Genomic DNA, 57,671 nt, shown 5'->3' on the forward strand with positions numbered 1-57,671 from the left:
GCCAGAGAGGCGGCTCCAATACCGCTGGCGTTGGGATTGGCTACAGCGGCAAGGATGCTCTTCATCTCCAAACCACCCGCATCGGCAGGGATTGGTTGCTGCTACAACGGTGATTTGAGCAGGGAAGGCACATGTCTGCCTGGCTCGATTCAGACGAATGACTCCTTCCTCGAGTGGTTGTCGAAGTTGGTCGAGAACTTTGCGTGGAAATTCAGCTAGTTCATCGAGAAACAACACACCACCATGGGCGAGGCTTAGTTCTCCTGGCCTGGGGTTTGCACCGCCTCCAACGAGTGCAGCAATCGTGCAACTGTGATGGGGAGCCCGGAAGGGTCGCTGTTGTATTAACTGGGGAGTGCTCTTCAGCATTCCTGCTACAGAGTGAATACTGGTGATTTCCAAGGCCTCTTGGCGCGTGAGCGGCGGCAGCAGCTGGGCTAAATGTTGAGCCAAAAGGGTTTTCCCACAGCCAGGTGGCCCCACCATCAGGAGGTGATGGCCCCCGGCGGCAGCCAAGGCAAGGGCTTTATGGCCCAAGGCGCAACCAAGCAGTGGATGAAGTTGATCGTTTGGTCTGGGCGTGATTTTTGCCGTGACGGCCGCTTTGGAGATGTGTTTAGGTGCTAGTGGTTGGGGTTGGTGCAATAGATCTACAACCTCGCTGAGGGAATGAGCAGCTCGTACTGTTAAGCCAGGCACAAGGCTTGCTTCTGCGGCATTGGCTGATGGCACCACTAGCGCTCGTACGTTTTGCGCGGCGGCCAGGTTTGCGATGGCAAGGATTCCTCTGCAGGGCCGCAAGCTGCCATCGAGTCCGAGTTCTCCAGCGCAGCAGAGATTGGCAAGCAACGGACCATCCAGCTGGCCACTGGCTACCAATAGGGCCAGGGCGATAGGGAGATCAAAAGAAGGTCCCTCTTTACGAAGATCGGCAGGAGCCAGGTTCACCACGACTCGCACGAGTGGCCCGCGAAAGCCACTGTTGCGGAGTGCTGATCGCACTCGCTCACGAGATTCCTGTATGGCGGCGTCGGGTAGCCCTACCAGTTGCAGCCCTGGCAGCCCAGGCAATAGATCCACTTCCACGGTGACGGCTAGGGCCTCAATGCCATGCAGAGAACCACTCAGGCAACGTGCCAGCATTTGTAATCAGACGGTGCATGGATTTCATGCCCAAGCCGTCCCATCCTCAGACTGTGACTCAATGGCTGGTGACACTATTTTTGGCCAGATGCTTCGCGGTGAGATTCCTTGTGATGAGGTTTATAGCGATGAGAGATGTCTGGCCTTTCGCGATATTCAGCCTCAGGCCCCGGTTCATGTGCTGGTGATCCCCCGCAAACCTCTGGAAAGCCTGCGGGCCGCTGATTCCACGGACATGGAGTTGCTGGGGCATTTGCTGCTGGTGGCAGCCAGGGTGGCCAAGCAGGAGGGCCTTGATGACTTTCGCACCGTGATCAATAGTGGTAGTCAGGCAGGGCAAACCGTTTTTCATCTTCATGTTCATGTGATCGGTGGCCGTCCGCTGGCCTGGCCTCCCGGTTGAGGCTTGAACTGGCAAGAATGACGCGATGACAACCACCAACAGCAAGGGAACTTCCAAGGGGCTCTCTAGCCAGCTCGGCAAGCTGCAACGACTAGCGCAGCCTTACTTCCTTCCAGTTGAGGAAACTCGCACTTGGCAATTCCTGTTGCTGGTGATTGCTCTGCTGGTACTGGTAGTCGGCGTCACCTTGCTGTTGTTGACGGGGGCTTTAGCTCTCAGTGGTGAGCTGATCCCTGCCATGCAGGATCGATTCCTGCCAGGCGTGCCGGAGCGGCTGGCAGCGATTTGGGACGGATGGATTGGGCCGCTGCTCATCGGTCTCATGATGTTGGGCGCTGGATGTTTCATCGCCTTACGCGGCAAGCTCCGCGAAGGACGTTGGTTGCCTTGGCTGCTGCTGGGCGTGATCTCGTTAATGATTCTGGTGATTAACGGAATCAACGTTGGCATCAGTTTCGTTGCCCGCAATGTGGATAACACCTTGGTTGCTTATGACCGGGATGGTTTTTGGAAGATTGTTGCTATTTATGCTTTTTGTTTGGTATTGGCGCTTCCTATACGTGCCTTTCAGAGTTATCTGATTCCCAAGCTTGGGCTGATGTGGAGAGAATGGCTTAGTGGTCGGCTGCTGATGCGCTACCTGTCTAATCGTGCTTATTATATTCTTAACCCAAATGATGAATCTTCGCCTGAAATTGATAATCCTGACCAGCGAATTTCTGATGATACTCGTAGTTTTACTGGGACAAGCTTGAGCGTTCTGGTGGAGGTAATCTCTGCTCTTCTTACATTCGTGAGTTTTATTATTGTCTTATGGAATATAAATGGGAATCTGGCTTTGCTGCTGCTTGCTTATTCAGTGATTGGAACGTCATTAATCGTTTTTGCTAGTCGACGTTTGGTTGCTCTGAATTATCAGCAGTTGAAGTTGGAGGCGGATTTCAGATATGGCTTGGTTCATATAAGAGATAATGCTGAATCGATTGCATTTTATGGTGGTGAAGCTCAGGAGGGTGTCGAGGCTAATAGGCGTCTCGATGGGGCTATAAGGAATTACGACAGGTTGATTGTTTGGGAAGCTCTGATTAGCGTTATCCAGCGCTCTTATGATTACTTCTCGCGCTTTCTTCCTTGGCTGGTGATCGCACCGATCTATTTTGCTAGAGAGGTTGATTTTGGTGTATTTGGGCAAGCCAGCATTGCCTTTTCGCAGGTTTTATTTTCCGTCAGTTATATCGTTAATAACATTGACCGGCTTGCTGCTTTCTCGGCCAGTATTTCTCGTCTTGAGGGGTTTCAGGGTCGGGTAGAAGAGATTGGTGCAGGCAATGAAGATGGGTTGCCTGGTAAGCCCAAGGTGTCAAATGTGGTTGGCGGAAATCGCCTTCTGCTTAGTCACGTGAATCTCACGCCGCCTGGCAGCGACAGGATGCTGATCCGAGATCTCAGTCTCAGCCTCGAGGAGCAGCAGCGTCTGCTGGTGGTAGGTCCATCGGGCTGCGGAAAAACATCCTTCCTGCGCCTTGTCAGTGGGCTCTGGCCTGGTTCTGGTGGTGGTGAATTGCAGCGACCAGCTGCTGGGGAACTTTTATTCATCCCTCAGAAGCCCTACATGCTGCTAGGGACATTGCGCGAGCAGCTTTGTTATCCAGCTGAGGAAGATCGTTTCAGCGATGATCAATTGAAAGCAGTTTTGGAGGAGGTCAAGCTTGATCAGATGATTGAGCGCTATCCCAATCTTGATGTCAAACAAGATTGGCCGCGGATCCTTTCTCTTGGAGAACAGCAGCGCCTGGCTTTTGGGCGGCTGCTATTGAATGCGCCTCGTTTTGTTGTTCTTGATGAAGCGACGAGTGCTTTGGATGTCAAGCTCGAAAAGCATCTCTACAAGCTGCTAAAGGATCGTGATTTGGCTGTCATCAGTGTCGGTCACCGTCCTACTCTGATCGAATTCCACGACTCAGTGCTGCAACTTGTGGGAGATGGAAGCTGGCGTTTGATCCCTTCCGCAAGCTATGACTTTGATTGATCCTGAGCAGGTTTGATGACCTCAACAAAGCAAAACCTTCCAGGCGATCAGGACCTTCCCAGCGAACAGGCTGTCTTCGAGGAATCCGAGCAGGGTTCTGAAAGTTCAGAGGTCCAGCCACCCATCAATAGTGCGACGACGGGAGACCCCCCCGCTTTTGGTTGGAGTGCCTATGCAGAACGGGTCAATGGACGTTTCGCGATGATTGGATTGGCCGCTGTGCTGCTCATCGAAGTGGTGAGTCGCGACACCTTCGTGCATTGGGCCGGTTTGCTGTCCTGAGTGGTTGGGTGTCGAATCAGCTTGGTAAACGGATCAGGTCCACATCCCAACGACCATCTCGGCTGACTTGAACTGCTAGAAGCCGACCAGATCCATCCAAAATCACATGGCGAGGGATCCCTTTGGCGCTGAGCTCAAGCCGATGAACAGTGCCCATATTGCGGTGATAGAGCAACAGTTCCGTTTGGTCGTCACGCTGTCTTACTAGCGCCAGGCGTTCGCCATTGGCACTCACGCTCACACTGATTGGCTGAGCATCAGGTCGATTCAGGCCTGGAAGTAGTACCGATCTGCGGCTTCGTAGGTCGATCAATTCAATTCTTTCTTTTCCTTGATGGTTGGCCAGAGTGGCCAACCAACGCTTGCCAAGGGCCGGTTGGCGACGACTACTAGCAGATTGGAGCAGTGAGCGATTGATGCCTTGGAGTGGCCTCAATCCTTCTCTTCCGCAAGCAACCAGCCCAAAGCAAAGAAGCAGAGTTGCAAGCCAACTCGGCAGATCTCGTAAGAGCCCATATTTCACGGTCTAAGCTCTTTCGTTGGAGTTGAGCGCTTCAGCCCTCTGATTGGATCTGGTTCAAGGATTTGTGATAGATCGAAGAGCTCTACGCGCCAATGCCCCTGATCGGCTACTTGCAGAGCTAACTGGCGTGCATCTGGTGCCAGGCTGAGGCTCACAGGATCTCTCCCCCCCGGTAGGGGAAGCGGGTGGATTCTTCCGGTTAGACGGTCTTCAATGATCGTTAGACGACGATTGCCTTTTTGTGTGATCACTGCCAGATAACGTCCATTCCAGCTCAGGGAGGGAGAACTGTGAGGTTGGTGACGGGAGAAATGGCGTAGTGGCAGGATCTTTCCGTCTCGAAGATCGCGGAGCTGAACGGTTGGCCTGCCTCGCTGATCGACGATCACTGCCAGCATTTCGCCATTGCCGCTGAGGGCAGGGTCTTGCTGGCTGCGCTGAAGCAGGCCACCTGGTGCTCTCTCAATCGAATTGATGCAGCTCCCAAGGCCCAGGCACCCCAAAAGCAGGATCAGTTGCTGCAGGTTGTTGGCAATGGGCTTCAGTCGTCAAAACGGGAACTGTTGTCGCGAGGTCTTGAACTTCGCGGAGCTGAGCGTCTTGGCTCAGGCATTGATGATGAAGGAGGTGCGGCTTCTGTTCTGGTGGCTGAGGGATTGCCTTGTGGGCGGGAGGGTTTTGATGCTGTGGGCCTGGATCCCGTCGGCCTGGACTTTGCAGGAGAGTAGGCCGCATCTTCAGCCTCGGGACGAATCTGAGACCCCTGAGGTACACCAGGTTTTCTTGATGAGGCGTAGCCCCCTCTAGTCGTAGGCCTTGGCTCGTTGCTTAATTGGGTTCGATTGGTGGTTTGTTGATTGGCTGAGGGACGGCTGCCCCGGCGCTGATCTTGGCGAACATTGCGGCGTTCTCCAAAGTCAGGACGATTGTTTTGTTCATCATCCTGGCGGCCGAATCGGGCCATGCGACGAGAGCGTTCTGAGTCTTCGCCCCAGGACTCTTCCTCCTTGTTGCGGCGACGGCTTGCTGCTTGTTCTGGTATTGCAGCTCTTGTGGTTCTGCGAGGCCTGTATAAGTCTTCTTGAGGGCGATCAGCATCGTCGTTGTCTCGACTGGAGAAGCGTCTTCGAACCGGTTGGGGTTCCTCAAAGCGGTCGTAGGGTTCATCCCAGCCACCCCTTAGGCCACCGCCTCGACCCTGGTTGATAGGCGGAGCTGGTTCATCATCGAAATAGGAGGAGCGCCGAGCCCCCTCGACAGCTACGCCTCTCAACCTGACACTTTCGTAGGCGAAAAACATTGTGGTTCCGGCTAGCAGGAACACGCCGAACTGCAGGATCGGATCCAGGCGCCACCCCTGAAAAAAGAAAACTCCTCCACAAAGGAGGCCGATGGCTGCGAAAAAGACGTCGTAGTCGCGTGCTAAGGCAGGCTTGAACGATCGCATGAAATACAGCAGAGCACCGCCTACTGCAAGCACGATTCCAACAATGCTGCCCCAGTTAAGACTGGCATTGACCACAATTGCGCCCCCTGAAAACGCCTAAACTGGAGGTTGAAAACCAACCTCGTTGGGCTCAGTCTACGAAGTGCGCCAAGGGTGCTTTGAAGTTTCGGTCAACCCGATCACTTGCGATACATCTGGTCGTTTTGACTGATCAACACAAGGGCAACGGCAGCTGGTATTACCACGATTACTGCGGCCCAAACGAGGCTGCTTAGATAATTGGCGAGAGAAGCGGTCATAGCAGTGGTTCTGACTTGGGCGAGGCCATCATGATCTTAATGATCAGGGGTGACTTTCTACGATGGAACTGCTGATGCTTTGAGCTTTGTGACACCAGTTCTGATTCAAGCGCTGCCAACGCTGCATCTGGTTCTGGCCTTTTCGCTTGCGTTTTGGACGCTGACATTTATCTTTCGCATAGTGCTCTCTTGGTATCCCCAGGTAAAGCTCAGCGAGGGGTTTTGGCCTTTGGTGAGTTGGCCCACGGAGCCTCTTTTGGCGATGACCCGCCGTGTGGTGGCTCCCATTGGTGGAGTGGATGTCACTCCCGTGATCTGGGCTGGATTGATCAGTTTGTTGAGGGAGTTGTTGGTTGGCCAGCAAGGACTGCTCTCTCAGATGCTGCTTAAGAGCCAGGCCATTGCTTGAGATTGAGCGAAGGAATTTCAGTCGAGCATGTCTTGTTCGACAAATTTGGTGTGAACATCTCCTCTCAGAAATTCTTCCCGATTGAGCAGTTCGAGATGGAATGCAACTGTGGTGGGGATGCCTGTGACAGCACATTCATTGAGTGCTCTTTTCATTCGTTTGAGTGCCGCGTCTCGGTTATGCCCCCAGGCGATCACCTTGCCAATCAATGAATCATAGAAAGGCGGTATGTCGTAGCCGGTATAGACGTGGCTGTCGATGCGTACCCCTGGTCCTCCTGGTGGTAACCAGCCTGTGATTTGCCCTGGTGAGGGTCGAAAGTTGTGGGTGGAGTCTTCAGCATTGATTCGACACTCGATGGCATGGCCTCTTAGTTGGATGTCCTCTTGTTTGATGCTGATGGGATCGCCTCCGGCGATGTGCAGTTGTTCTGCGATCAAATCGATGCCTGTCACCATTTCTGTGACGGGATGCTCAACCTGAATACGGGTGTTCATTTCCATGAAGTAAAAGTCACCCTTGCGATCAAGGAGGAATTCCACGGTTCCAGCGCCTTCGTAGTTGATGCTCCTTGCGGCGGCCACCGCAGCCTCCCCCATGCGCAGGCGTAATTCGGGGGTGAGGGCTGGGCTGGGGGATTCTTCCAACAGTTTTTGATGACGTCGCTGAATGGAGCAGTCACGCTCGCCGAGGTGGATGACGTTGCCGTGTCGATCCGAGAGGATCTGCACTTCGACGTGTCGGGGCCGGTCAATGAATTTCTCCATGTAGAGCCCAGGATTGCCGAAGGCCGCTTCGGCCTCTCCTTGGGCGGCCTTGAAGAGGTTTTCTAGTTGGTCTGGCGTGGTGACCAGGCGCATGCCGCGGCCACCCCCACCTGCGGTGGCTTTGATCATCACTGGGTAGCCCATGCCCTTCGCCAGCTCAGCTGCTTCTTCTGGACTGGCGAGCAAGCCCTCGCTACCTGGCACAGTCGGAACACCGACTTGTTGCATGGTCGCCTTAGCGGTCGACTTGTCTCCCATGGAGCGGATGGCATGGGGTGAAGGACCGACAAAGGTGATGCCATGGTCACGACAGATTTCGGCGAATCGATCGTTTTCGGCTAGAAATCCATAGCCAGGATGAATTGCATCGACCCCGCGGGAGGTTGCAGCCGCGAGGATATTGGGGACATTGAGATAGCTCTTGCTGCTAGGGGCCTCGCCAACGCAGACGGCTTCATCAGCAAGTTGAACATGCAGCGCATTGCGATCCACGGTGCTGTAAACAGCCACTGTGGGGATATTCAGCTCTCTGCAGCTACGCAGAATTCTGAGGGCAATTTCGCCGCGGTTGGCGATCAGCACCTTGCCGATGGTCATCCCGCAGTAATCAGGCTTTGGGCGGATCGTATCAGCGCTCCTTACCAGGCCACTTTGCAAAACGTTGGACCATTGGCCGGTATGATCCTCGATCGACGAAGCCCGCGAGGTTGAGTCGGCCACGCGGATGTGGTGGAATTGGTAGACACGCACGTTTGAGGGGCGTGTGGCTTCGGCCTTGCGAGTTCAAGTCTCGCCATCCGCATTCTTTCCTTACAACTTGACCTCACTCCCTCCAGCTGTCATTCCGGACACTTCGCTGGCGGTTGTTCTGGTTTCCAATGGTCCGGGGGAACTAGCGACTTGGGTTAGGCCCATTGCTGAGAGCTTGCATCGCAGCATTTTGATGCGTCCTCGCGCTGCAAGCTCGCCTATTGACCTGAGGCTGGTGTTGGTGCCTTGCCCGAATGCCACAGGACAGGAGGCTGATGCGGCTAGGCGATGGATTCAGTTTGAGCAGATCACGCCAGCAAATCAGTTTTGGAATTTGTTGTTCTTTCCCCGACGCTATGGGCAGTGGCCTCGCCAAGGAGTGGTCGTTTTCCTTGGTGGAGATCAGTTCTGGAGCGTGCTTCTTTCAGGCCGCTTGGGCTACCGCCATCTCACCTACGCCGAGTGGGTGGCCCGCTGGCCTCGTTGGAATGACTGCATTGCTGCGATGTCTCCCAAAGTGCGGGATCAGCTGCCACGTCGTTTCCGGGACCGTTGCACTGTGGTGGGAGACCTGATGGCGGATTTGTCTTGTCTTGCAAGAGCTGAAGCTCCGCTGCCACAAGGCGAGTGGGTGGCTTTATTGCCGGGGTCTAAACGGGCCAAGCTCTGCGTGGGGGTTCCTTTCCTGTTGGAGGCGGCTGATCAATTAGCTCGGCTGCGACCTGGATGTCGGTTTTTGCTTCCTGTTGCACCCACCACAAGCGTGAAGGAGTTGGAAAGCTTTATGAGTTCGAGCAATCGCATTGCTGCTGCCTATCGCTCAGCCATTGCCATGGTCAGGCCAGCTGAGCTTGATCAGCCTTGGCGAAGATTGATCACCAGGGCCGGCACGGTCATCTATCTCCAAGAGGACCATCCTGCGCATGGTCCCTTGAGTCAATGTGATTTAGCTCTCACCACTGTGGGGGCAAATACGGCCGAATTGGGGGCGCTTGGTTTGCCAATGATTGTGATCGTGCCCACCCAGCATTTGGCTGTGATGCAGGCATGGGATGGCTGGCTTGGTGTGCTGGCTCGGCTGCCTGGATTGCGTTGGTGCATTGGTGTCTTGCTCAGTGCATGGCGGCTGCGTCGTCATGGATTCCTGGCTTGGCCCAATATCTCTGCTGGACGCATGGTGGTTCCGGAGCGAGTGGGCTCAATTTCGCCACAGGACATTGCTCATGAGGCGTCAGCTTGGCTGGAATCTCCTGAACGGCTCATGGGGATGCGCGAGGATCTGCGCAGCCTGCGTGGGCAACCTGGGGCTGTGTCTGCTCTGGTTCAGCAGGTGCGTCGTTTGCTGCCCAAAGCTCTCGGTGCTTTTTAGATTCGAAGGCTGTTTAGGGTCTTGCAGGTCCTCTTCCTTTTCCCTTCCATGTCCAGGTCTGATGCCTCCGCTTCCGATTCAGTGGATTGGATCAAGCTCAGCCCTGAAGAATGGCAGGCCAGGTTGACTCGTGAGCAGTATCAGGTTGCCCGTAAGGGAGGCACAGAGCGAGCATTTACAGGTGCTTATTGGAACCACAAGGCAGCAGGCATGTATTGCTGTGTCTGTTGTGGGGCCCCACTCTTCAGCTCAGCGACAAAATTCGATTCAGGCACTGGTTGGCCGAGCTTTTCGGATGGAGTCAAGGCAGGTGCGATTACCACCCATCGGGACACGAGTCATGGAATGGAGCGTACTGAGATCAACTGTGCTCGTTGTGGGGCTCATCTGGGCCATGTCTTTAACGACGGACCAGCTCCTACAGGTCAGAGGTACTGCGTGAACAGCGCTTCGCTTGATTTTTCCGAGGAGGCAGAGGTTTGATTTGAATCGAACGTCACCAAGGGTCGTCCAGTTCGGTGCCATTACGGCGCGGTGGGGGCTCCTCTACCTCTGCATCTCGGCCTCGGCCAGCTTGGTCACGTCCTGAAAAGTCGAGGGGCTCCACATCAAGAGGATCACCAAGGCTCTGTACAGGTCGACGTGAGGCTGGTCTTGGTCTCTGGGGTTGTTGATCTTCAAAGGTTCGTCTTGGTTCATAGGCAGCTGGTTCTTCGAAGACTGGCCTTTGTTGATAGGCAGGAGGTTCTTCGAAGGTCATTCTTTCTTCTCTGTCATTGCGATAGCGCGATGGGGAGCTTGAGGGTGTTTCATCGAGATAGCGCTGTTGGGGGATGACTTCCTGTTGACGCTCTTCAAGTTCAACGTATTCAAGTTCTTCTTCCGGCTCAAAGGTTTGTGTGGTGGAAGGTTGGAGCCGGCGCTGTTCCTGTTCAGTGGGCTGTCCTGAGTTGAGCTGGTTTTCCACTGGCACAAGATTCATCCTGTAGCGCTCTCGCTCCTGTTCTTCCCAGCTGGGGCCGCCAACTCCGAGTTTTTCGAGGAAGCCGCTATTCAGTTGCTTGAGCTTCTCTTCTGCGCCTTCATAGACAATGATCCTGTCTGCGCCGCTGCTGACCACCTCGTCTACCGGCATCTCCCAGGTACTCAAGACCCCTTCACCCAATAAGGGCACACCGATTGCTCCAATCACCAGGGTGGTGAGTTCCCCTGTTTCGATGTCGAAGGAGAACCCCAGGACTCTTCCTAGTTGCTGGCCAGATTCTGTGATCACTTGGCAGTTGATCACTCGGCTGTAGCGATCTGGGGTGAAACCCTCTTTGAGTGAGTCAGAGGAATCCACGAGGATGACGTCCCCCACCTGACGGATCCGATCAAGGGGCATCCAACGTGGGAGGCCGGGCAGGTATCGCGTTAGGGGATTGTCTCGCAGGCCTAGGGCCACCACTTCGCGGCGATCAATGTCGACCACGACTTCTCCTACTACGCCGAGACGACGTCCGGTATCACGGGTGATCACGTGGGTCCCCATGAGCTCGGAGCGCAGCCAGAGGCGGTCGCTAGGAACTTTGTCCAGTGGATCGTTCAGGGATGGGTTCGTCGTCAAACGCAGGCCCTCAAAAGGGGGCTAATCGAGTCATTTTGACTCAAGGGCTTGAGGAAACAGCTCACGCCGCATTGGGTAATCCCACGACTTGAGTATGAGCCCCACGGGCCTGGGTTACCCCGATGGTGCGGTTGGAGGCTCCGATCATTGGTCGGCGGTGGCTCACAACCATGAACTGGGCTTGTTCTGCTTGGCGGGCGATTAGAGCTGCCAGGCGTTCAACATTCACCCCATCAAGGAAACTGTCCACTTCGTCGAGGGCATAGAAGGGAGAGGGGCGGAAGCGTTGAAGAGCAAACAGAAAGCTGAGCGCCGTAAGCGATTTTTCTCCACCAGACATAGCCGCAAGGCGTCTCACTGCTTTGCCTTTGGGATGTGCGACCAGGGTGAGGCCGCCTTCGAGGGGGTCGTCAGGGTTGTCGAGTTGTAGGTGGCCATCGCCCTCAGAGAGGCTGGCGAAGATGTCACGGAAATGACCATCAACTGCTTCAAAAGCTTCCATGAAGGCTTCCTGACGAAGAGTGGCGACGGTCTCGATGCGGAGCAGGAGTTCTTCTCGCTCCTGGGAGAGAACCTCAAGCCTTTCGACCAGATCCCCGAGTCGTTGTTCGAGTTGTTCGAGTTCTTCAAGGGCCAGCATATTCACTGGTTCCAGGGCTTCCATCCGGCTTTGAAGCTTCTGCAGATCGGCTTGAAGGGCCTCAAGTCCTGCGCTGCGAAGCTCTGCGGGGATCTCCGGAGGGGGGTCTGGCAAGGCTTGTTGGAGTTCTTTGAGTCGGAGGCTGCCGCTGCGCAGCTCTTCGGCAAGGGCTTGGCGATCCTGTCGGAGGCGTTCCAGGTTCCACTGGGCCTCTTGTAGGCCTTGGCGCTGGTTTGCTACTTCTGCTTCAGCGGCATCCCTGGCGCGCCGTTGTTCGCCAAAGCGAGTCTGTAGGTCTTGTTGTTGGCTTTCTAGTGTTTGTCTTCGCGCTTGCAGTTCTTGCTGCTGGTCACGCCATTGAGCATGGGCAGTGGCCAGCGCCTGGACAGCTTCCTGCAGTCTTTTTTCCTCAGCCTCCAGGCCCTTTTGTTGATCGCTTAGGCGTTCGAGGGCGAGGTGGCGATGCTGCTGGGCAGTCAGCAATTGATCCCGATTCGTTCTGGCTGTCCCAAGTGCGTCATCGGCGGTTTCAAGATCCGCTTGTAAGCGTTGCCAGGTCTCTGCATCGCCATCCGCTTGGGCTTCCTGCTCATGTTGTTCAAGTTGCTGCAGTTCAAGGGTGAGGGGAGAGAGCTTTTCGATGAGAGCGTTCAGTCGTTGCTGCTGTTGTTCTTGATGAGCTTGTAGCTCCTCCACTTTTTGAGAGCGTTGATGACGTCTTTCCATCAAGGGGCCATGGGAGCGGCGGGCTGCGCTGCGTTCGGCTTCCAGAGCGGCTTGGCGCTGTTCAAGATTCCTGAGGCAGGGGCGAGCTTCCTCGAGAACTTGGCTGAGTTGAGATTCCTCTCTGCGGCAGGCCACCAAGGTTTCTCCAAGTTCAAGCAGCCTGCGGCGTAGGGGTTCGGCCTCATCTCCCTCGTTGCTGCTACCAAAGCTAAGGCTGTTGCTACGACCAGAAAAACTGCCGCCTGTCATGGCACCGCTCTTCTCTAGCAGTTCTCCATCAAGAGTTACGGCTCGAGTTCTTCCCAACTGCAGCCGGGCAGATTTCAGGTTGCTAAAGACCAAAGTTTCGCCGAAGACGTAGGCAAAAACCTCGGCATAAATGGGCTCAAAACGAACCAGCTCAAAGGCTTTGCCGATCAGGCCAGTGCTGCTATCAGCGTTGTCAGGCTTTCGCCCTCGCATGAGGGCGCTATTGCTGCTACCTGCAGGTGCTTTGATGCGATTGAGAGGCAAGAAGGTGAGCCGGCCGGCTCGCCTGCTTTTGAGCAGTTCGATGGCTTTGGCGGCAATGCGATCGTCGTCTACGACGACTTGAGCGAGTCGTGCACCCGCAGCGACTTCCAAAGCAAGTCGGTGGCGATCGTCTACCTCCCCAAGTTGGGCAACGGGGCCGTGGATCCCTTCTAGACCTGCTTCAAGCAGCAGCCTTAGAGCTCCTGTGCCACGACTCTCCTGCAGGGTCTCGCGACGACTCTCTAGCCGGGCGATCTCTTTTTCCAAGCGGGTTTGTTCTTGCTCGAGTCGACTGCGGGTCCGTTGCTGCACTGCCAGGGCTTCAGCGGCTTGCTGAACCTGCTCTTTCTTGTCGCTGATGTTCTGGAGGAGTGTTTGCCATTCCTGTTCGAGTTGATCAAGTTGTTTCTGTACCTGCTGATCTTCGGTGCCGTCACGATGCTGCTCTGCTTCGAGTTCCACGCGCCGCTCTTCGTCTTGACGCAGGCGTTCTTGAAGTTGTTGTTGCTCCTGCTGCAGTGGTGTAAGGGTGGATTGAAGTTCCTGACGGCGAGAGCTGCGCTGCCGTTGTTGCTCAAGCCAAGCACCAGAGCGACCGGCGACGTCTCCAAGGCGGCGACGGGAGACCTCTACAGCGGCTTCGGCATCTCTGCAGTGCTTTTCAGCATCTTCTAAGGCCGGGCGATGGGGATCTTCGGTCTGACTGTCAGCCTCCTGTTGCAGTTGTTTGCGGCGGTTGCTTAGGTCTTGGCGAACGCCTTGGAGGCGCTGACCTTCATGTTGGTGTTGCTCTGCTTGGCGCTCGAGTTCACGAGCCTGGGTCTCCAATCCCGCCAGTTCGGCTTGCACCGCTAGCAACTGGTCTTCGCCGAGGGCCTTCACGTTCTCTTGCAGAGTCTTCAGGTTGGCGGCGGCCTTGGCCAGCTTTTCTTCGGCCTCTTGGAGGTTCGCAGCGTCGCGTACCTCTTGCTCGCCAAGCTGTTGCTGCCGGGCTTGAAGATCACGCAAACCTTGCTGGGCTGTTTTAAAGGCCAGCATCAGTTCCTGTTGCCGACCCAATTGAAGTTGCTGCCGGAGTTCCTGGTAGGTGCGGGCTTTAGCGCAGTCTCGTTCCAGGCGTTGCCGTGTGGTCAGCAGTTCCTGTTCCACGATCCGGCAGCGTTCCTGCCGCTCTTGAACATCATCGAGCTTGGCGCGAGTTTGTTCGATGCGGCTGTCGAAGAGTGCTACACCAGCCAGTTCGTCGATCAGGCCGCGGCGATCGCGGTTACTCATCGAGACGATGCGGGTCACATCACCCTGCATCACAACATTGCTGCCTTCTGGGTCGATCCTCAGTCGGCGCAGCTGGGTTTGAAGTTGCTGCAGGTTGCAGGGTTCGCCATCGGCGCTGTAGCTCGTGCTGTAGGAGCCGCCAGGCATGACCCGCAGACGGCGGGTGACGGTCCACTCTTGTTGATCAGCTTTGATCCAAGGACCTTCCTCTGGTGGCTCTAGACCTGCCTCGGCTGGATCGGGCTGCCAGTCGCTGAGGTCAAAGCGCACACTCACCACGGTTTCAGCTGCCTTGCCTGCTCGAAGGATTCGGCTGTTGACAAGATCAGGCAGTCGATCTGCTCGCATCCCCCTGCTTGTGGCAAGACCAAGGCAGAAGAGAACGCCGTCGAGGATGTTGCTCTTGCCCGAACCGTTGGGGCCTGTGACAACTGTGAAGCCCTCTTCGAGGGGGATGGTCATCGACCCCCCGAAGGACTTGAACTGCGTAAGCCCAACCTGATTGATGTGAACCAACAGGTTGCACGGGCTCTTTGCAAGCCAAGTTTACCGAATTTTCTTTGAAGCTCAAGGGGTGCTACTCGGTTCAGATCTGATCCGGCAGAGCCTGTGTTCGATCTCCAAGTGCCCCTTCAGATCAGTGCTTTGCAGGCGCACACTCAAGCGATCTTCGCAGTTGATCGGCAGAGAGCCGCTGAACAGTCCGCCGACGATGCGTTTAGCCCAACCGCGTCCCCCTGAGACGGCGGCGTCATGATGGTCCAGCCAAGCGAGCCGATGGACATTGATAGGAATGGCTTCTACCGCTGGGCCATCTAATCGTGGGATCTGCGGCAATCGCCAGGTTCGACATGAGGGGCCGTCTTCCAAGAGCAAATCAAAATGACATCCGAGCGGATCGTTCGGCGCTCCACGATGTTCCAATAGGACGAATCTATTCAGAGAGAAAAACCTAATTGCAATAGCTTAGTTGAATCAGTAGTAGGAATAGAGCCAGTATTGATCAGCCTTGTATTGATGTTTGCGATCTTTAATGGCTCGCATCTCTCTGTTCTTCTTGGGAGCAGAAGTGCAATTGATCAGTGCTAATGATTGATGTTGTACTCGCGGCTACGCATATACGCTCTCTATTGTATTCACCATATTAACCAGCGATCACATTGACTGCCCTTGCTTAGGTATGGGATTTGGGCACATTTAAGGAAGTCTCTTTGAAAAGGATGCGCAAGCTGCCTTGCCCTGTAAAACGTGATCTTTTCAGCATCGCAGGATGGTTTTGAATATCATGGCTTGAAGCCTTTGTTCTCTAAATTTTGTCCCTCGAGCAACTCCGAGCCTTTCTTGTCAAAATGCAGGATGATGCTGACCTGCGCCAGCAGGTCTTAAGTGCTTCTACGGCGGATGAGGTAGCAAATCTTGCTAGCGGCTTTGGTTATGAATTTTCAGGTGACGAGCTGCTGCGTATCTCTGGACAAAAGGTGGACCGAGTGACTGTTAGAAAACAGGACGTGCCTGGAGAATATAATTAATGTTTTCTTGGAAGACTTGTTGATTTGATACGAAGCCTAAATTTGAGAAGGAGAGTAGAAGTTTAGGGATAAGTTGCATCGGCATAAGGCTCTAGAATTATCATTTTGGGATGGAACTTTGGCATTCCTTTGCTTGGCCTAGTATCTCTTTGTTTTGTCTACTACCTTTTGATTTGCATCTTCTTCGCTTCCGCTAAAACTCGGCAAAGCTCCAGAAGGATCTCTGCCGAGATTGCCAGCAAGCGGATTGATCTAAAGGAGATCATTATTATTTCGCCAGAGGTTCGCTGATGAGCTTGAGCAAATTGGTGTATTGGCTAGACGTTCTTTGAATACGATCAAGAACTAGCAAGGATGTTTCAGTCTGATTGCTGTGGGGTGCAAAAGATCTAGGGCTATCGATCCGCTTGATTCAGTGGTTATAGACAGCAAGCCAATATTGGAGTTGATTCGAGTCAAGTCTTGCTCATCGATGCAGGCAAGATTGTTGTGCTGGTGGAGTAGATGTTTTAGCTCGCGATTCCTTCAGATAGCTCATTAGAGGTTGGTGGGGTGAAGCCAAGGCGCGCAAGGCTTAGTTCAAGCTCTTGGATGCTGATTTGCTGCCGGATGCGCTCTAGGCGAGGAGGAACGATAGGTTGCAAAGTTCCTAGAGGTTCAGCTACGGAATTGCTCATAGACTCCATCAATGCAGAGTTGTGATCATGTAGGAGTTGTAACGCACTAGATCTGGAGATGGTAGTAGCGACAGCTACACCATATCTGGCAAGTTGAGCGAAAGCTTTGTTAGAGGAGCCGTTCTGGAAAGGGCGATTCGTTTCAAGGGGTCGTGCTCAGGATCTTTTGAGTTCTGAGATACCCAAGGATTGTTGATCAACGTTTGAGCAGGTCAGATCCTCTGCAAATTAAAGACGCTTATTCAATGTCACTGCTCGGAGGTGGGTGATGGTTGCAGTGGCAGTTGGTATTCAGGCAGCAGGCTTGAATGCATTCCAGCTACAGGGGGTTTCGCTCTCGCACAGGCCTAACTAGGCTGAGATCAACCGTCTGGAATTCATGGAATCAGAGAATTCCGCATCCGGCGATCAACAGACCCAAGTCAACACTGAGCCTTCGCGTCCTGCAGATCCCTCTGAACTGAGGTTCCGTGAACGATTTGAAAGCTTGTTGCCCACGATCCAAGAGTATTGGCCAGATTTGGCTTGGGACACACTGGAAGCGACACGAGGCAGCCTTGACGAAATGGTTCGTGTGATTTCACAGCATTCGGGATTGACTAGCCATGGTGTGCGTGATCAGCTGGAGGACCTGTTTCAGATTGCTGGTGACCGCACCAGGAATCTGGCCGATAGCCTGGAGCCATTGGAGAAGCAGCTCGAGCAGCTTCTCGATGAGCTGAACAGCACACTGCGGCCGCGGATTGAACGTCCTGTGCGGCAGCGCCCGTTGCTTGCTGTTGCAATGGCTGCTGGAATCGGTGTACTGATTGGAGTTATTTTCGCCGGAGGTCGGCGGTCCTGATGAGCGAAGAGCAACGTTCAAGCGGATCAGGAGCGGGTGCGCGCGTGACGGCGATTGCTGCTTCAGTCATGGATCTGCATGTGCGTATTGCTTTGCAGGAGGTGGATCGAGAGAAACGCCGTTTGATTAGTGGAGGTGTTTTCCTGGCCATGGGAGGCACGTTGATGTTTCTGGCGCTGTTGGCAGTGGAAGTGGCTTTGGTGCTTTGGATGCAGGAGGTTTGGGGCTGGAGCCTGATGAAGGGTTTGCTGGCTATGGCAGTTCTTGATGTTGTTTTGGCAGGAGTGAGTCTGCGCATGGGTGGTCAGCTCGCCAAAGGGCCGTATTTGCCTCAGACCTTGGAGGGTTTGTCGAAAACCACTCGGGCGGTGCTCGGTCGCAAGTGATTCAGCGAATGGCGAAGTTTTCATTCGAGACCTCTGAATGAAAACGGACTCTCTTGCTTTGAATGGAGTGCTTGGTATGAGAGTCGACAAGCAGAAAAGATGGCATCAAATCAAAACATCATGAACAGATTGAATCAGTCTTCAATGAGTCACCGCTCCTACTTTTCAGGCTTTTAATTCAAGATGGATGAATAGGCACAGTAAGATTTGATCTATGACGTTAATTGCCAAAGGAAACCCATCTTCTTCTTGGCTCTAGGGCTTTATTTTTAAGATCACCTCGCACCATCACTCCTAAAAACGACCAAATGATCATGCAATCCTTTTGCGTACTTTTAAGATCACGTAGCCAGCTACAAGGAGTTTGATTGTAAATGCAACAGCAAAAATAACTAGGTTGGTAGGAGTTAAGAGGTGGCTAAGCATCTTTCCAGTTGAGCTTGTCTTTTATTTTAGGGCAACAGCTTGGCAGATTGCAGATTGATGTTTTCTTTGATACCTCGTGGTTCTTGTTGGATGATTAGAGCCTATAAAAAGTGCCGGGAATCTGAAGATTGCTGCTGATAGATCAAGTTTCCCTGCGGTTCAGCGAATGGCGTAGTTCAGCCAGCGGCATTCGATGCCGCCATTGCTGACTGGAATCCGCCGACTCGCTTTCATCTGAAGTGATCGGCTGAGGCTGGGATTGCCGTTTAGCAGCCATAGCTGCCAACCTGATGCATGTTTTTTCGCATACTGGCCGAGGCTTTCATAGAGAGCGGTTAGGTTTTCATCCTGGCCAACTCGGATGCCATAGGGAGGGTTGCAGACCATCACTCCTGGCTGTTTTGGCAGTTCTAGGTTGCGAAAATCACAGGTTTGAATGCCTACAACATGGTCGAGGCCTGCCTCAGACAGGTTGGCTTTTGCTTGTGTTGTGATGCTGGGGTCTCGGTCGCAACCAATGATTACTGGCAGCGATTGATTTCTGCGTTCTCGTTGCTTGGCTCGTGCTTGTTCCTCGCTCCAGAGTTGAGGATCGAAATCTGCCCAACCTTCCAGGAGAAAGGAACGCTGTATCCCTGGTGCAAGGCCAAGCTTCATACTGGCTGCCTCGATCAGCAGGGTGCCTGATCCGCACAGGGGGTCAACTAAGGGTACGCAGCCATCCCAGCCGCTGAGTTTGATCAATCCGGCGGCAAGGTTTTCTTTGAGAGGCGCAGCGCCAACTGCAGCTCGGTAGCCCCTGCGGTGCAGGCTGCCAGCTGAACCGTCCAAGCTCAGGACCGCACAATCTCGACTGAGATGGAGATGTAAACAGAGAGCAGGGTCTTGCAGATCGATATCAGATCGCTCACCCCATAGCTGCCGTTGCAGATCGATCAGCGCATTTTTCACTTGCAGGGCTGTGAAGTGGCTGTGAGTGAGGCCAGAGCCGCTGCCGGTAACATCAACGCGAAAGCTCATTGAGGGATGCAGCCAGCGCTCCCAGTTGAAGGCTGATTGCACACCGGCGTAGAGCTCTTTTGGCCCTTGGCAACGGAATTGGGCAATCTCTCTGAGAAGGCGAAAGGGCAGGCGAGCTTGTAGATGCAGCCGATAGAAGCAGGCCATGTCGGCTTCAAAAGCAGCTGCGCGTCTGAGCGGGCGCACTGCTTTGGCCCCAAGCGTGGTGAGCTCTTTGGCGCCTTCTTCTTCTAATCCTTGGGGGAGTACGGCGATCGCTTGCATTGAGCTTTTACACCCCACGGGTTGTTGAGCGAAAGAACAGCATCCCTGTCAGAATGGAACTGTCCACCTTTTGGCGGACTAGGTGATCCACACCAGTGTCTCGGACAGCGGTTCGATTCCGCTCAGCTCCATTCCTCTTTTGGTGTCTTGGGGCTGCAATGGTTTCGACGGGGTATGAGGAGGGTGACTGAAGCCTGCTCGGTAAGAGCAAATCCGTAACTGCGAACAACATCGTTCGTTTCTCCCGTCAGCCTGCCCTCGTGGCTGCCTGACCCTAATAAGGGAGATGGGGTGAGGTCAGCCTTATCACCCAAATGACCCATGGGGCCTGAGAGGGCCCCTCTTTTATTGCTATGAGAGGGGTTTCAAGGGACACGCGTTTCGGACTGAAACGTCTTCGGGATAAAACTCGGGATAAAATACCCTTCTTCTGGTGCTCATGGGATTGTCTGTACGCTACCAGTAGTGCAGCGCCGTTTTTAAGAGTTATAATTAAGGAGATCAACCGAACCGGCCAAACACACCTCAGTAAGCCCAAATTTTTCGTGCTGCTGCTCTACGAAGCAGTGCAACCTCCGACAGTTTCAGTTTCTGACTGTTGGCTCGAGCAATGGCTGAACGGGTTCCGGCGACAGGTCAATACAAACCGCATAACTCTCATGAATGATCATTCTTTGATCTCTAGTGGCTTGTTGTCGTCTGAATTGATGGCGCAACGGCTTGGGATTCACGTGAAGTCGCTATTGGCGATGCGACGAAGTGCGATTACTCCTTTTAAAGAGGGCCGTGATTATCGCTGGTCCGGTTTAGTCCAAGGAGGCCGTCTGCAATGGAAGCCTGTTGCCACCGAGAAGGCCTTTGAAGTATTCCAGCGTCTACCAGCTGAGGAGATTGAAACATTTGGCGCTCGCTCGAAATTGGCAGCCAGTGCTTGAGCAATAAATAACCCCGGAAGGTTGCATTCCCCGGGCTTCTTTGATGTCCAAAATCAAGAAACTTCTGAACAATGACTAAACACAATTTTTTCTCAGAAAACCCCCTAAGCAAACTTTGTGACCTTGCTGAAGCTGGTGACGAGAGTGCTCTAAAGATGTTTGATGACGCTCGTTTGGCACTAGAGCGTTGCTTTCAGGAGGACCCCTCTGATCAGATTAAGCGCTTTCTGGAGCTGTTGAGGAAGGATCCAAGTTCCACCCGAATCCGTGGGATTCTGCCGAAAGGCAATCACAACGATCGTGGCCGCAAAGGAAAACTTTCCCAGCACCTAATCAAGCAATGGCAATCAGAGGGGCGCAGCATCTATGCCGTCATTGGAAACAACGGCGACAACGACAAGAGTATTACTTCATGCCCAGCTGTTTTTATTGAGCACGATGATTGCAGTCGGCTATGGCAGCTGGACTGCTGGCGTGATCTGGGCTTGCCAGAGCCGACGGTTCAGATTGATACCGGCCATAAGAGCATTCATAGCTATTGGGTGCTCGATCAGCCGCTAGCTCCAGAGCAATGGCGCGATCTGCAGAAGCGCTTGCTGAATTTTGCAGATGCTGATCGCAGCATCAATAATCCCTCCCGGGTAATGCGATTGCCCGGCACCATTCACCCGCAGACAGGCAAGCCATGCCAGATAGCCAATGCTGCTGGGGCTAGTTATTCCGTTGAAGAGATCAGCAAAGCGATTGCCAAGCCAAAGGAGTTGCCTGATCTGTCGAATTTGTTGAGTCGAGATCAGGAACAGTTAGTGGAGAAAGGTGCTCAGGAGGGTGATCGCAACAGCCAGTGTTTCCGGTTGGCCGTTGGAACGATTGCAGTGGAGAATGCCGCCAGGGCAGCTGGAATCAAGTTCAGCGGTTGTTCAGAAGAGATAGTCCGTCAATTCGCGGCTCGATGCGAACCGCGGCTTGGGGAAGACGAGCTGATCAAGGTTTTGCGATCTGCAGAGAGTCGATCGCCAGAACCGGATCCCGGCTGGCCAGGGCGCGAGCGCTTCTGGTTGCGACAACAGCAGGGGCAGGAGTCTGCACCACGATCGTCCGCAATAGCGGAGGACTCCCGTGGCGCAAGGTTGGTTCCAGGTCACCGTCATCGTCTTAAGGCCGATCAGGTCCTTAGCAACTTGCCTTGGGTATTAGGCGGGAAGCCAAGACTGAACATCCGTACAGGTGATGTGTATGTAGCGGATCAGGTTCTGGGAGCCAATGACATCGGCAGGCTGTACGTGAGGCTTTCGACGTCAGCAGAGACTTGGCCAAAAGAGGCAACCTCTGATGCTTTGCAGCTCCTCGCAAAGCAGAACCAGTTTGACCCTGTTCAGGATTATCTCGAGACGATGCTGCGAGTAGACCCTTTGCCGATGAAGCAGTGGCAGCGACTGGATAGGTTCTTGCTGGGAATTGATGATCCGATCGCAGCTGCGTTTCTGCCGCGATATCTCATTTCTGCTGTTGCTCGTATTTTTGAGCCTGGTGCCAGCATTAGACAGACGCCGGTTCTGGTTGGTCCGCAATGGCGGGGCAAGTCAGCTCTTGGTCGAATTCTTTTTGGAGTTGATTACTGGACTGAAGGTCTTGAGGACTTAGGTCGTGATGCGTTGATGAAATGCCGAACCGCATGGGGGGTTGAGCTGGCAGAGCTGGATGGCGTTACTCGTAGAGCGGATCAGGAAAAGCTCAAGGCATTTTTGACTGAGCGGATAGACACCTACCGCGCTCCCTATGAACGTGCTCCTGAACGTCATCCGCGCCGATTCGTATTTTGGGCGACAAGCAACGGGTCTCCTCTAAGAGACGCCACCGGGTCGACTCGATTTGTTTGCATTCGGATTTCTGATCGGATGTTGCCTTTGGCATGGGCGAAGGAGCATCGAGATGCAATCTGGGCTCGTGCCGTCGAGCAGTACCAAGTGGGCGTTCAATGGGACGTTTGCGATGAATTAGAGCGGGATGCGATTGCAGGGCGTAATTGTGACTTCACTGAGATTGATCCGTGGACGGATCAGGTTCTCGACTACTTAAAGCTCCACACACCTGGTCCGGTGAAAAGCCCTGATTTACTGGAGTTTCTCGGTGTCCCTGTTGAGCGTCGCAATAACCAACTCAGTGCCAGGGTGCGGCAAATTGCAGAGCAAGCCGACTGGGAGTGGGGCCGACGTCGTGTCTCTGGGGGACAAAGACTTGCAGGCCTTTGGGCCCCTCAGTCTGGCCAAAGCGGTCACACCGATGGCCATGCCACTGGCCATAGCGAAGATCCAAGTAACAGCAAAGGATCTGCGGTTGTGGTCACACCGGACATATCAAAAACAAAAGAGTTGACTCAGAGGGGGGAGTTAAAGCCTGATGGGGTTGTGTGCGCAGGTACAAATCGAGCGCGAGAAGGTTCTGGCCTAGTTGGTGTGGCCGGGGTGCCTAGGTCGGAGGTCAACAGCATTGCAATGGATCTTGTGACCACACCACCGAGTTCTCAGCGGTATGTCCAAGGCAGCAGTTGGGATATCGACGCCGGTGATGATCCGCATTGGGGGCCACGAAAAGGGATCTCTTAATGAGCAGTTCTGATTGCCAAGTGGTGAGCCTTAGAGAAGCTGCTCGTCGCCTTGGGCTACCACTCACCAGTTTTCGACGGATTGCGCAGGCCGAACCAAGATTGCAGGCCTGCATTCAACCTGGACGTCCAGCGAAAGTGGATCTAAAGCGTTTGTTGATCACTTGGCGTCAATTAGAGCAAGCCGATAACAGGTCACTCAGTCCCCGGCAGGAGTTGGCATTAGAACGTCGTAAAAGACTCTGGTGGCAAAGTCGCTCTTTATTACTACAGCTGCAGGAAGAGGAAAGAAAGTTTTGTAATGCCGAGCAGATTCAGAATGCAGAGAAGGAAGTATTCGCTCTGCTTGAGAAACTAATGAAGAGTTGGGCACAATCGATTGCACCACAGCTGCTTGAGAGTAGGGATGCATATGGCTTAATGCTCTCAAGCATTAACAGCACTTTGCAGGCTGCAAGTGATCAAGCACAAAGAAATGCAGATGTATATCAAGAAACAGAGCGGCCCGTGCAATTAGCTATGCCACCTGAGCTTCCATCGCTGGAGGTGTTACAAGCCGATATTGAACGAGCACGCGGTGGACTTCATCGGCTAAGAGCACAACAGGCGGCAGGTGAAGTGGTTCTGGTTACAGATGTAACTAGCAAACAATTTGATCGCTGCCGCAGGGTGCGAGATCAATTTCTAGCTTTAGCGCCAAGGCTCAGCGGTGTAGCAATCGGCTGGCGAACTATCTCAGAAGCAAAAACGGAATTGATCACAGGAGTATCAACAGTGTTGGCGGCCTGGTGAACCACGAACAACGGCCTGCCGCTAGCGATTTTGAGGGCTGGGAGGCCACCTTGATTAATGCACTCCAGAAGAACCTAAAGGGAGGGGGGTCTCCTCTAACTCCACTTGAGACTGCCTTGGATTTCGCAGTCTTAGCATGGGGTCATGGAAATATTCATTTGACCGCAGTTCGAACTGAATCCATCAGCTTTGCCTACTTAGGTGATTATTGATTGAGAGTTATAGGCCCTATCATGACTCGTTTCTTATCTGACCCTTGAATAAGCACAATCTTTAGGCGGCTATGAATATTTAAGGTTATTGATTGGGTTGTATGAATAAGCAGGCAATACTTCGCACTATTGAATAGCTCAAAAGTGCACTGGCCAAGCCAGTTAAATATATTTTTTGGATATAAAAAGGATGTTTCTTACAACAAGCTTTATTGTTGCTTTGCTTTAACCGGTGAGCGGATCTTGGAATTCAGTGCCAGCAATGTCGTGATCGCTGCTGTCGCTATTGCCATCAGCGCCGATCACACCCACAGCTGTTGGGTTTTCCAGTGATTCAACGAAGTCATTACCCGCTTCTACAGCGTTTTGATCCTTAAAGGCTTGGTTATCCCAGGCGGCATCGCCTGTTGTTCCCTGGCTATCGAGTTCATCCCAAGAAATTTGATCAGAACCGGTAAAGCTTGATTGTGTTCCATTGGAGCTTTGATGCAGGCTTTGGCCCCAATCGGCATCCAAGACAGCTAAATCAGCCATGGAGATCTGGCCATCAAAGTTGGCATCCACTCCTCGCGCCACACTGGCATCAACAACGCCATCATTATTGGCATCAACCTCAGTTGCACTGTCATCAGCACTGACTTGCTGTTGCCTTGCAGCTCCAGCATTGAGATAGGCCAGATCTTTCATCGATACCCGGCCGTCGTAATTCAAATCGCCTTGATAGGTAATCAGGTTTTTGGAACCCTTTTGGTTGCTGAAGAGATCTGATCCATCAGCTTTCAAACTGGCAATGCCTAAGCCGAGATCAACAACATTGCCTGCAGCACCGGTGATCTTGATCGCTGCATGCAGCTCGCCAGATTCTTGCGCTGCTGATTCGAATTCTCCTGTAGTTGAACTAAAGCTGCCGCTGTTGAGGCTGTTGCGCGTGACCTCAATATCGTTCGCGTCGATGCCTTGGTAGGCAAAATAACTCTCGCTTGCTACCAGTTCTGCATTGCTGTTGGTGATGCCTGTGACTTGGATGTTTTGCGCCTCGATATTGCCAAGATTGGTCCAGGTGCTTGTTGTTGAGATCGTGTCACCTGAACGAAGCAAATTTGTTTGTTTTGAGTTATAAGATCCAATATCAAGATCACTACTTAAGATCAAGCCATCGCCTTGTTCTTGTAGATTGATTGTTGCCTCATAAAGGGTGACTTTGGTTCCATCAACAGCTAAATCACCACCCAGTTCGCGCAGGCTCTTGATCTCGCGATTGCTTAACCCTGCAGCATCGGTGAGATCCTTAGAAAATACTGTTTCATCTTGATTGGCACTCAAGCCAAAGAACAGTGGTGTGCTGAGATCGTCAATGCTGCCATCTGAATTTTGATTGAGTTCGGCAAGATTAAGTTCATTGAAATTCAGATCGATCGACGCCAAAACACCACCATCTGAGCCGATGCTCGCTCCGGCATCGGCTAGATGGTTTCCATAGAGATCTCCTGGATCTAGATCTCCAAGACTTGCAGCAGCAATCCGGATTGTTCCCACATCATTATCAATGCGTACCGCATTGGCGATGGGTAGTTGCCCGCCAATCGTGATATCAGAGGCTTGGATCTCATTAAACAGATAAGGATCAAATTCAATCGTGATATCAGCTGTTTCTAAGTCATATCCATCAACAAGGCTCTTGGCTGTGATATCCAGGCGATAGGTGTCTTGCCAATCAACCGAATCACCAAGAACAGCAAGTTGCCTGAGATCAGTTTGCGTGTCAGTGCCGTTGATTGAATGGAGGCTATAACCCAGCTCGATATCACTTTCCAGTGTTGCCTCTGGATTCTCTGCCCATGTATTGACGATCTCGTGGTTGGTTCGGGTTAGATCATCTTCTTCTCCCGTTAGTTGCATATCAATGTCCCCTAACCCCGTAATGCCAGATGATGCATAAACAGTATTGATATCTGCTATCGCACCAGTAATTGTCTTCACAGTGCTAGCATTAATGGTTCCAGAAGAAAAGTGGTTTAATATAATGAGTGTCGTTGCAGTAGCACTTGTATCGGTAAGTGTGATCGCCTCACTCCCTAATCCCTTAATGTCAGGTGACAAATAAGCAGCATTAATCTCGTCAATGGACCCACTGATGTTTCCAACAGAGGAAGCATCAATAGCACTGCTTGTAGCCGTGCCGAGAGTTTTAAGATCAGTCGCAGCAATAGCGACATCTGTCAGAGTTACAGTTTCTACTCCTAGCCCTGTAATTCCATCGGCTGCGTAAGCAGCATTAATCTCGTCAATGGACCCACTGATGTTTCCAACAGAGGAAGCATCAATAGCACCGCTTGTAGCCGTGCCGAGAGTTTTAAGATCAGTCGCAGCAATAGCGACATCTGTCAGAGTTACAGTTTCTACTCCTAGCCCTGTAATTCCATCGGCTGCGTAAGCAGCATTAATCTCGTCAATGGAACCACTGATGCTGCCAACAGAGGAAGCATCAATAGCACCGCTTGTAGCCGTGCCGAGAGTTTTAAGATCAGTCGCAGCAATAGCGACATCTGTCAGAGTTACAGTTTCTACTCCTAGCCCTGTAATTCCATTGGATGCGTAAGCAGCATTAATCTCTTCAATGGAACCAGTGATGGTTTGAATAGCACTTGCATCAATTGCAATATTTGTTGCAGCAGCTAAGGTATTTAGAGCAGTTGCGCTAACAGTTGTATCCTTAACCGTATTGGTGTAAGCATTATTGCCATATGAGTTAGTTAATGAAACAAGAGTTGTCATATCAGTTTCTAGGACGTTTGCAGTTATGATTCCTGTCGTTTTTCTGTCGAGAGCATTGAGATCTGATGCCGAAACTGGAGCACTTAAAGTGAAATTTGTATTCTCCAGCCCGCTAATTCCACTCGATGCGTAAGTAGCATTAATCTCCTCAATGGAACCACTGATGGTTCCAACAGAGCTGGCATCAATTGTTCCATTGATTGTTGTAGCTAATGAGTGAATAGAACTAGCTGTAGTTACCGAATCATTGAGATTTAAATTTGTACTTTTAATATTAAAAACACGAACATGACCACTATCTACTCCATTGCCATCATTTAGATATGCTCCAATAGCGACAATAGAGCCATCTGCTGAAAGACTGACTGTCTCTGCCTGACCAGATTTATCATTAGCGGCTTCTCCATCAATATCACTACCTATTTGCTGCCAGGTTCCATTATCATTTTTAAAAATACGAACATGACCACTATCTGGTCCATTGCCATCGTTTCCATATGCACCAATCGCAACGATTGAACCATCATCAGAAAGACTGACAGATCGACCAAAATTATCCCAATCTGCTTCTCCATCAATATCGCCACCTATTTGCTGCCAGGTATTGTTGTTGTTTTGATAAATTCGTACATGGCCCTTATTTCCTGCCTCATGACCAGGTGCACCAATCGCAACTATGGAACCATTGGAAGATAGACTTGGTGTAAAACCAGAGTAATCACTATCGGCTTCTCCATCAATATCATCCCCTATTTTCTGCCAGGTGTTGTTGTTGTTTTGATAAATTCGCACATGACCACTATCTACCCCATTGCCATCATTGAAGTAAGCACCAATAGCGACAATAGAGCCATCTGCTGACAGACTGATCGATTGTCCAGATTTGTCATTAGCGGCTTCTCCATCAATATCACCACCTATTTGCTGCCAGGTTCCATTATGATTTTTAAAAATACGAACATGACCACTATCTGGTCCATTGCCATCGTTTTGATATGCACCAATAGCGGCAATAGAGCCATCTGCTGAAAGACTGACAGATCGACCAAAATTATCCCAATCTGCTTCTCCATCAATATCATCCCCTATTTGCTGCCAGGTATTGTTGTTGTTTTGATAAATTCGTACATGGCCCTTATTTCCTGCCTCATGACCAGGTGCACCAATCGCAACTATGGAACCATTGGAAGAAAGACTTGAGGTGAATCCAAAGTAATCATCATTCGCTACTCCATCAATATCACTACCGATTTGTGTCCAGTTTCCATTATGATTTTTAAAAATACGAACATGACCACTATCTGCTCCATTGCCATCGTTTTTATACGCACCAATAGCGACAATAGATCCATCTGCTGAAAGACTGACAGATTGTCCAGAACAATCGTTAGCATCTTCTCCATCAATATCATTTCCTATTTGATTAAAAGTACTAAGCCCCTTAATACGAGATGATGCATAAACGGTATTGATCTCATTAATGGAACCTTTGATTGTGGTTACAGAAGTAGCATCAATTTTTCCATTTGTTTTTTCGTTAAGACTATTGAGAGTGCCTGCAGTGGTCGTGGTATCGCTGAGAGTGACCGAAGTATCAGCTAAGCCTGTGATGCCAGATGATGCATAAACGGTATTGATATCATCAATGGAACCCTTGATTGTGGTTACAGAAGTAGCATCAATGGCACCATTTGTTGTTGCTTCAAGATTAATAAGAGTGCCTGCAGTGGTCGTAGTATCGCTGAGAGTGACCGAAGTATCGTCTAAGCCTGTGATACCAGATGATGCATAAACGGTATCGATATCATCAATGGAACCCTTAATTGTGGTTACAGAAGTAGCATCAATGGAACCATCTGTTGTTGCTTCAAGATTAATGAGAGTGCTTGCTGTTGTGGATTTATCGCTGAGAGTGACAGCTACATCATCTAACCCTGTGATGCCAGATGATGTATAAGCTGCATTGATATCTGCTATGGCTCCGGTAATGGCTATGACAGAACTAGCATCAATGGCACTATCCGTAGTCGCATCTAGGTTGTTAAGGGCAGTTGCATCTATGATTGTAGTCGTTAATGATTGATCAATCGAAGTATCATTAATAAGAACCGATTTGGTCTCTAATATTTGTTGAGTATATTCTGAGTCTGAAAACAATTTAATGTCTATCGTTTCTGTTCCCTCAGTTGAAAAATCATTACTTAGCAGATGTGAAAAACGTGCTTGATTGTTTAAAATAAGACTAACATTCTCTAATTCACCTGAATTGAAATCATCAGAATTGATGCCATCTCCTGAAAGCTTTAGATAAATATTACTGCCATCTGATATACCTTCTGTTACAATTGAAGTTGTCAACAACTCGCCTTCATTGATAGAGTTAGCATTTGTTGTTAATGAATAGCTTTGTGTCTCAGAGATAGGAGTATATAAGTCATTATCTTCTCTAGACGTATCATTAATTTCAATTTTTAATGTTTCACTAAGTGAATTACTTCTTTGAGGATCTGAATAGAGATCTATAGATAAAGTTTCTAAGCCTTCAGTCTCATTGTCTTCAAAGAGTGAATGTTCAATAGTTGTTTTTTGATCAACGATTGTACTAAAACCCGAGAGAGAACCTAGACTGAAGTCGTTTTGATTAATGCCATTTCCCGAAAGAGTCCAGAATATATTCTCACCATCGTTCACATTTGTTGTCGTGATATTTGTCGTTATAAGATCACCTTCATTGATCGTCTCTTCATTATTTGTTGTGATCGAATATGTTTTTTCTGGTGCACTAGTTGCATCTTTGATAGTGATGGAAGCCGTATCAATGAAAAATTGTTGTGTACGTGCTGAATCGGAGTAAAAGTTAATATTAAGTGTCTCATCAGCTTCTATTGACTGATCAGTCTTCACATCAAAAGTTAATTGTTTTGGAATACTCTCACCTGTTGGACTCAAACTATCTTTATCGATAGATATAGAACCCTTTAAATAATTTTCAAATAAATTTTTGTAAAAACCATATAAATCATCTATATTAAAATCAGTGTATTCAATACCATTTCCCGATAATTGATAGTAAATAGTTGCCGTGTTATATCTCAGATTCGAACCATCAACACCGATATTTATAGAGTCACCTTCATTCACTTCGATTGAGTTTGATTGGACCCATTCTCCGTCTTCATATTGATAGGGTCTAATTTGATATGTTGGTGGTAGAGGATCTTTTATAATTATTGATGCGTTAGCTAGGGGGGTTACACTTTCATCTTGCCAATTACGATATTGATCATATGTCTCATATAACTTGATTTCTAAGACTTCATCGCCATCAGTTTGTCCGTCATCTTTTATTTCAAGATGAATTGGCATTGCACTACTGTTAGGTGAAAATTGACCTCCAATTAAATTGAAATGATCTAAACTCGCCCATTGATCATCATGTTCGATTCCTGCACCAAATAGACGCCACCATCTAGTTACACCAACTTCTGCTTCAGGTAAGTTTGTAGCCTCAAAGTTGATTGCTAATGTGCCCCCTTCATTAATCGATACTGATGGAGTGGTTGTAATACTGTATAACCCTTGAGAATTGCCAACAGACGTATCCAATATTGTTGTAGAAACAGTTTCTCCAACTTGCGTTGACTTATTTGCATCTAAATAGAATTTAATATCAAGATTCTCGTCTCCTTCATAAATTGAGTCATTTAAAAGGCGTAATTGAAGATATGAAGTCCTCCCTTCATAGGCAGTAATTGTCTGTGAGCCAATTTGACCAGTTGTTGAAAATGTTGAATCTAAATTTAAAACTTTGAGATCTATATTGTCTATACCTTCCCCTGATATGTCGTAGTAGAGTTGTTGTGGATTATCAAATTCAGGTAATCCATCAGGCGTTAATCTCACATAATAGGTCTCACCTTCATTGACGTATGCAGGAGCATCGATGAAATATTGATCGGCAATGCTAGGGATACCTTTTGAGGTATCCCTAATTACAAAACTTGTATTTGCAATTGGTTGATTAGTTAGTTTGTCTGAAAGGCTTGAAAAAAATTCGACATTAACTGTTTCATCTTTTTCACTTTTTAAATCATTGTTTACATCTAGAAAAATAGACGCTTTGTTTTCGTCCCCTGTTAGATTTAATTGGCCTTCAATTGTTTCTCCTTCAAGGAAGGTAACGGCTCCAGGCCTGAAACTCTCTTCTTGCTCAGCAATTTGACGAATACTAGTAAAATCTTGAGCGTTAATATTAGTACCTCTAGCAGTCCAATATAGTTCTGAACTTTGTTCGCCTTTGATATCTACAATACCTTGAATATCAAGTTTTATGCTTTCACCTTCATTGATATAAGATGGTGTAGAGATTGAAACTGAATCTAAATAATCCTCGCGTGGCTTGCCGATTTCTATGCTTTGAAATGAGGGGCTTACTGGATCTTGAAATCCAGGATCTGTATACCAACCGACTTGATAATATTCATTGATGCTATCGCCATCATCTTTGATCGTCAAACTTATATTAGTCGTTATATCCTTATAGATGAACTCTTCTCCATTTAACGCTTCTAAACCTTCAAAATCATCAATAGTTACTGATCGATCAAGATCACTTTCTCCTGGTAGGCTTTCTATTCGCCAATAAAGCTTGGTTGGATCATATTGATTTGATAGCCTTGGTGTAATAGTATGTTTTACTGTTTCTTTCTCGAAAACAGTAGTACTTAGTCTGTTTGGGTTGCTATAGTTTTCAAACTCATAATAGACAGGTGAGGTAGATGTATCTCTAATCTCTATTAATTCTGATGATGCTATGGATTCTTCAGTGGAAAAATTAGGTGTAGAATACCAGTTGATTTGAACATTCTCAGAACCCTCTGACTTTTGATCATCTCTTACAGGGATTTTAAGGCTAACCTTTTCATTGCTTTTTGCGTCAACAGCTCCTTTTATGAAATTATATCGGCCTACGTTTTGAGATGTTGAGCCATCTATTGTCAGATTGTAATCATTTATCCATGTAATTCCTTCTGCTCCAGAGCCTCGTATGTTTTCTTCAAAAACATAAAAGTCCTCATTATTTACATCTCCAACCAAATTGAAATAATATCTTTTATATTCTAGTTGATCGTCAATATCAAAAGGTGTGAACTCATGCTCAATGTATCCATTTTCATCTATTGAATTAGAGATATTATTGATTAAATAACTCTCAGGAATTGACGTATCTTTTATCGTTATCGGATCAGATGAAGCAAGTAGATTTTCATCAGTAAACTTCGCAGTCGAATACCAGTTGACAGTAAATGACTCTGTACCTTCCTGAGAGTCATCTGCTTTTGCCCCTATCCATATTTTATTTTCACCTGGATCATTATCGACCTCGAGAGAGCCACTTAAAGGTGTAATGAAGTCATATGAGTCTAAAGTGTTTTGATTACTTAAAATCTGCCAGTAGATTTCGTCGCCATGATTGCGTATATCTCCACTTGATATATTGAGTGATGCATAAACAATCGAATTATCCTCTCCAGAAAAAGGAGGCCCTTCTTCTATTTCGTCTTTATTATTTATTGCTTCATAGGTAACTTGTTTTGGCTTTGAAGTATCCTTTAAAATAAAACTGCTACTTTTAAGCTCTATTTTATTTTCAGGGTCAGCATACAAGCTAAAATTAAATTTCTCATCGCCTTCTGTTTTATTGTCTGCTTTTGGTAATAGCTCTATTGTTTTAGTTCGATCATTTCTAATTCCGATAGAACCCTCGTAGGAATTTTCATTAAAGTCATAGGAATCTATTTCATCTCCAGAGATGCTCCAGTAAAGAGGAAGGTCTCGAGATCTAGGCAAATCATTTAAATCTCTAGCGGTGATATTGATAAGGATAGGCCCATTTTCACCTCGCCAGCTTGGATTCGATTGACCGATATCAAATGATGCTCCTTCTAATATCGCAGATTTTATTTCTGGATCATGTAAATCGAATGCTGAATCACGTAAACGTGTAATGCCACTTGATACATAAGCGGTATAGATGTCTGATGCTGTTCCTGTGATGCTCGACACAGTGCTGGCATCAATGGTTCCAGAAGTTTTGTTATCTAAGCTATTGAGATCAGAAGCAGCAATAGTTGTATCGCTTAGTGTCACTGCTGGATTCCCCAAACCTGTAATGCCACTTGAGGCATAAGCCGTATTGATGTCTGCTATTGCTCCCCTGATGTTCGTCACATTACTGGCATTAATGAGTCCATTAGTGTTGTTATCTAAGCTATTAAGATAAGCAGCAATAGTTGTATCGCTTAGCGTCACTTCTGGATTCCATAAACCTGTAATACCACTGGAGGAATAAGCCGTATTGATTTCATATGCTGTTCCCATGATGTTCGTCACAGAGCTGGCATCAATGAGTCCAGTCGTGTTGTTATCTAAGGTATTGAGATCGGAAGCAGCAACAGTTGTATCGCTTAGGGCCATTGCTGGATCCCCTAAACCTGTAATGCCACTTGAGGTATATGCAGTATTGATGTCATTTATTGCGCCCGTGATGCTCATCACATTGCCCGCATTAATGAGTCCAGTCGTGTTGTTATCTAAGATATTGAGATCAGAAGCATCAATAGTTGTATCGCTTAGGGTCAATGCTAGATCCCCTAAACCTTTAATGCCACTTGAGGCAAGTGCAGTAAACATGTCATCTATTGAGCCCGTGATGCTCATCACATTGCTCGTGTTAATGAGTCCAGTCGTGTTGTTATCTAAGCTATTTAGATCAGAAGCGGCAATCGTTGTATCGCTTAGGGTAATCGCTTCATCGCCTAGGCGAAGAAATACTGTAATATCCTTACCGGGAATAGGATTATTGATAAGCCAGGTATTGTGCCCATAAACAGTATTAACATCATCTATAACTCCATTGATACTAATAGAATCTATGGTCAAATAATGTTGACTTGGAAGGCTATATATTCTGGGTATTTCTCTTAAAGATAGAAGTTCACTTGCTTGAACTGTATTGTCATCAATATGATAAAAGAAATGGCGACCCAAGGGCGCTATATATTGAAAATCGTCTGGCTCTCTTGCTGTCATAAACTAAAAATCACTTTCGCCAACTAGGCCTTCAAAGTTACCTTGCCAATTTTTTAATGTGTCTTGATCAACCACCAAGGAGAAGAGATTTACCCTCGTAATATTATTGCTATAGATTTCAGCATTATCTCCGGTAACTTGTTGTTGACTGCTAATGATCTTTGTACCAGTAATTGCTTTTAATTTTTGAACCTTTCCTAAATTCTGAGCAGGTTCACAACTCCACAACACCAACCGTTCGAACTGGCAATTAGCTAATTTCTTAGCTTGTTGGAAAACTGCTTTTGTATCAATTAACTGACCCCCCAATCGCATGCCATCTGAACTGCCATTGCCAGACAGATTGCTGGCTTCGCTATTTGGAGCAGACGTGTTAGCAGGGCTGGCATTGCCGTTATTCGTTGCTTCTCCATCAGCCGCAAAGCTTTCTTGGCCTGCATTGATGCTGGCCTGATCGTCTTGTTCGTTGCTGTGATCGAGGCTGCTCATCGCCGCAAGCCTCGCCAGCGGCTTAGCGCTAGACCGTGCCCTTGGCGATGCTCATTCGCTTGGCCTTGCCCTTGCTTATTCCTACGCCCTTGCCTTTGGCCTGCTTCTACCCCACCCACAGCCAGCAGCTTGATCTGCAGGCAGGCTGATCCATCAAGGAGCCCGCTCAGCTCCCTGGCCAAAAGATCAGTATTGGCGGGGGGTAGCACCTTACAAGCGGTTGATCGGCACAATTTCAAGCCTATTTCTAGGGGAAATCGCTTAGCTCAGGCAATCCTCTGCCAGAAGACTTATCGATTCACTGCCGTGATGCTGTTGAGTATGAGTTAGAAGAAGAGATGACTAAAACCTTGCGAGAGCTGCTTTTTTGCCTTTGAGCCTTTTTCTTTGAGCTTTTTAGCCTTGCCTCTGCTTGGCAGCCTGGTCGTTGGCTTTCAGCGCTTATGCCGAGAGCGGATCTTGGAATTCAGTGCCAGCAATGTCGTTATCGCTGCTGTTGCTATTGCCATCAGCACCGATCACACCCACAGCGGTTGGGTTTTCCAGTGATTCAACAAAGTCATTACCCGCTTCTAGGGCATTTTGATCTTTAAAAGCTTGGTTATCCCAGGCGGCATCGCCTGTTGTTCCCTGATTATCGAGTTGATCCCAGGAGATTTGATCAGAACCGGTAAAGCTTGATTGGCTTCCATTGGCCCCATTGATTGGTTGTTGATGCAGGCTTTGGCCCCAATCGGCATCCAAGACAGCTAAATCAGCCATGGAGATCTGGCCATCAAAGTTGGCATCCACTCCTCGCGCCACACTGGCATCAACAAAGCCATCTCCATTGGCATCCACTGCATCGGGATCCTCACTGGCTTGTTGTTGTCTTGCAGCACCAGCATTGAGATAAGCCAGATCTTTCATTGATACCCGGCCGTCGTAATTCAAATCGCCTTGATAGGTAATCAGGTTTTTGGAGCCCTTTTGGTTGCTGAAGAGCTCTGATCCATCAGCTTTCAAACTGGCAATGCCTAAGCCGAGATCCACCACATTGCCTGCAGCACCAGTGATCTTGATCGCTGCATGCAACTGGCCTGATTCTTGATCGGTGGAGTCGAATGCACCTGTGTCTGAACTAAAGCTGCCGCTGTTGAGGCTGTTGCGCGTGACCTGATCACCGTTTGCGCCGATGCCTTGGTAGGCAAAATAACTCTCGCTTGCTACCAGTTCTGCATTGCTGTTGGTGATGCCAGTGACTTGGATGTTTTGCGCCTCGATATTGCCAAGGTTCGTCCAGGTGCTTGTTGTTGAGATCGTGTCACCTGATCGAAGCAAATTTGTTTGTTTTGAGTTATAAGAGCCAATATCCAGATCACTGCTTAAGATCAAGCCATCGCCTTGTTCTTCTAGATTAATTGTTGCCTCATAGAGGGTGACTTTGGTTTCATCAACAGCTAAATCACCGCCAAGATCACGCAGGCTCTTGATCTCGCGATTAGCAAAACCACTTTCATCGTTTAAAGCTTTAGAGAAGACAGTTTCATCTTGATTGGCACTCAAGCCAAAGAACAGTGGTGTGCTGAGATCGTCGATGCTGCCATCTGAATTTTGATTGAGTTCGGCAAGATTAAGTTCATTGAAATTCAGATCGATCGACGCCAAAACAGCAGCATCAGTGCCGATGCTCGCGCCGGCATCGGTTAGATGGTTTCCATAGAGATCACCTGGATCTAGATCTCCAAGACTTGCAGCAGCAATACGGATGGTTCCCACATCATTATCGATGCGCACCGCATTGGCGATGGGTAGCTGCCCGCCAATGGTGATATCAGATGCCTTGATCTCATTAAACAGATAAGGATCAAAGTTGATCGTGATATCTGCTGTTTCTAGGTTGTATCCAGCTGCAAGACTCTTGGCCGTGATATCCAACCTGTAGGTATCACTCCATTTAACTGAATCACCAAGAACGGCTAATTGCTTTCTTGCTATTGCTTGCTCTGCTTCTGTTCCTTCTTTTAAATGCAGGCTATAACCCAGTTCTAGATCACTATCGAGTGTTCGCTCCAGGTGCTCTGCCCAGCTACTGGCTATGTCGGGGTTGGTTCTTACATCTGCTGTCTGGTCTTCTACGTTGTCATCATTAACGGGTTCTTCTCCATCATCATTAACAGAAGAAGCCTCTGCTTCTCCAGGAGTAAACAAGAGCGAGAAGGTTGAACTTGCACCTGGCAGGGCTAATGCTGATTGCTCCGAGGATTCTTGTGGCTTTAATTGCCTGAACTTCAGTGTATATTCTTCTCCTGAACCCGAAGTTAAATAGTCAAGGCTATTGCTGCCTGTTCCAGTAACAGTGCTAATAACATTGTTGTTAGAATCAAGGATCGCGGCTTCATATTCTGCGCCGTCAGCAACATTCACCTCGACATTCATGTTTTGCTGGATACCCGACAACGCTGATGTTTCTATGTTGTAGTAAAGCCATTCGCCATCTTCTGTTGCCGATGAAGGAGAGGTTGTGCCAAGCTCAAGTGTAGGAGCAGAAATCACACCTAATTTGGCCGCTTTGTTTTCTAGGTTGTTGTAATTAAATGATGGAGTTGGATCATTCGGCAGGTTGAATTTTAATGAGGCATTCGGTATTGGTAATCCATTATTTTTAATCTCTAATAAATACTCGGCAACTTCCAGGCCAGCCAAATTAAGCGTATGAGCATCTGATTCAGGCAGTTCAAGTGCACTTTGATCATCTGTGCTGTAGAGATTAAGTTGAAGATCCTTCAAATCATCATCAGTTTCTAAGGTGAAGAGCTTGATCGCGGTGTCTGCTTCTCCAGTATTAACAAGCGTAAATTTAAAGTATTTAGACAGTCCTTCGTCGATTGCCAAGCTGTCGATATCAATATCATTGCCACTGAGACGGCCTAAATGAAAAGCTCCGGAAGCTACGGTATTTTTAGCAGACCAATCATTAACTGGTGTATCAAGCCATTCTGTTGGAATTGCACCAGTTTGGGCTTTTAAAAATTGATCCCACTGAGTATCTTGAATAAATTTTGAATGCTTATCAATGTATGTGAGGTTATTTTCTTGTCCGCCCTGCGGATAGAAAATGGAAATGCCCCGACTTCCTCGGTAATCAAAACTTTTGTTGATAACAGCCGCTTCTACAGCCAAGAAAACTTCTCGGGCAGCATCTCGAACAGTTTGATCCAACTTAGAGGATCTGTATACACCATCCATAAAGGAACCGAGGTCAGCTGTATAATTACCTGGTTGTGGCCCGCTTATGTCATATTCAGCGGCAAATGCTCTGGCTACTTCGATACGGTTGCGATCAATAAGACGTAAGTCTTTTGTTGTATCAACAAAAGCAGATATCTTTGCGGCCAATACATCCAAGTCATCAGTATTAATCGCAGACAATGTATTTTTACGATATCCGGCCTTGTAATCCTCAACAATGGACGAGGCTAATTGTTGAGGTCCAATCTGATACGGATTGTCAACCAGAGAGAGAGCATGGGTGGCATATCTTCCACTTCCAACTCCAGAGATAGCTTCACTGCCGATGGTTACCTGGGCAGAATCCTTTAACTCATAGGCTAATTCTAAGGTGCCTGTAAGGCAACCATCCATTCTCAATATTTCAAGATCAATCGATTCCTCTTGTTTGAGTTTCTCAAGAGATTCTGCAACTTCCTCAACATAGAGATGATCTCCAGCCTCATTATCAGAAATAATGGATTGAAGGCCACTGGAATGGCCATGAATCACTAAGGCCTGATTTTCTGCTGGGGCTTGTTGATTAGCCCATTTAATAAAATCAGTTAATGTTTTAGGGTCACCCATACTCTTTTCATCTAATACTTCAAAATCAGATGAAATCCAATCTTGATGGCCATCGCCGCGCAGCAGGGAGCGGCCAACAGTATTCCATTTAATTGGCTCTCCAGAGCCTGTTGCAGAATTATCATCCAAGTCAACCCAATTAGGTTGATCCCACATCACTGCAAAATTAACATCATCGGATAATTCGAAATTGTTGATCTGGCCTTCTAAATAATTAATCGTCTGATGAATATCAATATCTATATAAGCAGGAAAGTAATACAAGAACTGCCACGCATCCTTGCGATCTGGATCCATAGGCAAATGATATTTAATTTGATAATTATTTTTAGCCTTATTATTAGTATTGGAGTCAGGATTATCTACATCAGGGCCCTCTAAATCAGTACCACTAACTTTAATTGAATACTTGCCTGCAGCAACATCCTCTAGAGATAAGAACGATCCTTTAGAATTTTGTGTTGAAGAAGCGATCAGTTGCTGGCTATCGCGGTCGATCAAATCAAATTGCAATACACCATCGTTTTGGATGTAATCGAGCTTAATGAAATCTGTTTCAATCCCGTCATGCTTGGTTTCAAAGCCTATGTAGTCAACATCATTATTGTCATGAATGGATAATTGTTGTTGGTAGCGAGTGCCTGTAAAGGCACCTAGATCAAAGATTGTCTCTGGGCTGTTATTAATTTCGTAAGGATCAGCAGTTATTGTCTTTATAGGTAGATTAAAGGTTAAATCATAGTCAGCTGAATTATAGTATTGAGACCTGGCTTCAGCTCTAAGGAAATAGTCGCCAACAGGGAGATTATGGAGCGAAATCACCTCGTTATCTGAATTACTAAAAGAACCGTCTATATAAAATGGATAAGGAGAGTTCGCTTCGCTTGTATTTTCGCCGTTCTTGTAGCCATGCTCTGTTTCTATGGCTTGTAAAAACTCCTTATTATTTTGATCATATAGGTATAGATCCAAATCCATATCCCATTGATCAAACTCTGCCTTGATATAGTGATGCTCGTTGCCTGAGTCACGCATCGAGAACTGATAAATATCTCTATCACTTAGGTCATGGATTGCTGTATGAGTCAGTTGCTGCTTGCCTACAAATTTGCCGGAATCTATTAATTGATCGAGCTCAAAATTGTAATCATCAAAATTGAACGGATCAGGATCCTGCCATGAATTAAAACTATCATTTGAATGTTGGTCATCATAAACATCGCCAAGTGGCTCAATATTGATATCATCATTCCATGGATATCGTCTTTCGCTTTCAAAATATTGTCCTTTTCTGCCAGTAAGAAAAGCAAATCTATATGGAGTTACGTCTTTAACTCCATCAGCCCATCTATGATCGTAGCTGCTAACTCTGAAATAATATGTGCCAGGTTGTGCAAGTGGCATTTTCCTGCCTGCTGAGATAAATTCCTGGCCGTTACCAGAACCCTCTACATTCTGATCTCGAGTCCTCTCCCAATGAGGAGAATATATGGGGTTTAATGTTTGATCATCGGGATTTAATCGAAAAGCCTCTAGTCTTAAGCGGCCATCACCCGAGTTGTAATCTAGATAAGCGCCTACACTCTTATCAGCGTTTATTGGATCAGTAATTGTATACTTGTACCAATCTTCTCGATTGTCAGGGCTGAGAGTTTCATAGACATCCTTGAATTGATGGTTATATATACCTGTTGGCATGTATCCATAGAAAGATTTGAAAACTGATTTGATTCGATTCAATTCTTCTTCGTTACGCGTAGCCTCAGGTTCGTAGGCAAGATCATCTTTGTGTTGTTGTAGTGCTCGTTCTATCTCTTCTTGGGTTGTTGAATTATTTAAATTAGCCTCTTGCAAGAGATTTTTAGTTGGCAAATCATAATGAAGGGAATAGTTGTTGTTTTGCCCTCTTCCTATAATCTTGATGATGTAGTCATCAGCAGGCAGATTCAATAAGTCGATACGTTCGCTATTGCCAAAACCGTGTGAATAATCAATGATTTCATCGCCCTCTGAACTCAATAATTCAAGATCAATATTTCCTAGTTGGTCCCAAAAATCAACTTGTATGTAATCCTCTTCTTCTTCAAGCCAATGAGGGCGAGATTTAAATACTGTAGAGAACTTATAATAATCAGTGAAATTGTCTTCAGCAAAAGACAAATTCTTAAGCTCGCCTTGGCTATTGCGTAATGCTGAAGAGGTTAATGCGATTGAATTAGTATCATATACTTGCCCCAACTCAGTATTGGGTTCGCCATCATGATGGCGAATCTGATCAACGAATGAGCCTGTAATCGCGACTGCATTTTCTATGCTGCTATTTTGATAATAAGCCTGAGAGTTAAGATGGTCTGAACTTGTAATCAATTCAAAATCATAGTTCGTAGGCATTCCTGAAACCCTTGCCTGATAGGTTCCTGCTGATAAGCCTTCAAGAGAAATCCACTCATCGTCAGTTGGTTGAGCATAAGCAACAGAATCTGCTGTATTGATCACTTGTTGGTTATCTTTTTGTACTAGCTCGAGTTTGAGATCTCCATCTTGACGATCGAACCTGATTCCTATGCCTTGATCTGTTGAGCCATCTCCAGTAATCGTAAACGCGCGATTGTCGATATCATTTAAAATTATAGCCTGATCTTCTAATCGAAGGATACCATCAACTACGCCTAAATCTACGTTGTCATTTTCATCTTCAAGAGTTTCATATAAGTCATCAGCGTAAAGATGATAATCTTCAGCTATGTTGTTTGCAACTACAGAATAAGCAATCGGATTTGATCCGAAATCACCTTGAGCTTCATCGTAAACAACACTAATAATGTGCTCTCCTGCCGAGTAGCCAGCAAGATTTAGTTGATCACTACCGCCAGCAAATTGAAGTTTGTTTTGTGTTGATTCATGTTCAGTAACGATTTCTATTGATTGAGATGCAACTCCATCTCGCGGCAAAATAAATTTGTAAAAGTCTTTATCGCGTGCATAATGGATCGTTGATTCTTCATAAATAGTTTGATTAGATGATTGGTCAAGCGTTACAGCATTCTCAGCTGTGTCAAAAACATCGCGTTGATCATTTTTATCTCCTTGAATTGGATTTGGTGGCCCATTAAATTCGAGAGAATAGTCTCCTCTCGGGCCTTGCCCTACTTGTAAAATATACTCTCCAGGCCCTAATGGTGGTTTCCCTAATCTCCCCCCCTTATAATTTCCACTTCCGTCAAGAACAATGCTGGCACTTCCATCCGCGCCTTCTTCAACAGCACCGCGCCCCGTAGTTCCTCTGAAACGCCAATATGAATTAAGCCCGTGGTTAATGGGATTATACCAATGAGGGCGTTCATATTCACCATAATTTATGAGTGTTGGAGAATGACTTCCATTTCTATCCCAAACTCCCTGCTCTCGAGTAGGAGTAATATCATTAGAACTTAATTGTATTTTGGGTGTATTACGACCATCAAGAGAATTGATTGTAATATTATCATCAATATCTGGCCAATGATTGAGAGTTAAAGAATAAGTATCAAACGATCCTTTATTGTAAAACCAACCAGGATCCGTTGCACCCCCAATTACTTCGCGTTCTTTATTGTAAAACCAACTCGGATCCTTGTCAGCAGCCCCATTGACTTCGACGGCTTGATTCCAGCGGTCGTCGGCTGCTGTTGATTCCCATTGAACTTTGGCTGAATTCCAGCGGTATTTTGATTCCGATTCAGGATCAGGTGGTATATAAAATCTCAGATCTTCTTCATGCTGGATTTCCAGAGTTAGGTCATCAACTATTACAGGCGATCCATCTTCATGTTCATGTATTAGGCCCAGCGGGGTTATTGCTTGAGTCGCTTGCGGATCAACAGGAGAAGGCACATAAGGTCTACCATCATATAAAACATCATTATGTTCAAACCTATCGGCAGGAAGTGGATCAGCATATATGTTCTGGATATTAACTGTATAGTCTCCAAAATCCTTATCGCCTTCAATGACTCTTTGAGCTTGATTTGGTTGTATTTTTAAATAGTATTCTCCAGGACCTAAATTTTCTTCTACGAGATAGTTAAGATAGTTTATCTCTTTTTCAGACCTATAGTTATCATAGCGAAAACCTTCTGCTAAGACCTGTTTGTCAGCATTGAGCAGGAAAGTATCTACATTGTTTCTATTTTCATATGTTTTATCGGGCCGGGCAACAAAAATTGTTGTTTTTTCTGTATTGTCTTCAATCGAAAATTTGTACCAATCGTCATCTAGCTTGTGATTCAAACTGCCAGTGGTTGAATCCTGAACTCCTTGGTATATATCACTTGCATTGAAGGCTTCTGTTGCCGTTTCAAACGTATCGTTGCCTACTAGCCCTTCATGGCTATCACCATAGCGCATTCCAGTCGTTGGATCAATCGTTATACCAATCCTTGGATCATCCTGATCTAGGTTAATACTAATAGCGTATGAATCAAGATTTTCATCGGAAGTATTATATAAATGATTTCCAAAACTATCACTTCTAACGACTAATCCATACTCACCCGCTGGCATTCCATGCCAGGTGCCAGTGCTTTCGTCGCGCCATCCAGGAAAAGGTTGTTGTATTCTTTCTGAAAAGTCTGATGTCCATATTTCAGGAGTCCCAACGACTTCCTCACTGCTTGAATCAACAATATCAATCGAATGCCACCTCGATGCATCGTTGACTAAATTGAACGTAAAAACATCAACATCATGCTTCCATTCGTGATCAAGTGCATTCTGCACTTGAGCATCGCGGGGATGCAGATCCAATGGCTTACCTGTAGGGTTAAATGGCCCATTATTGAAATACACATGCGAGCTGAACCCACCACTACCCCAGAGCCCATTATCTGGTGGTTTATGGGTTAAGGCTAATTCTTCACCATCAAATGTTAGATCCGTAATGAATCCACTAACAAGATCGCCTAACGGAGTTGCTGTTTCTGGCGTGTCGTTTCTATTATCGCCTTCAAACCTATCTTTATCGGGGAAGAAAGTCTCAGGAGGCAATGGCCCTGCTGGCAGGCTAAATTCGATTTCATAACGCTCTCTATTTTCTATACCTGTAAATCGGTCCGTATAAAAACGAGATAAATCTCCTGCTATTTCAAGATAATAGTCTTTGCCTGCCTTAAGTTGTTGATATTCCTCTGGCCACCAAGAATCTGGCGTTATACTTTCTGTGGGTCCAACAGAGCGTATAGGGGCTACAAAAGGTAGGTGATAGTTATTCCCGTCTTCGTCAACACTAAGGTGGCCTCGGGCATAAGGGCTTACTACTTCTGTACCAGGACCAAATTCAATCCCATCTTCGTCGAATATCCTGATACTTATATCAGCCCCATCTGTAACAGATGCTGTTATTTCTGTAATATCGTTTCTAAACTGGCTAATGTTAGAAGCTCTATCCGCACTCGATTTATAAGAATAATCTCCGATTGCATGTCCGCCATACGGGCGGCTGTAATTGTTTCCAAGAACCCCGTATGACAGCTCATCTGTACTGTATGAGACATCTCCATTATTGTTTGTAGTATCACTAACTTGAAACTTATAATAATCAATATCTTCTGCTGAATGTAATGTTAGATTTGAAAGCTTGAAGCCATCTGAGATCACTCCAAGGTCTACAGCATTTTCTAATTTCTGATTACCTAAGTTATTGCTATCGTATACATCAGCTCCAAATATCTCTTGGGTATATTCCTTTATATTTGAATGTTCGCCAATGCCAATCGAATATTTCGTGGGAACATCTGATTTGAGCTCGACTACATAATCGCCTGCGGCAAGCCCATCCAGCGGAATGATAGTTCTTGAATCAATTTCGATCTGGCCATAACTTCCCGACCCCGTTGACTTGGCATATTCTGCTGCTTTTATGAATGTTGTTCCATCAGCTTCAAGCAGGTTGACTTCTTGACCTTTAAGGCCGGCTAAATCTGTAAAAACAAAATCCTGAGCCGTTCCTTCTGCCAATAAACTAAATTTATATTTATCAATATCGTTTGCATTGTCTATTGTTTTTCCTGTAACAACTCGATTTCCAGTCCCACCCATTGTTCTATCATTTTCTGTTATTACTAAATCAATAATCGACTCCACATTGTTTTGATCTTCTTTGTCTTTTTTGAGATTTACTTCTAAATCACTATAACTTGTCTGGGCTTCAATTGTATATGAATTGGTCGCACCATCGACTCCAGAAACTCTGATGACACCATATGATGGTGCACGAGAAGGATCGCTTGAGTTGTTGTTGAGGATTAGCTCAGAATCATCGTCAAGGCCGGTTAACTGAAGCCCATTTCCAATGATCCCATCCGCGGAAAGATGGGTGTCAGCGTAATAGCGCTGACTGTCTATACCCTGCGATATCCATGGTTGACTTGAATGGGGCCGGATACCACCTTCAATTACATTTAAGGGGCCAGAGCCACGATTAAATTTAACTTCTAATCGATCAACATTGAGCGCGCGATCATCAGGGTGTTTGTAAATATAATAATCAACATCATCTGATGTATTGATTGAAAATTGGCCTAATGTGGATTGCCCAGGCTTTAGTTCTCCTAAATATACTGCATCTTTTAATGTATCATTTCCAGATCCATAGATTGCATCAACATCCCATCTTAGGCTTGGGTTGTCATGGGGATTATCAGGGCCAACATGGCCGACTTGCAACAGCCTATCGTAGCTTTCATACCATTCAGGGCTATCTTTGCTTGCTGTTGGCTTAAAGCTAAGATCATAAAATCCAGCCTCATTATTTGGGCTTGATACAACCAGATCATATGAACCTTGCGGCAAGTTAGCTAGGCTAATCGATTCTATCCAATCAGATTCCGCAACAGGAAACGATTTTGGAATGATATATTCACTTCCATTCCATTTACTTAAGAAATAAGGGTCTGATTCTGAGGTGTAAATAGGCTGATCGCGATCAGCTTGATGTAGCGCTAATTGAAGGTCAGCTTGGCTATGGTCAAATTCTAGAACAACTTCGTTTACCTTTGTATCTTGATCAATTGAGAATCTATAGCGATCAACATCAGTGGCATCATTAATTGCTTTTGATAAAAGTATTGTGTTTTCATCGACACTGCCAAGCTGTAGGGCATGAGAAGATCCTTCTTCATCTGCCTGATCTATCGTAAGTGGCGGCGGTGCATCAAAATGCAAGCCATAAATACCATCTATTTTATCCGCATTTGTTGAATGGTTGATTTCAAGTAGATACTTACCTGCTGTTATGCCATCTAATTCCAATTTAGTTGCGAAGTCTCCACTGGTTCTTGGGAGACCATTCAATCCATATTCAAAGACGCTTGCTACGGAGTTGCCTTGAATATCTGACAACTCCATTGACAAATAATTCTCATCAATAAAATCATCTCTAATTAAATTAATCGAATGCTCTGCAGTCGCATCCGTTTCGAAGGTCAACAAGTACTTATCAGGTTTATCTTGGTAAAGCGTTAAATAAGGATTCGTCCCTGCGAATCCATAGCTTTGTTCACCCGTTACCTTGCCAAGATCATGCTTATATGATCTGCCAACGATCAGTTGATCAAATGGATCCGCCTTTACATTGTTACCAATAACGAAGGGGATGCCTTTTTCACTACTAACGTTCTCCCTATTGTTTGCTTCATATATTGCTTGATCGCTCTGATAATTAATATCACCTACAACAAGATAATATTGCTTGCCATTCTCCATTTTATCGATTGGATTCTCCCCACCATTCCAACCAGATCCTGATTCATATTCGCTCTCATTCTCAACCATCAAGCCTTCGCTATCATAATAAGTTTTAGATACCAGAGATTGTGAGTATGGCTCTATATTCCCGCTATCTTGGCCTGTATATGTGAAAGAATAGACTTTGCGCTCGTTCGCTTCTAGATAACCTGTTGACCTCCACTCTGTTAACGGCTCAACAGTTCCTTGGGTAATTGCATGATCAATTTCGTTTGAAACGTTTGTATTTGCAATTGATCCGATATTGTTTCCCGTAATCGATTGCAATTGCTCTTGGCTAGCTTGCGGTTGTGTATAGCCTGCCTGAAGAGTTTGCCCCGTTTCTATATTGGTATCAGTTTTAAGGTAAACGACATTATCAACGATTCGATAACTCTTGAGTGCAACATCTTCTCCATTGACATTCACATTAAATGCATCTAGAGGAGTATCATTAAAGCGACTTAATGATTGATCAAAGTAGAGAGCAACCTCTTGATAACTATCGGCTCCTCCATTGAGATCATTCCCTGTCCAGGTGCGTGGAATCGCTAATGCATGTGTTAATTGTGCTGTTGATTCTTTTGTTGTACCAGTATTGAACTTTAATGCTGATTGGTTTTCAAGTGCAGCGCTATTTCTGGTTCCATCAAGAATAACTCCTTTGCCATAGCCGATCGTATAGGCTGCATTTTCTCTTAGTGGAGAAGAGGGGTTAACGACGATGAGATTATTCTTTATTGTAACTTGATCAGGGTCATTGATATCAATCTCGATTGTATCGCCATTGTCATTAGAAATTATGAGATTACCTGACCCGGCAAAAACTTGATCATCAAAACTAAATTCAATCCTACTCTTTGGATCTACATCATTGCTCTTGTTATTTGTACTTGCAACATATAATAGAGGAGGTGTTGCGTCAGCACTTATTTCTAATTCGTAGTAGGCATTCCAGGGCCTATGATCTCGTTCCCAGGATACTTGTGCATAATATGTTCCGGCTTCTAGATTCTGCTCTGTTGTGGTTATCTTTTCACCGCTCAATAAGTTACCATCGCTATCCAAAAGCTCAAAAACAGCAGCGCCTTGTGTTGGGGTTGGCCGGTCACTGTTAGAGCCATTGGTGTAAATCTCTTCGTTTTTAATTGCAATCGTATAATTTCTATCTTCTTCTACTATCAATTTTACCCAGTCTACATCGCTAGAATTGGAAAAATTACTGGCCAGTTTGTTATTGGGATCATCAACTGAATGAACATATTCAATCACTGCAGCGGTTGTATTATTGGCCTCAAGATCTATTCCTTCGGTTGAAAAATTCCATTCTGTTGGATCTTGAATGCCAGCATAATAGTTGCCGGATATATCTTTAATGGCTGTCTCGTCGATCAGTACAAAGTAACTCTCATTTGGCTTGAGTTCTTCTCCAACCTTGAATCTTACGTCTGTTGTAAAATTGTAATAATCTCCATCAGTGATTTCTATTGATAATTGTTCAGCATCGCTCACGTCTATTTGTCTTACGTCATCAGAGCCATTGCTTAGCGTGATATATCCACTGCCTCTTTCTACTGCCTCATTAAATTCAATGGGCATCCATTCCAATGAAGTATCAACGTATTGTGCATTGTTTGATAGATTGTAATCTGGTTGCCAAACTGGCGAATCTTCATCATTCCGTTCTTCTATCTTGAATGATAATGTAGTGCCATCATCTAGCCCTTGCCAGTAATTACCTGCTTGATCTTTAATTGCATCATCACTAAATGTAAGTTGATATTCAGTGCCTGGTTCGAAATTGATTGATTGGAAATCTACTCTTTGATCATCAACAAAGCGGCTGGGAGCCCAAGGTAATTCAATTTTTATCCTGCCACCAGAGCTAGATCCGTTGTAGACTTCTATTCCTGGCGTTGTATAAACATAATCTGGCCATGGCCCTGATGGATTAGTGGAATAAAATGCAATCTCATTGTTATATCCATTATTATCTGTAAGAGTTATCGAGCCATTCTCCCCTAGCTCAATGGATTCGTCGAAATAAAACCCAAGCGTTCCAACTTTATCGGTAGTTGGATAATCAAATGTCAGTGGCCCATCCTCCCAGCCACCCACACTCATTTTCAATTGAGGTGGAGTGGTGTCTACAGGGTCTGCAACTGTTGCGGCAACGACAGAATTTGCTGATAGACCTGCTGCGATTGGCGTTGTTACTGCTGCAACGCTAATAGGTGGGCTCAAGCTGAGAACTGGATCAAGGCTGCTGCTACTAACGCTGGTTGCGCTGCTATTGCTGTTATTTGTTGCTTCTCCATCAGCCGCAAAGCTTTCTTGGCCTGCATTGATGCTGGCCTGATCGTCTTGTTCGTTGCTGTGATCGAGGCTGCTCATCGCCGCAAGCCTCGCCAGCGGCTTAGCGCTAGACCGTGCCCTTGGCGATGCTCATTCGCTTGGCCTTGCCCTTGCTTATTCCTACGCCCTTGCCTTTGGCCTGCTTCTACCCCACCCACAGCCAGCAGCTTGATCTGCAGGCAGGCTGATCCATCAAGGAGCCCGCTCAGCTCCCTGGCCAAAAGATCAGTATTGGCGGGGGGTAGCACCTTACAAGCGGTTGATCGGCACAATTTCAAGCCTATTTCTAGGGGAAATCGCTTAGCTCAGGCAATCCTCTGCCAGAAGACTTATCGATTCACTGCCGTGATGCTGTTGAGTATGAGTTAGAAGAAGAGATGACTAAAACCTTGCGAGAGCTGCTTTTTTGCCTTTGAGCCTTTTTCTTTGAGCTTTTTAGCCTTGCCTCTGCTTGGCAGCCTGGTCGTTGGCTTTCAGCGCTTATGCCGAGAGCGGATCTTGGAATTCAGTGCCAGCAATGTCGTTATCGCTGCTGTTGCTATTGCCATCAGCACCGATCACACCCACAGCCGCTGGTGATTCGAGTGCCGTACATCCGCAAATGTGGTTCATCTCAGCGTTGAACTTATTTACTAGTCACTCTCTTGAGGTCTTCCATCATTGGGCTCCAGTCATCCCTATTCATTTGGCTGACTAGCCAAAGGCTTGCTTGAACGAATCACGCATTGTGCGAAAGCTGGTGGTTCTGTAGCTGCGGTTGTGAACTTCTTCTGAGTGGCCCATTGCTGCGCAAAGATCAGCCTTGTGCACCTGCATCGATTCGCACACGAGTGAATAGGTGTCGCGGAAGCTATAGGGCCTCAGCCATTCGCCTTGCGCGGCTTTCTGTTTCACCAGCTCCTGCCAATAGGGCAAACGGCGCAGGGTTTTTCCCAGGTTGGCACCAGTGATTTCCATGCGATTGCCATCGCTGCCGATCGGTAGCTTCAGCTCACAGCGCTGGATTTGACCCACAAGCTCAAAACTCTGGCCGGCTACGGGAACGGCCTCAAGCCAGCGGGGCTCATTTGATCTCTTCACGCCACGTGTTGTGTAGACCTTGCCCTGGCTGCAAAAGAGCTGAGCTTCACCGTCGGCATTGGTTCGAACGATCAGGCAGTTCACTTCCCACATCCGTAGACCGAACACCCGCAGCAGTCTGGCCACATTCGCCCAACCTTCTTCTAGGAGCTCGAATAGTTGCAAGCATTCAGCATCAGATAAGGTCGCCTTGATTCTCCTTTTAGCTGAGCTGCCGCGGAGTTTTTCGTATTCACGTGGGCTGATCAACCAGCACTGGGATTGCCTGTGTTCATGCACGGCGAATTCAAGGAAAAGTTTGAGGGCCAGGCTGCATTCGAGCCTGCTGGCCGGCATGTTGATCCACGGCTTAAGAGGCTCCCCAAATCTCACGCCTGCTTTCTGGTTTGTTCTCTTATGTATAAGGACTTTGTCGGCGAGCTCTTTGCCTGTTTGCGGTTGATTGCGACCGCTCAGGAACTGCAGGGCGATCTTTAGGTATCTGCCATAACTGGCTTGATAGGTGGCGGCCTTGATCTGATTGCGCATGGTGAGCTTGTCGTGGCGAAAGGCCTCGGCGATCACAGGCCATGGGCTCACGACAAGATCTTGCTTTTGATCGCTTCCTGATAAGGCATCGTCGATCGCTTTCTTCAGTGTCAGTTGGCCAGCCATCACTGGGCCATAGATCAAATTGCAGAGCTGGATCACCTCATTGATGGATCCAGGTGCCCATGGGTAGGGAAGAGTGGCAGCAGCGTTGGCAGGCCAGTTGCCAGTGTTAGGGAACTGGAGCTTGAGTCGGACTTTGCCGTAGTGGTTTGAGACCCCCCAGCCACGACGGTTGGTACGAACGGCAGCCCGGAAACCAGCTTGCCAAGCGTTGGCCAATGCTCGGGATAAAACTCGGGATAAAATTACTGCTTACCGCTCCCGCGCACAACCACATACTCCTTGAAATTCCTTTGAGTATTCAATACCTGACTAGGATTCCTGCCCTCGTGGCTGCCTGACCCTAATAAGGGAGATGGGGTGAGGTCAGCCTTATCACCCAAATGACTCATGGGGGCTGGAAGGCCCCTCCTTTATTGCTCCAGGACAGCCGATCTGAAGGGTCTGTTGGTTAGTGCAAAACGCCTCTGTGTCTAAAAGTGTGCCTAAGGGTTTTGGTAAGGCCGAATTTCCACCAATGGGATTTGCGTGAGATCAAGTTGAGGCGATGAGAAACAGAGGAGCCTTTCGGGCATTGCTCCCTTTCCTTGCCTCAGGGGTTACAAAGCGCGGCTCTGAAAGCCCATAGCTCCCAATTGATCAGGCTGGGAGCAATGATTGAATCAAGTCACCAGGATGAGGTTCAGGAGCCCAATCCCCTAAGGGTCGGGGCATGTATGAGCAATGACCGAAGTGCCGGAGAGCTTCCTTATTTCATTCTCCTGCCAATCCCTATTCGTGCGTTAGTTCTACACCCTTAGGGGGTGGGGTGCTTTTGGGTCCTCCTTAGGCTTTTCTGGCTCGGGCGCCTTGCGCGCAATAAAGAGCTAGTGGATGCAATTCTTTTGATTCGCCAGGCACAACGTACGCAAATGTATTGCCTCACTTTCAAAAGATGATTGTTGATTCATGAATCGCGCGGCGATTATTTCAAATACTAATAGGATGCTTCCCAAAGCTTTTCATTTCTACTGACGTCGAATGCTATGCAAATTCTTTGCGTTTCAGACTGGAAGGGCAGAGTCCTGTGAAAAAGCGCTGAGGAAAAAATATTTAAGTCTCTAGCGCTCGGCCGGATTACTCTTCTTTCGAATGCTGAAGTTCCTCTAGGATATTTTGGGCCTTGATGACTGAATTCAATAGCGCCTTCATCTGCATTGGCACCTTCTTCTGGCATTTGCAAATAGAAAGTTCCTGTTAGCCATCCAGTTTCATGGTTATGAGACTTAAGATTTCCGCCTTTATCCATGACGATTGCCCACCCTCTTAGGAGGTATAGATTCTTCTCCCAGTTGACCCTAAAATTTTTGTCGGTATTGATATCGCATGTTTGATTGTAGTTGTCGATCTTTTGAACTAGTAGCTCTTTAAGTACTTGAAATGGCTTTTCAGGTAAATCGAGAATATTTCCAGATGTTTGCAAGCCGTTGGCTAGATGCCCCTGAACTCTTGATTGCAACGATCCGCTTGAAAGTCGAATCAATATTTCCTGAATCAGCGCATCAGAGAATTCCTGCTTATTAATGGGCTGAACAAAAACAGAATCGAGACTGGTTCCATCCAGCCCATTATCTAGCATTTGACCATATAAAATATTGGCGTGATCTATTGCTGCGACACCTTGCTCGCCAAGCCATTGCTTGCTTATTAAATCTTTGGCGCATCGGTTGAATTCGAGCTTCTCGTTCAGACACAGGTAAAGGGAAAGAAGAAGATTGCCTGATTTCTTGCTAGAGATATTACTTATTGCCTTTACCCCGTCACGGTAATTACCAAGATAGTAATAAGTTCGGGCTAATTCGACTGCTGCGTTCTCTTTCGTTTTCTCGCTTTTCATAGCCTTTGTCAGAAAAGCAAGCGCTTGATCGAGCTGCCCGAGATCTTGGTAGATCTCGCCCAGGTTCATGAGGGCATCCGGGTTATCAGGCTTGAGCTCTAGGGATTTAAGGGTTGCTGCAAGAGCTTGATCGAGCTGCCCGAGATTTTTGTAGATCCCGCCCAGGTTCGTGAGGGCATCCGGGTTATCAGGCTTGAGCTCTAGGGATTTAAGGGTTGATGCAAGAGCTTGATCGAGCTGCCCGAGATGTTTGTAGATCCCGCCCAGGTTCATGAGGGCATCCGGGTTATCAGGCTTGAGCTCTAGGGATTTAAGGGTTGATGCAAGAGCTTGATCGAGCTGCCCGAGATCTTTGTAGATCCCGCACAGGTTCATGAGGGCAGTGGGGTTATCAGGCTTGAGCTCTAGGGATTTAAGGGTTGCTGCAAGCGCTTGATCGAGCTGCCCGAGATCTTTGTAGATCCCGCCCAGGTTCATGTGGGCAGTGGGGTTATCAGGCTTGAGCTCTAGGGATTTAAGGGTTGCTGCAAGCGCTTGATCGAGCTGCCCGAGATCTTGGTAGATGCCGCCCAGGTTCATGTGGGCAGTGGGGTTATCAGGCTTGAGCTCTAGAGATTTAAGGGTTGCTGCAAGCGCTTGATCGAGCTGCCCGAGATCTTTGTAGATCCCGCCCAGGTTCATGAGGGCATCCGGGTTATCAGGCTTGAGCTCTAGGGATTTCAGGGTTGCTGCAAGAGCTTGATCGAGCTGCCCGAGATCTTTGTAGATGCCGCCCAGGTTCATGAGGGCATCCGGGTTATCAGGCTTGAGCTCTAGGGATTTAAGGGTTGATGCAAGAGCTTGATCGAGCTGCCCGAGATCTTGGTAGATGCCGCCCAGGTTCATGTGGGCAGTGGGGTTATCAGGCTTGAGCTCTAGGGATTTAAGGGTTGCTGCAAGAGCTTGATCGAGCTGCCCGAGATTTTTGTAGATCCCGCCCAGGTTCGTGAGGGCATCCGGGTTATCAGGCTTGAGCTCTAGGGATTTAAGGGTTGATGCAAGAGCTTGATCGAGCTGCCCGAGATGTTTGTAGATCCCGCCCAGGTTCATGAGGGCATCCGGGTTATCAGGCTTGAGCTCTAGGGATTTAAGGGTTGATGCAAGAGCTTGATCGAGCTGCCCGAGATCTTTGTAGATCCCGCACAGGTTCATGAGGGCAGTGGGGTTATCAGGCTTGAGCTCTAGGGATTTAAGGGTTGCTGCAAGCGCTTGATCGAGCTGCCCGAGATCTTTGTAGATCCCGCCCAGGTTCATGTGGGCAGTGGGGTTATCAGGCTTGAGCTCTAGGGATTTAAGGGTTGCTGCAAGCGCTTGATCGAGCTGCCCGAGATCTTGGTAGATGCCGCCCAGGTTCATGTGGGCAGTGGGGTTATCAGGCTTGAGCTCTAGAGATTTAAGGGTTGCTGCAAGCGCTTGATCGAGCTGCCCGAGATCTTTGTAGATGCCGCCCAGGTTCATGAGGGCATCCGGGTTATCAGGCTTGAGCTCTAGGGATTTCAGGGTTGCTGCAAGAGCTTGATCGAGCTGCCCGAGATCTTTGTAGATCCCGCCCAGGTTCATGAGGGCATCCGGGTTATCAGGCTTGAGCTCTAGGGATTTAAGGGTTGATGCAAGAGCTTGATCGAGCTGCCCGAGATCTTGGTAGATGCCGCCCAGGTTCATGTGATACGGAGCGAATGATTGATCTAAATCTCTGGCTTTTTTGACTAATTGTTCTGCTGCTTCTAGGTTTCCCTGTCGCTTAGCGATTAACCCAAGATTGTTGATTGCTGGTGCGTAATTCTGATCGATCGATAAAGCAGCCTTGTAAAGCCTTATCGCTTCCGCGTCGTTTTGGAGAGCATTGAAAATGTTGCCAATATCCTTCACGATTTCAGGATCATTGCTATCGAGTTGATGAGCTTTAACCAGGCATTGCTGCGCTTTTTCAAATTGTCCTAAAGCAAGTAGTGATTTTCCTGCGTACTTATAGGCATAGATCTCTTCTGGATTGACCTGTAAGGAATTTTGGCAAGCCTGCAGGCATTCTTGATGGCGACCAGCGGCTGAGAGCTCTTGTATCGTCATCAGATCTGTCACGTCATCAAATGGTCGTATTGACAGGATTTTACTTGTGGTTTTAATCGATCCTCGAGGGAGACCAGAACCTCTCTCAAGCTATCTCCAGCCTTGCTCTAACCCACTCACCATCGATCCAGCTTTAATAAGTGATGGAGCCATAGAAAGCAGCTCATGGGTCTCACCAGCGCTATTGATGAGGCTCACTACATCCAAATAACACCTGAATCTTCATCAACGCTTCTCTGGCCTTGGCGGCCTGGTGAACCACGAACAACGGCCTTCCGCTAGCGATTTTGAGGGCTGGGAGGCCACCTTGATTAATGCACTCCAGAAGAACCTAAAGGGAGGGGGGGCTCCTCTAACTCCACTTGAGACTGCCTTGGATTTCGAAGTCTTAGCATGGGACCATGGAAATATTCATTTGACTGCAGTTCGAACTGAATCCATCAGCTTTGCCTACCTTGGTGATTATTGATTGAGAGTTATAGGACCTACCATGACTCGTTTCATATCCGACCCTTGAATAAGCACAATCTTTAGGCGGCTATGATATATAAGGTTATTGATTGGGTTGTATGAATAGGAAGGCAAGACTTCGCACTATTGAATAGCTCAAAAGTGCACTGGCCAAGCCAGTTAAATATATTTTTTGGGTATAAAAAGGATGTTTCTTGCAACAAGCTTTATTGTTGCTTTGCTTTAACCGGTGAGCGGATCTTGGAAATAGTCGCCGCCGATATCTTGATCGCTGCTGTCGCTATTGCCATCAGCGCCGATCACACCCACAGCCGCTGGTGATTCGAGTGCCGTACATCTGCAAATGTGGTTCATCTCAGCGGTGAACTTATTTACTAGTCACTCTCTTGAGGTCTTCCATCATTGGGCTCCAGTCATCCATATTCATTTGGCTGACTAGCCAAAGGCTTGCTTGAACGAATCACGCATTGTGCGAAAGCTGGTGGTTCTGTAGCTGCGGTTGTGAACTTCTTCTGAGTGGCCCATTGCTGCGCAAAGATCAGCCTTGTGCACCTGCATCGATTCGCACACGAGTGAATAGGTGTCGCGGAAGCTATAGGGCCTCAGCCATTCGCCTTGCGCGGCTTTCTGTTTCACCAGCTCCTGCCAATAGGGCAAACGGCGCAGGGTTTTTCCCAGGTTGGCACCAGTGATTTCCATGCGATTGCCATCGCTGCCGATCGGTAGCTTCAGCTCACAGCGCTGGATTTGACCCACAAGCTCAAAACTCTGGCCGGCTACGGGAACGGCCTCAAGCCAGCGGGGCTCATTTGATCTCTTCACGCCACGTGTTGTGTAGACCTTGCCCTGGCTGCAAAAGAGCTGAGCTTCACCGTCGGCATTGGTTCGAACGATCAGGCAGTTCACTTCCCACATCCGTAGACCGAACACCCGCAGCAGTCTGGCCACATTCGCCCAACCTTCTTCTAGGAGGTCGTCGTTGCCATCAGGGTCGCTCTTAGAGCTTGGCAACACGCGACAATGTCTTTGCAGCTCCGATGAATGAGTTGAGTTGACCTGTCCGAAAGCCTTATTTGATGGAGGCTTTGGTGTGATTGACGCCTCCTGATGTATTCGAACCATCGACCGATTGCTTAGAAGGCAGTTGACGAGGCCAGTGGTGATGGAAGTTTTTTTGCGCGAGAGTCTGGGCTCTTGCTGATGCTCGCTTGCGTTTGTAATTCCGTGCAAGCGTGATTTAACGCAAAAGTGAGAGCAGTGCTCTCACCCATCTGCAGTCAATGTTCCGAGTTCTGCAGCACTGTTCCAGCCTTCTTCGTATGCCTTGATGACGTCATGAGCGCCTTCCTGAAAGGCAGCTCCACTCCATTCCCAAGACATTCGTTGTTGGCTGGCAAATCGCCTTCGCTTGTTGCTGCACTGTCGATAGTGCAGATGGCTGTTTTAAGCGATGACGCTTAAGCCGATAGCGGATCCTGGAAATAGTCGCCAGCAATGTCGTTATCGCTGCTGTCGCTATTGCCATCAGCGCCGATCACACCCACAGCCGCTGGTGATTCGAGTGATTCAACAAAGTCATTGCCGGCTTCTACGGCATTTTGATCTTTAAAAGCTTGGTTATCCCAGGCTGCATCGCCTGTTGTTCCCTGATTATCGAGTTCATCCCAGGAGATTTGATCAGAACCGGTAAAGCTTGATTGTGTTCCATTGCCGCCATTAATTGGTTGTTGATGCAGGCTTTGGCCCCAATCGGCATCCAAGACAGCTAGATCTGCCATCGAGATCTGGCCATCAAAGTTGGCATCGACTCCTCGCGCCACACTGGCATCAACAAAGCCATCGCTATTGGCATCCACTGCATCTGGATGCTCACTGGCTTGTTGTTGCCTTGCAGCACCAGCATTGAGATAAGCCAGATCTTTCATTGAAACGCGGCCGTCGTAATTGAGATCGCCTTGGAAGGTGATTAGGTTTTTGGAGCCCTTTTGATTTTTAAAGACGTCTGAGCCGGCTGCTTGAAGGCTGAGGATGCCTTGGCTGAGATCAACAACATTGCCTGCAGCTCCAGTGATCTCGATATCGGCAACCAGTTGCGCTGTTTCTTGGCCTGCTTCCGTAAATACGCCATCAACAAAACTGCCACTCTCGAGGTCTGTTGAGGCTTGATAGCTTTCTGTTGAACTGATATAAAAACTGGAGGTATTCAACAAACTTGCATTGTCATTGGCAACTCCCGTAATCGCTATGTCTTTGGCTTTGATATTACCTACATTTGTCCATTCGCTTGTGGCTGTAATCGTATCGCCAGTTCGTACCAGATTTGTTTGTTTTGAGTTATAAGATCCAATATCAAGATCACTACTTAAGATCAAGCCATCGCCTTGTTCTTCTAGATTTATTGTTGCCTCATACAGGGTGACTTTGGTTCCATCAACAGCCAAATCACCACCGAGATCCCGCAGGCTCTTAATATCGCGATTCACAAAACCGCTGTCATCGTTTAAAGCTTTAGAGAAGACTGTTTCATCTTGATTGGCACTCAAACCAAAGAACAGTGGTGTGCTGAGATCGTCAATGCTGCCATCTGAATTTTGATTGAGTTCGGCAAGATTGAGTTCATTGAAATTCAGGTCAATCGACGCCAAAACAGCAACATCTGAGCCGATGCTCGATCCGGCATCGGCTAGATGGTTTCCATAGAGATCTCCTGGATCTAGATCTCCAAGACTTGCTGCTGCAATACGGATGGTTCCCACATCATTATCGATGCGTACGGCATTGGCGATGGGTAGCTGCCCGCCAATGGTGATATCAGATGCTTTGATCTCATTAAAGAGATAGGGATCAAAATTGATCGTGATATCAGCTGTTTCTAAGTTGTATCCAGCGGCCAGGCTCTTGGCTGTGATGTCTAGCTGATAGATATCACTGAGATCAACAGAATCACCAAGAACGGCTAATTGCTTTCTTGCTGTGGCTTGTTCTGCTTCTGTTCCTTCTTTTAAATGCAGGCTATAGCCAAGTTCTAGATCACTATCGAGTGTTCGCTCCAGGTTCTCTGCCCAGCTACTGACTATGTCGGGGCTGGTTCTTGCGTCTGCTAGGCCATTAACAGCAAGGCTGAATGATTTTTCAAAGGTTAATTGCGAAGAATCGCTAGTTTCTACTCGAATCGTATAACTATCTTTGGATTGATGTTCTGATGAATCATTGGTCTTCAGTTGATTCCCTTCGATTACAAACAAGCTATTGTCGTTGTCGCCTAAGCCAGAGACAAGCGAATAGGCATGGCTATCTCCAAAGTTTT

The 57,671-nt window shown here is 47.7% G+C and carries 37 protein-coding genes and 1 tRNA gene (2 of these 38 only partly in view); 16 read left to right on the top strand and 22 right to left on the bottom strand.

Annotated elements, in window-relative coordinates; all coding sequences use genetic code 11:
* Positions 1–1,143: the 5' portion of a YifB family Mg chelatase-like AAA ATPase gene (locus tag SIB41_RS00285; RefSeq protein WP_413359521.1), read on the bottom strand. Its footprint begins 423 nt before the window's first position; the window shows 1,143 of its 1,566 coding nt (coding positions 1–1,143); it begins with the start codon at positions 1,141–1,143; its stop codon lies off the left edge, out of view.
* Between the two features lie 61 nt (positions 1,144–1,204).
* Between SIB41_RS00285 and SIB41_RS00290 the strand changes: the two genes are divergently transcribed.
* From SIB41_RS00290 to SIB41_RS00300, 3 genes are all read left to right on the top strand, one after another.
* Complete coding sequence (locus SIB41_RS00290) at positions 1,205–1,546, top strand: histidine triad nucleotide-binding protein (protein ID WP_063397300.1); 342 nt, start codon at positions 1,205–1,207, stop codon at positions 1,544–1,546.
* A 25-nt stretch (positions 1,547–1,571) separates the two neighbouring features.
* A complete protein-coding gene (locus SIB41_RS00295) occupies positions 1,572–3,575 on the top strand; it encodes an ABC transporter ATP-binding protein/permease (protein WP_063419119.1) in 2,004 nt (667 codons plus the stop codon).
* Positions 3,576–3,698: 123 nt separating this feature from the next.
* On the top strand, positions 3,699–3,857 hold the full coding sequence (locus SIB41_RS00300) for a chlorophyll a/b-binding protein (protein ID WP_063397328.1): 159 nt from the start codon (positions 3,699–3,701) through the stop codon (positions 3,855–3,857).
* 16 nt (positions 3,858–3,873) lie between these two features.
* On the opposite strand, the gene SIB41_RS00305 is transcribed toward SIB41_RS00300, so the two are convergent.
* The 4 genes from SIB41_RS00305 to psbX form a co-directional block, all read right to left on the bottom strand.
* Positions 3,874–4,380, bottom strand: coding sequence for a hypothetical protein (locus SIB41_RS00305; protein WP_413359524.1), 507 nt, complete (start codon positions 4,378–4,380; stop codon positions 3,874–3,876).
* A complete protein-coding gene (locus SIB41_RS00310; RefSeq protein ID WP_413359526.1) occupies positions 4,377–4,883 on the bottom strand; it encodes a hypothetical protein in 507 nt (168 codons plus the stop codon). Before SIB41_RS00310 ends, SIB41_RS00305 begins: the two co-directional genes overlap by 4 nt.
* Before the next feature lie 38 nt (positions 4,884–4,921).
* Positions 4,922–5,902, bottom strand: a complete 981-nt coding sequence (locus SIB41_RS00315) for a Ycf66 family protein (protein ID WP_063419117.1) — start codon at positions 5,900–5,902, stop codon at positions 4,922–4,924.
* A gap of 104 nt (positions 5,903–6,006) precedes the next feature.
* Positions 6,007–6,126: a photosystem II reaction center X protein gene (gene psbX, locus SIB41_RS00320; RefSeq protein WP_011130957.1), complete on the bottom strand. Its 120-nt coding sequence runs from the start codon at positions 6,124–6,126 to the stop codon at positions 6,007–6,009.
* Positions 6,127–6,214: 88 nt separating this feature from the next.
* On the opposite strand from psbX, the gene SIB41_RS00325 reads away from it, so the two are divergent.
* Positions 6,215–6,535: a YggT family protein gene (locus SIB41_RS00325; RefSeq protein ID WP_063397329.1), complete on the top strand. Its 321-nt coding sequence runs from the start codon at positions 6,215–6,217 to the stop codon at positions 6,533–6,535.
* Positions 6,536–6,552: 17 nt separating this feature from the next.
* Here the strand turns inward: SIB41_RS00325 and accC are convergent, their stop codons facing one another.
* Positions 6,553–7,899 carry an acetyl-CoA carboxylase biotin carboxylase subunit gene (gene accC / locus SIB41_RS00330; protein WP_063399205.1) on the bottom strand — a complete coding sequence of 449 codons (1,347 nt, stop codon included), beginning with the start codon at positions 7,897–7,899 and terminating at the stop codon, positions 6,553–6,555.
* A 123-nt stretch (positions 7,900–8,022) separates the two neighbouring features.
* Between accC and SIB41_RS00335 the strand changes: the two genes are divergently transcribed.
* From SIB41_RS00335 to msrB, 3 genes are all read left to right on the top strand, one after another.
* Positions 8,023–8,104, top strand: a tRNA-Leu gene (locus SIB41_RS00335).
* Positions 8,105–8,119: 15 nt separating this feature from the next.
* On the top strand, positions 8,120–9,421 hold the full coding sequence (locus tag SIB41_RS00340) for a glycosyl transferase (protein ID WP_413359528.1): 1,302 nt from the start codon (positions 8,120–8,122) through the stop codon (positions 9,419–9,421).
* A gap of 48 nt (positions 9,422–9,469) precedes the next feature.
* Positions 9,470–9,904: a peptide-methionine (R)-S-oxide reductase MsrB gene (gene msrB / locus SIB41_RS00345; protein WP_063419115.1), complete on the top strand. Its 435-nt coding sequence runs from the start codon at positions 9,470–9,472 to the stop codon at positions 9,902–9,904.
* A gap of 13 nt (positions 9,905–9,917) precedes the next feature.
* On the opposite strand, the gene SIB41_RS00350 is transcribed toward msrB, so the two are convergent.
* The 3 genes from SIB41_RS00350 to SIB41_RS00360 form a co-directional block, all read right to left on the bottom strand.
* Entirely contained in the window at positions 9,918–11,027 is a 1,110-nt protein-coding gene (locus SIB41_RS00350; RefSeq protein ID WP_413359530.1) for a PRC-barrel domain-containing protein, read from the bottom strand.
* Positions 11,028–11,088: 61 nt separating this feature from the next.
* A complete protein-coding gene (gene smc / locus SIB41_RS00355) occupies positions 11,089–14,697 on the bottom strand; it encodes a chromosome segregation protein SMC (protein WP_413359532.1) in 3,609 nt (1,202 codons plus the stop codon).
* A 51-nt stretch (positions 14,698–14,748) separates the two neighbouring features.
* A complete protein-coding gene (locus tag SIB41_RS00360) occupies positions 14,749–15,105 on the bottom strand; it encodes a hypothetical protein (RefSeq protein WP_413359534.1) in 357 nt (118 codons plus the stop codon).
* Between the two features lie 389 nt (positions 15,106–15,494).
* On the opposite strand from SIB41_RS00360, the gene SIB41_RS00365 reads away from it, so the two are divergent.
* Positions 15,495–15,710, top strand: a complete 216-nt coding sequence (locus tag SIB41_RS00365) for a Nif11-like leader peptide family natural product precursor (protein ID WP_063419110.1) — start codon at positions 15,495–15,497, stop codon at positions 15,708–15,710.
* Positions 15,711–16,219: 509 nt separating this feature from the next.
* On the opposite strand, the gene SIB41_RS00370 is transcribed toward SIB41_RS00365, so the two are convergent.
* Positions 16,220–16,387, bottom strand: coding sequence for a hypothetical protein (locus SIB41_RS00370; RefSeq protein ID WP_157859868.1), 168 nt, complete (start codon positions 16,385–16,387; stop codon positions 16,220–16,222).
* Positions 16,388–16,766: 379 nt separating this feature from the next.
* On the opposite strand from SIB41_RS00370, the gene SIB41_RS00375 reads away from it, so the two are divergent.
* Entirely contained in the window at positions 16,767–17,231 is a 465-nt protein-coding gene (locus SIB41_RS00375; RefSeq protein WP_413359537.1) for a DUF883 family protein, read from the top strand.
* Complete coding sequence (locus tag SIB41_RS00380; RefSeq protein ID WP_063414328.1) at positions 17,231–17,617, top strand: phage holin family protein; 387 nt, start codon at positions 17,231–17,233, stop codon at positions 17,615–17,617. Before SIB41_RS00375 ends, SIB41_RS00380 begins: the two co-directional genes overlap by 1 nt.
* 585 nt (positions 17,618–18,202) lie before the next feature.
* Here SIB41_RS00380 and SIB41_RS00385 read toward each other — a convergent pair.
* Positions 18,203–19,327, bottom strand: coding sequence for a THUMP domain-containing class I SAM-dependent RNA methyltransferase (locus tag SIB41_RS00385; protein ID WP_413359539.1), 1,125 nt, complete (start codon positions 19,325–19,327; stop codon positions 18,203–18,205).
* Between the two features lie 707 nt (positions 19,328–20,034).
* Here SIB41_RS00385 and SIB41_RS00390 point away from each other — a divergent pair.
* From SIB41_RS00390 to SIB41_RS00405, 4 genes are all read left to right on the top strand, one after another.
* On the top strand, positions 20,035–20,262 hold the full coding sequence (locus tag SIB41_RS00390) for a hypothetical protein (RefSeq protein ID WP_413359541.1): 228 nt from the start codon (positions 20,035–20,037) through the stop codon (positions 20,260–20,262).
* A gap of 71 nt (positions 20,263–20,333) precedes the next feature.
* Positions 20,334–22,868: a VapE domain-containing protein gene (locus SIB41_RS00395; RefSeq protein WP_413359543.1), complete on the top strand. Its 2,535-nt coding sequence runs from the start codon at positions 20,334–20,336 to the stop codon at positions 22,866–22,868.
* A complete protein-coding gene (locus SIB41_RS00400; RefSeq protein ID WP_413359546.1) occupies positions 22,868–23,659 on the top strand; it encodes a hypothetical protein in 792 nt (263 codons plus the stop codon). The genes SIB41_RS00395 and SIB41_RS00400 overlap by 1 nt, the downstream gene beginning before the upstream one ends.
* The gene (locus SIB41_RS00405; protein ID WP_413359547.1) at positions 23,656–23,871 is read left to right on the top strand and encodes a hypothetical protein; all 216 of its coding nucleotides are present in this window, start codon (positions 23,656–23,658) and stop codon (positions 23,869–23,871) included. The genes SIB41_RS00400 and SIB41_RS00405 overlap by 4 nt, the downstream gene beginning before the upstream one ends.
* 225 nt (positions 23,872–24,096) lie before the next feature.
* On the opposite strand, the gene SIB41_RS00410 is transcribed toward SIB41_RS00405, so the two are convergent.
* The 8 genes from SIB41_RS00410 to SIB41_RS00445 form a co-directional block, all read right to left on the bottom strand.
* Positions 24,097–33,738, bottom strand: coding sequence for a hypothetical protein (locus SIB41_RS00410; protein ID WP_413359550.1), 9,642 nt, complete (start codon positions 33,736–33,738; stop codon positions 24,097–24,099).
* Between the two features lie 3 nt (positions 33,739–33,741).
* The gene (locus tag SIB41_RS00415; RefSeq protein WP_413359552.1) at positions 33,742–34,227 is read right to left on the bottom strand and encodes a hypothetical protein; all 486 of its coding nucleotides are present in this window, start codon (positions 34,225–34,227) and stop codon (positions 33,742–33,744) included.
* Positions 34,224–34,436, bottom strand: a complete 213-nt coding sequence (locus SIB41_RS00420) for a hypothetical protein (protein ID WP_413359554.1) — start codon at positions 34,434–34,436, stop codon at positions 34,224–34,226. The genes SIB41_RS00415 and SIB41_RS00420 overlap by 4 nt, the downstream gene beginning before the upstream one ends.
* A gap of 232 nt (positions 34,437–34,668) precedes the next feature.
* A complete protein-coding gene (locus SIB41_RS00425) occupies positions 34,669–48,219 on the bottom strand; it encodes a clostripain-related cysteine peptidase (RefSeq protein WP_413359556.1) in 13,551 nt (4,516 codons plus the stop codon).
* The gene (locus SIB41_RS00430) at positions 48,216–48,428 is read right to left on the bottom strand and encodes a hypothetical protein (RefSeq protein ID WP_413359554.1); all 213 of its coding nucleotides are present in this window, start codon (positions 48,426–48,428) and stop codon (positions 48,216–48,218) included. Before SIB41_RS00430 ends, SIB41_RS00425 begins: the two co-directional genes overlap by 4 nt.
* A 232-nt stretch (positions 48,429–48,660) precedes the next feature.
* On the bottom strand, positions 48,661–48,792 hold the full coding sequence (locus SIB41_RS00435) for a hypothetical protein (protein ID WP_413359558.1): 132 nt from the start codon (positions 48,790–48,792) through the stop codon (positions 48,661–48,663).
* An 81-nt stretch (positions 48,793–48,873) separates the two neighbouring features.
* A complete protein-coding gene (locus SIB41_RS00440) occupies positions 48,874–50,130 on the bottom strand; it encodes a hypothetical protein (RefSeq protein WP_413359560.1) in 1,257 nt (418 codons plus the stop codon).
* A gap of 757 nt (positions 50,131–50,887) precedes the next feature.
* Positions 50,888–53,893 carry a tetratricopeptide repeat protein gene (locus SIB41_RS00445; RefSeq protein ID WP_413359562.1) on the bottom strand — a complete coding sequence of 1,002 codons (3,006 nt, stop codon included), beginning with the start codon at positions 53,891–53,893 and terminating at the stop codon, positions 50,888–50,890.
* Between the two features lie 253 nt (positions 53,894–54,146).
* Between SIB41_RS00445 and SIB41_RS00450 the strand changes: the two genes are divergently transcribed.
* Positions 54,147–54,362 carry a hypothetical protein gene (locus SIB41_RS00450; RefSeq protein ID WP_413359564.1) on the top strand — a complete coding sequence of 72 codons (216 nt, stop codon included), beginning with the start codon at positions 54,147–54,149 and terminating at the stop codon, positions 54,360–54,362.
* Between the two features lie 224 nt (positions 54,363–54,586).
* Here SIB41_RS00450 and SIB41_RS00455 read toward each other — a convergent pair whose 3' ends face one another.
* Both SIB41_RS00455 and SIB41_RS00460 read right to left on the bottom strand, forming a co-directional pair.
* Positions 54,587–54,718, bottom strand: coding sequence for a hypothetical protein (locus SIB41_RS00455; protein ID WP_413359567.1), 132 nt, complete (start codon positions 54,716–54,718; stop codon positions 54,587–54,589).
* Between the two features lie 81 nt (positions 54,719–54,799).
* The gene (locus tag SIB41_RS00460; RefSeq protein WP_413359569.1) at positions 54,800–55,486 is read right to left on the bottom strand and encodes a hypothetical protein; all 687 of its coding nucleotides are present in this window, start codon (positions 55,484–55,486) and stop codon (positions 54,800–54,802) included.
* Positions 55,487–55,699: 213 nt separating this feature from the next.
* Between SIB41_RS00460 and SIB41_RS00465 the strand changes: the two genes are divergently transcribed.
* Positions 55,700–55,825, top strand: a complete 126-nt coding sequence (locus tag SIB41_RS00465; protein WP_413359571.1) for a hypothetical protein — start codon at positions 55,700–55,702, stop codon at positions 55,823–55,825.
* Here SIB41_RS00465 and SIB41_RS00470 read toward each other — a convergent pair.
* On the bottom strand, positions 55,822–57,671 hold the end of the coding sequence (locus SIB41_RS00470; protein WP_413359573.1) for an SUMF1/EgtB/PvdO family nonheme iron enzyme. The gene runs 5,152 nt beyond the window's last position; the window shows 1,850 of its 7,002 coding nt (coding positions 5,153–7,002); its start codon lies off the right edge, out of view — the gene reads right to left on this strand; the stop codon is at positions 55,822–55,824. The two genes, SIB41_RS00465 and SIB41_RS00470, sit on opposite strands and share 4 nt — an antisense overlap.

The sequence above is a fragment of the Prochlorococcus sp. MIT 1201 genome, from assembly GCF_047303415.1.
GTDB lineage: Bacteria > Cyanobacteriota > Cyanobacteriia > PCC-6307 > Cyanobiaceae > Prochlorococcus > Prochlorococcus marinus_D.

Coding starts and splice junctions, on each gene's coding strand:
- SIB41_RS00295 (WP_063419119.1), top strand. CDS start 1,572: ATGACAACCACCAACAGCAAGGGAACTTCCAAGGGGCTCTCTAGCCAG.
- psbX (WP_011130957.1), bottom strand. CDS start 6,126: ATGACCGCTTCTCTCGCCAATTATCTAAGCAGCCTCGTTTGGGCCGCA.
- SIB41_RS00425 (WP_413359556.1), bottom strand. CDS start 48,219: ATGAGCAGCCTCGATCACAGCAACGAACAAGACGATCAGGCCAGCATC.
- SIB41_RS00380 (WP_063414328.1), top strand. CDS start 17,231: ATGAGCGAAGAGCAACGTTCAAGCGGATCAGGAGCGGGTGCGCGCGTG.
- SIB41_RS00395 (WP_413359543.1), top strand. CDS start 20,334: ATGACTAAACACAATTTTTTCTCAGAAAACCCCCTAAGCAAACTTTGT.
- SIB41_RS00410 (WP_413359550.1), bottom strand. CDS start 33,738: ATGACAGCAAGAGAGCCAGACGATTTTCAATATATAGCGCCCTTGGGT.
- SIB41_RS00455 (WP_413359567.1), bottom strand. CDS start 54,718: ATGAACCACATTTGCAGATGTACGGCACTCGAATCACCAGCGGCTGTG.
- SIB41_RS00390 (WP_413359541.1), top strand. CDS start 20,035: ATGGCGCAACGGCTTGGGATTCACGTGAAGTCGCTATTGGCGATGCGA.
- SIB41_RS00445 (WP_413359562.1), bottom strand. CDS start 53,893: ATGACGATACAAGAGCTCTCAGCCGCTGGTCGCCATCAAGAATGCCTG.
- SIB41_RS00375 (WP_413359537.1), top strand. CDS start 16,767: ATGGAATCAGAGAATTCCGCATCCGGCGATCAACAGACCCAAGTCAAC.
- SIB41_RS00400 (WP_413359546.1), top strand. CDS start 22,868: ATGAGCAGTTCTGATTGCCAAGTGGTGAGCCTTAGAGAAGCTGCTCGT.
- SIB41_RS00460 (WP_413359569.1), bottom strand. CDS start 55,486: ATGGTTCGAATACATCAGGAGGCGTCAATCACACCAAAGCCTCCATCA.
- msrB (WP_063419115.1), top strand. CDS start 9,470: ATGTCCAGGTCTGATGCCTCCGCTTCCGATTCAGTGGATTGGATCAAG.
- SIB41_RS00465 (WP_413359571.1), top strand. CDS start 55,700: ATGAGCGCCTTCCTGAAAGGCAGCTCCACTCCATTCCCAAGACATTCG.
- SIB41_RS00385 (WP_413359539.1), bottom strand. CDS start 19,327: ATGCAAGCGATCGCCGTACTCCCCCAAGGATTAGAAGAAGAAGGCGCC.
- SIB41_RS00370 (WP_157859868.1), bottom strand. CDS start 16,387: ATGAGCAATTCCGTAGCTGAACCTCTAGGAACTTTGCAACCTATCGTT.
- SIB41_RS00290 (WP_063397300.1), top strand. CDS start 1,205: ATGGCTGGTGACACTATTTTTGGCCAGATGCTTCGCGGTGAGATTCCT.
- SIB41_RS00415 (WP_413359552.1), bottom strand. CDS start 34,227: ATGAGCAGCCTCGATCACAGCAACGAACAAGACGATCAGGCCAGCATC.
- SIB41_RS00435 (WP_413359558.1), bottom strand. CDS start 48,792: ATGAACCACATTTGCGGATGTACGGCACTCGAATCACCAGCGGCTGTG.
- accC (WP_063399205.1), bottom strand. CDS start 7,899: ATGACCATCGGCAAGGTGCTGATCGCCAACCGCGGCGAAATTGCCCTC.